The sequence below is a fragment of the Streptomyces spinoverrucosus genome, from assembly GCF_006539505.1.
Taxonomy (GTDB): domain Bacteria; phylum Actinomycetota; class Actinomycetes; order Streptomycetales; family Streptomycetaceae; genus Streptomyces; species Streptomyces spinoverrucosus.
On the sequence record NZ_BJND01000012.1, the window covers coordinates 57672 to 114107 of the forward strand.

Genomic DNA, 56436 nt, shown 5'->3' on the forward strand with positions numbered 1-56436 from the left:
CGCGCGGCACCGACCTACCGGGACAGTGGTGAGGTCGTGTGTGCGGTGCGCGGGCTGACCAAGACCTATCCGGCGGTAAGGGGTCGGCGCGGGGCGCCGGGAACCCCCGAGGTCCGGGCCACCGACGACGTACGGCTGGATGTGCGCCGGGGTGAGATCTTCGGGCTGCTCGGGCCGAACGGGGCCGGCAAGTCCACCCTCGTGAGGCAGCTGACCGGGCTGATGCGGCCCGACAGGGGCAGCGTCGAGATCCTCGGGCACGACATCGTGCGGCACCCGGAGCGGGCCTCGCGGATCCTCGCCTACCTCGGGCAGGAGTCCACCGCCCTCGACGAACTGAGCGTGTCCCTCGCCGCCGAGACCACCGGGCGGCTGCGCGGGCTGGAAGCGCGGCAGGCGCGGGACGAGCGGGACGCCGTACTGGAGGAGCTGGGGCTCACCGCGATCGCCGGGCGGCCGCTGAAGAAGCTGTCCGGTGGGCAGCGGCGGCTGGCCTGTGTCGCCGCGGCGCTCGTCGGGGAGCGGCCGCTGCTCGTGCTGGACGAGCCGACCGCGGCGATGGACCCCGTGGCGCGGCGGGCCGTGTGGGCCGCCGTGGACCGGCGGCGGGCCGAGCGCGGTACGACCGTCGTGCTGGTCACCCACAACGTCATCGAGGCCGAGACCGTGCTCGACCGGGTCGCCGTGCTGGACCAGGGGCGCGTGATCGCCTGCGACACGCCCTCCCGCCTGAAGGAGCAGGTCGCCGGTGAGGTGCGGGTCGACCTGGTGTGGCGGGAGCGGGCGCCGCTGGACGTGCCCGAGGTGGCCGCGCTGCGGGACCGGGTCGTGGAGTCCGGGCGGCGCTGGACGCTGCGGCTGGCGCCGGAGGAGGCGCGCGCGGTCGTCTCGACGGTCACCGGCGGGGCCGCCTTCGCCGCGCTGGACGACTTCACGCTGACCACGCCGAGCCTGGAGGACGTGTACATGGCGCTGGGTGGGGCGGCGCGGCAGGGGCTGGTCAAGGCATGAGCGTGAGTCGTCGCAGCACGGGCTTGAGTGGTCGGGCCGTCACATCCGTACCGAACGGGGGGAGCGCCGGAGTGAAACCGGGGAAGGGGAGCAGCGCGACGTGAGTGTCGTACCCGCAGAGGTGCTGCCGGGCAGCGCCCTGGCCGCCGACGGAGCGGCCCGGGGCGCGGCCGAGCTCGCGCCGCCCGCGCGGCTGTGGCCGTCGCTGGCGGCCGTGTACCGGGCGCAGCTGTCCCGGGCGCGGGTGGCGCGGATTCCGCTGCTGTTCGTGGCGACCTTCCAGTCCGTCGGCATCATGATCATGATGCGGGGCGTGGTGGACGGTGGCGGCGAGGCGCACGCCGTGGTCGCCGGGTCGTCGGTCGTGGTCGTCGCGTTCGTCGCGCTGAACCTGCTCGCACAGTACTTCGGGCAGCTGCGGGCCACCGGCGGGCTCGACCACTACGCCACGCTGCCTGTGCCGCCGGCCGCGGTGGTGCTGGGGGCCGCGGGGGCGTACGCGTCCTTCACGGTGCCGGGGACGCTGGTGACCGCCGTCTTCGGGTGCGTGCTGTTCGGGTTGCCGCTGGCCAATCTGTGGGTGCTGCTGGCGGTGATTCCGCTGGCCGGGGCCGCGCTGTCCGGGCTCGGGGCGGCCTGCGGGCTGCTCGCGCCGCGGCCGGAGCTGGCCACGCTGCTGGGGCAGCTTGGGATGTCGGCGGCGCTGCTGCTGGGCGTGCTGCCGCCGGACCGGATGCCGGAGGTTGTGCGGTTCGCTCGGGATCTGCTGCCGTCGACGTACGGGGTGGAGGCGTACGCGCGGACCTTCGCGGCGAACCCCGACTGGGCGCGGGTCGCCGGGGACCTCGCCGTGTGCGCCGGGGTCGGAGTGATCTCGCTCGCCGTCGCCACCTGGGCGTACCGCCGGGCCGCCGTCCGGTGACGCGTCCTGCGGACGGGCCTGGCACGATGTCAGGGTGACAGCACCGTTGACGCCACCTCCGCCGCCGCATGAACAGTCCTCGCACAGCGCGTGGCCCCCGGCCGGGGCCGGGCACGGGGTGGACGCGCATCATCACGCCGTCGCTCCCGGCAGCGCGGGTGAGGACGGGCCCGGGATGAGGACCGAGCTGCGGGAGGCCGCCGTGATCACGGTGGCTCTGGCTCTGGGCGGAGCCCTGCTCGGGGTGCTGTGGAACTGGCTGGCTCCGCGTGTGCCGCTGGTCGGTGACGTGGTGGACGGGGCGTGGGTCGTCTACCTCAAGGACACCGAGGGGGAGCAGTCGATCGGGGTCGACGGAACGTTCACCCTGCTCGCGCTGGCGTTCGGTGTGGTCAGCGCGCTGGTGGTGTTCCTGGTGCGGCGGCGTGGGGGTGTGCCGGGCGTGGTCGCGCTCGGGGTCGGCGGGCTGCTCGGGTCGTTGCTCGCCTGGCGGCTGGGGGTGTGGCTCGGCCCCGCGCAGGATGTGCTGGCGCAGGCGAAGGATGTGGGCAAGGGCGTGACGTTCTCGGCGCCGCTGAAGCTGGCGGCGAAGGGGGCGTTGCTGGCCTGGCCGTTCTCGGGGGTGCTCGTCCATCTGGGGCTGACGGCGTTGTTCGGCCCCCGGGATCCCGAGCCGGTGGGGTACGGGCCGCACGGAGAGGTTCGGTAGCTTTCTGCGGCGTTGGTGCTTGGGCCGGGGCGTCACGCAGCCCGGCGCAACGGGGTGCCGCCCTGGGGGTCCCCCAGGCCCTTAAGGCACTGGGGGAGGCACGACTGCCCACAGCTACGCCGCGCTGCGAGACGCCCGGCGTTGCTGGGCGGGAGCCGCCTGCGGTGGCGGGAGCCGCCAGCTGCGCGGAGTGAGGCGGCCAGTCGTAACCACCGCCCGGCAGCTGCGCAGAGCCGCTGCACGTAGTCGGCAAGCCCCGTTCCTACGACGGACGTCGGCCGTGGTTCGCTCGGCGTTTTCGGATGCGCCATTTGCGTTTCCGGGTTTTCTTCGACATGTCCTTTCTCATTAACCGAGGAAGGACAAGCCGTCGAGAGGTCAGGCGCGGCCGATCGGGGCCAGGGTCGCCTCGGTGAGCTTGGTCAGGTCGTCCGGGGCGAGCTCCACCTCCAGGCCCCGCCTGCCCGCCGAGACGCAGATCGTGGCGTGGGCGGCGGCCGAGGCGTCCAGGACCGTGGGGAGTTGCTTGCGCTGGCCGAGCGGCGAGATACCGCCTCGGACGTAACCCGTGGTGCGTTCGGCGAGGGACGGGTCCGCCATCGTCGCCTTCTTGCCGCCCACCGCCGACGCCAGGGCCTTCAGATCCAGCGTGCCCGCCACCGGGACCACCGCCACCGTCAGGGTGCCGTCGACGTCCGCCACCAGCGTCTTGAAGACACGGTCCGGTGAGACGCCCATCGCCTCCGCCGCCTCCTCGCCGTACGAGGGGTGGGACGGGTCGTGGTCGTAGGAGTGGATCGTGAACTCCACGCCCGCCGCCGTCAGCGCCACCGTCGCGGGCGTGCCGCCGGACTGCTGGTTCTTCTTCGGCTTCTTTGCCATCCGGGCTGTTCCCCAGGTCGTGTCAGGTCAGTTCAGGCTCGTCGGCGCCCGCGTCAGATCCGACGCCGGCAGCGAGGGCAGCGTACGGATGATGGCCGTCTCGGAGCGAAGGAGTTTCAGCTCGTCGCGCAGGCGGGACGCCGTGTCGGGCGCCTGGAGCAGGCGCTGCTTCGTCGGGGTGTCCAGCATCATCGCGGCCGCCACCAGAAACGACACCACCGACGGCTCGTCCGGCAGCTCCCCGCCCGTCGACAGCGACCGCTCCCGCGCCCCCGCCAGCCGCTTCTGGTACTGCCGGAACGCCCGCAGCACCCCCTCGGCCAGCGCCCCCGCCTCGTCACCCGGCTCCTCCGGCAGCTCCTCCAACTCGGCCACCAGGAACGGCCCCGACGCGTCCACCGACAGCAGCCGCACCCGGGTCGTCCCGGTCGCCAGCACCTCGAACGTGCCGTCGGCCCGCTCCCGGATCGTCGCCGCGTCGGCCACACAGCCCACGCCGTGGAACGCCTTGACCGGATCCGCGCCGAACCCGGCCGCCGGCCCTCGCTCGGGCACCGCCGTCGGGTCGGGCATGCCGGGCGCGCTCGGTGCTACCTCGTGGCCGTCGCGGATCGCCACGACGGCGAAGCGGCGCGGTTCGTCCTCGGGGGTCTTCAGGAGCGTGCGCATCATGGCGCGGTAACGCTCCTCGAAGACGTTCAAGGGGAGCACGAGCCCCGGGAACAGCACCGTGTTCAGGGGGAAGAGCGGCAGCCGGACGGTGGTCACGACCCAAGAGCCTAATGGTCGCGCGGCCCTGCCCGTCCGCCCCGCCCTCCCCGGAGCCCCGACCGAGGCCCGCGCCGGCGTGACCGGATCCGCCGGACAGGCCCTGCAGGACCTGTCCTAATTGCGCCGCAGCAGCCGGGTCGCCGCCGCCGCCACCGTCGTGGCCAGGATCCAGCCGAGCAGGACCAGCGCGGCGGCGAGCCACTGCCAGCCGCCGTCCAGATGCCAGACACCCACCTGCCCCAGGTCGATCACCGGCAGCAGCAGATCCAGGGCGAACAGGGCCGGGTTCCACGGCGGGTCACCGGCGCTGCCACCCGTCCGGGGCCGCCCGGCGTACGCGAAGGCCAGCGAGCCGGCCGCCCACAGCACCGCCATCCACACCGCGGCCCGCCCCGGCCGGTACCCGTAGGCCACCGCCAGGTCCTGCGCGTACCCCCAGAACTTGCCGGCCGGCGGCAGGGTCTCCCGGCGGCGGCGCTGCTTGGCGAGCAGCACCTCGCGCGCGTCCTCGTCCTCCCCGCTCGCCCGCAGCACGGCGGCCAGCCGCTCGTACGGCTCCGGGTGGTACTCAGCGGTCGCCGCGGCCACCCACTCCAGCCGCTCCGCCAGCGGGAACGGCCCCTGCGGCACCAGGTTCTCGTACGCGAAACCCGGCATGTACAGATTGCCGGGGCCCGGCCAGCTGCTCGCCCGGTCGACCAGGTTGACGACCCGCGCGCCGGACAGCACCACCTTGCCGCGCTGCGGCCGCTCCCCGAGGAAGCGCAGCTCGGGCACCTGGACCCGGCGCAGCGACAGCTCCTGTTCGTCGGTGAAGGTGAACCGGGCGCGTTCCAGGTCGACCGCGTCCCCGAACCGGCCGTCGTCCAGCCGCACCCCTCCCTGGCACTCGAAGTGCTGTATCCGCGTCCCGCGCGCGGGTGTGCGCCCGGCGAGCTGCAGGCTGCCGACACCCGCCGGGGTGAGGTACAGGGTGCGCTCGACGGTCAGCTGCGGGGCGTTCAGCGCGAGCCGGGTGTACGGGTTGCGCAGCCGGGCCCCGCGCAGGCTGAGCGAGACGCCCACCTTCGCGCTGCGCAGGCTCAGCTCGCCGTGCGACTCCAGCATCTCGGCCTGGAGGTCCTGGCCGACCGTCATACCGTCCGCGGCGATCGAACGGCCGGTGCGGTCCCGGTACACCACGGCCTGGTTGAGCAGCAGGTCCGTACCGATGTGCGCGTCGGTCAGCCTGATGCCGCTGTGGAACCGGCAGCGCGGCAGATGCAGATCCCCCTCGGTGTGCACCCGGGCCGCCTCCAGCCGCGGCACCGAGCAGTTCACCAGCCGCAGGGTCTTGAACTGGGCCTCCGGCAGCAGGATCTCCCGCTCGAAGCGGCAGCCCCGCAGCTCGACGTACGGCGTCACCGTGCCGCCCGCGAGGTCCAGGCTGCCGCTGATGTGCACGCCGGTCAGCTTCAGCGAGGACACCCGGCCCGCGAGCGCGGGCGGCCCGTCCAGGAGCAGCCAGCACACGATGCGCGCCCGCACGGTCCGCTCGGGCCCCCAGGGATGCCCGCCGTGCGGATCGTCGACGACCGTGTCCCCGCAGCTCAGGTCGTACACGCTGCCGTTGCGGAAGGCCTGCCACATGCCGGCCTCGGCGGCGCTCAGATCCTCCGGCAGGTCCCCGTCCCGGATGCCGGCCCCCTCGGTCACGGTGTTCCCTCTCCTCCCCGGCTGCTCAGCGGTTTCGTACTGCCGTTCATGCCCGCTGAGTGACGGCCCGAACGCCCAACGTGCAGCCGATCTCCCCTGGGGGGTGCGGGGCGTCGGCGGGGTCTCGTATCAGCCACTGAAACGCGCGGACGGCGCCCCGTCCGGGTCTGCGAGAATTGGATGCGTGATCTCCCGAATCGATCTGCGCGGCGACGCCCTCCCGGAGGGTCCCGCCCTGCGCGACCTGCTGCCCCGAGCCGACTTCGATGTTCAGGCCGCCCTGGAGAAGGTGCGCCCGATCTGCGAGGCCGTGCATCATCGGGGCGACGCGGCGCTGATCGACTTCGCCGAGAAGTTCGACGGCGTCAAGCTCGACCAGGTGCGGGTGCCGGCCGCGGCACTCGAAAAGGCCCTCGAAGAACTCGACCCGGCCGTGCGCGCCGCCCTGGAGGAGTCCATCCGGCGCGCCCGGCTCGTCCACCGCGAGCAGCGCCGTACGACGCACACCACCGAGGTCGTGCCCGGCGGCTCGGTCACCGAGAAGTGGGTGCCGGTCGAGCGGGTCGGCCTGTACGCGCCGGGTGGCCGCTCGGTCTACCCGTCGTCCGTGGTCATGAACGTCGTGCCCGCGCAGGAGGCCGGCGTCGAGTCGATCGCGCTCGCCTCGCCCGCGCAGGCCGAGTTCGACGGGCTGCCGCACCCGACGATCCTCGCCGCGTGCGCCCTGCTCGGCGTCGACGAGGTGTACGCCGCCGGTGGTGCGACCGCCGTGGCGATGTTCGCGTACGGCACCGAGTCCTGCCCGCCCGCCCCCATGGTCACCGGCCCCGGCAACATCTGGGTCGCCGCCGCCAAGCGCTACTTCACCGGCAAGATCGGCATCGACGCCGAGGCGGGCCCGACCGAGATCGCGATCCTCGCCGACGCCACCGCCGACCCGGTGCACGTCGCCTCCGACCTGATCAGCCAGGCCGAGCACGACCCGCTGGCGGCGGCTGTGCTGGTCACCGACTCCGCCGAGCTGGCGGACGCGGTGGAGAAGGAGCTTCAGCCGCAGGTCGCCGCCACCAAGCACATCGACGACCGGATCGTCCCGGCCCTCAAGGGCAAGCAGTCCGCGATCGTCCTGGTCGACGGCATCGACGAGGGCCTGCGAGTGGTCGACGCGTACGGCGCCGAGCACCTGGAGATCCAGACGGCCGACGCCGCCGCGGTGGCCGACCGGGTCCGCAACGCCGGCGCGATCTTCATCGGCCCCTGGGCGCCGGTCTCGCTGGGCGACTACGCGGCCGGGTCCAACCACGTCCTGCCCACCGGCGGCTGCGCCTGCCACTCCTCGGGCCTGTCCGTGCAGTCCTTCCTGCGTGGCATCCACATCGTCGACTACACGAGGGACGCGCTGGCCGAGGTCGCGCATCACGTGGTGACGCTGGCGGAGGCGGAGGACCTGCCCGCGCACGGCGCGGCGATCAAGGCGAGGTTCGGTTGGAAGGTACCGGAGAGCAAGTGACAGGCATCGACGATCTCCCCGTACGGGACGAGCTGCGCGGCAAGTCCCCCTATGGCGCGCCCCAGTTGGACGTCCCCGTACGGCTGAACACCAACGAGAACCCGTATCCGCTGCCCGAGCCGCTGGTCGAACGGATCGCCGAGCGGGTGCGCGAGGCGGCCCGCAACCTCAACCGCTACCCGGACCGCGACGCGGTCGAGCTGCGCACGAGGCTCGCCGAGTACCTGACCAAGACCTCCGGCCACGAGGTGGGCCGCGCAAACGTCTGGGCGGCCAACGGCTCCAACGAGGTCATCCAGCAGCTGCTGCAGACGTTCGGCGGACCGGGCCGTACGGCCATCGGCTTCGAGCCGTCGTACTCGATGCACGGCCTCATCGCGCGCGGGACGGGCACCGGCTGGATCTCCGGCCCCCGCAACGACGACTTCACGATCGACGTCGCCGCTGCCGAGAAGGCGATCGCCGAGAACCGGCCCGACGTCGTCTTCATCACCACCCCCAACAACCCAACCGGCAACGCGGTCTCCCGCGAGACGGTGGTGGCGCTGTACGAGGCGGCGCAGGCCGCGAAGCCGTCGATGGTGGTCGTGGACGAGGCGTACGTCGAGTTCAGCCACGGCGACTCACTGCTGCCGCTGCTGGCGGGCCGTCCGCATCTGGTGATCTCCCGGACCATGTCCAAGGCCTTCGGCGCGGCCGGCCTGCGCCTCGGGTATCTCGCCGCGGACCCGGCCGTCGTGGACGCCGTGCAGCTCGTACGGCTGCCGTACCACCTGTCGGCCGTCACCCAGGCGACCGCCCTGGCCGCCCTGGAGCACACCGACACACTGCTCGGGTATGTCGAGCAGCTGAAGGCCGAACGGGACCGGCTGGTCGCCGAGCTGCGCGCGATCGGCTACGAGGTGACTGAGTCCGACGCGAACTTCGTGCAGTTCGGGCGCTTCCCGGACGCCCACGAGGCCTGGCGCAAGATCCTCGACCGGGGCGTGCTGGTCCGGGACAACGGCGTACCGGGGTGGCTGCGGGTCACCGCCGGGACGCCGGAGGAGAACGACGCGTTCCTGGACGCGGTCCGTGAACTGAAGAAGGAGCAGAACGCATGAACCGCGTAGGACGCGTGGAGCGAGTCACCAAGGAGACCTCGGTCCTCGTCGAGATCGATCTCGACGGGTCCGGCAAGGTCGATGTGTCGACAGGCGTCGGCTTCTACGACCACATGCTCGACCAGCTCGGCCGGCACGGCCTGTTCGACCTCACCGTGAAGACCGAGGGCGACCTGCACATCGACTCGCACCACACCATCGAGGACACCGCCCTCGCGCTGGGCGCCGCCTTCAAGCAGGCGCTCGGCGACAAGGTGGGGATTTATCGATTCGGCAACTGCACGGTCCCCCTGGACGAGTCCCTCGCCCAGGTGACGGTCGACCTGTCCGGCCGCCCCTACCTCGTGCACACCGAGCCCGAGAACATGGCGCCGATGATCGGCGAGTACGACACGACGATGACCCGGCACATCCTGGAGTCGTTCGTCGCCCAGGCGCAGATCGCGCTGCACGTGCACGTGCCGTACGGGCGCAACGCGCACCACATCGTGGAGTGCCAGTTCAAGGCCCTCGCCCGCGCCCTGCGGTACGCCTCCGAGCGCGACCCGCGCGCGGCGGGCATCCTCCCCTCGACGAAGGGCGCGCTGTGAACGGCACCTCGACGCTGCTGATCGTCGTCGGTCTCTTCCTCGTCGGCGGCATCATCTCCTTCGTCAAGCAGAAGATGCCGAAGGGCCTGATCGTGCTGCTCTCCATCGGCGCCGCGATGTGTCTGGTCGCGGGCGTCCTGCGGCTGGAGGTGTGGAATTGAGCACCCCTAAGAGCGTCGTGGTCTTCGACTACGGCTTCGGCAATGTGAGGTCGGCCGAACGCGCCCTCGCGCGCGTGGGTGCCGACGTCGAGATAACACGCGACTTCGACAAGGCCATGAACGCGGACGGCCTGCTGGTGCCGGGCGTCGGCGCCTTCGCCGCCTGCATGAACGGCCTGCGCGAGGCCCGCGGCGACTGGATCGTCGACCGCCGCCTCTCCGGTGGCCGCCCCGTGATGGGCATCTGCGTCGGCATGCAGATCCTCTTCGCCCGCGGCATCGAGCACGGCGTCGAGACCGAGGGCCTCGACGAGTGGCCCGGCGAGGTCGGGCCGCTCCAGGCCGACATCGTGCCCCACATGGGCTGGAACACCGTCGAGGCGCCGGCCGACTCCGAGCTGTTCGCCGGCCTGGACGCGGACGCGCGCTTCTACTTCGTGCACTCCTACGCCGTCCACGACTGGACGCTGGAGACGCACAACCCCGCCTTCCGGGCCCCCAAGGTCACCTGGTCCACGCACGGCAAGCCCTTCGTGGCCGCGGTGGAGAACGGCGCCCTGTGGGCCACGCAGTTCCACCCCGAGAAGTCCGGCGACGCCGGCGCGCAGCTGCTCACCAACTGGATCGGAACCCTGTAGAGACATGGCCAAGCTCGAACTCCTCCCCGCCGTCGACGTCCGTGACGGCCAGGCCGTCCGCCTCGTGCACGGCGAGTCCGGCACGGAGACCTCGTACGGCTCCCCCCTGGAGGCCGCCCTCGCCTGGCAGCGGGCGGGCGCCGAGTGGCTGCACCTGGTCGACCTGGACGCCGCCTTCGGCACCGGCGACAACCGCGCGCTGATCGCCGAGGTCACCAAGGCGATGGACATCAAGGTGGAGCTGTCCGGCGGTATTCGTGACGACGCGTCGCTGGCCGCCGCTCTCGCGACCGGCTGCACGCGCGTGAACCTCGGTACGGCCGCCCTGGAGACCCCCGAGTGGGTCGCCAAGGTCATCGCCGAGCACGGCGACAAGATCGCGGTCGGTCTCGACGTACGCGGTACGACCCTGCGCGGCCGCGGCTGGACCCGTGACGGCGGCGACCTCTACGAGACGCTGGAGCGCCTCAACAAGGAGGGCTGCGCGCGCTACGTCGTCACCGACATCGCCAAGGACGGCACGCTGCAGGGCCCCAACCTGGAGCTGCTGAAGAACGTCTGCGCGGCGACCGACCGCCCGGTGGTGGCCTCCGGCGGCGTGTCCTCGCTGGCCGACCTGCGGGCCATCGCCGAGCTCGTGCCCCTCGGTGTCGAGGGCGCGATCGTCGGGAAGGCCCTGTACGCGAAGGCGTTCACCCTGGAAGAGGCCTTGGAGGCCACATCTTGAAAAAGGACACAGTGTCATGACGTCCGATGCCGTGCGGCGGGTGCAGAGCGGAAGTCCCTGGGAAGAGTCCTTCGGTTTCGCACGCGCCGTCGCGGCGGGCGACTGTGTCCTGGTGGGGGGCACGACGTCCTTCAAGGGCAGCGTGCTGTACGGGGAGGGCGACCCGTACGAGCAGGCCAAGGTGGCCTTCACCAGCGCGATCGAGGCGATCGGTGAGTTCGGGCTCGGTGTCGGGTCCGTGATCCGGACCAGGATGTTCCTGACCCACGCGCGGGACGTGGACGCCGTGGGCCGGGCCCACAAGGAGCTGTTCGACGCGGTGCGCCCGGTGTCGACCCTGCTCGTCGTGGAGGGTTTCGTCGACCCGCGCATCCTGGTCGAAGTGGAAGTGGAAGCCTTCAGAGGCTAGAGGCATCTCGTAAGGAGCCGTGGATTCATGACCCTGGCGGTCCGAGTCATCCCCTGCCTGGACGTCGACAACGGCCGGGTCGTCAAGGGTGTCAATTTCCAGAACCTGCGCGACGCGGGCGACCCCGTCGAGATGGCGAAGGTGTACGACGCCGAGGGCGCTGACGAGCTGACGTTCCTGGACATCACCGCGTCCTCGGGCAACCGCGAGACGACGTACGACGTGGTGCGCCGCACCGCCGAGCAGGTGTTCATCCCGCTGACGGTCGGCGGCGGCGTGCGCACCGCCGAGGACGTGGACAAGCTGCTGCGGGCGGGCGCCGACAAGGTGGGCGTCAACACGGCGGCGATCGCCCGCCCCGACCTGATCCGTGAGATCGCCGAACGCTTCGGCCGCCAGGTCCTGGTCCTGTCGGTCGACGCGCGCCGCACCTCGTCGGGCTCCTTCGAGGTGACCACGCACGGCGGCCGTCGCGGCACCGGCATCGACGCCGTCGAGTGGGCGCACCGGGCGGCCGAGCTGGGCGCCGGCGAGATCCTGCTCAACTCGATGGACGCCGACGGCACCAAGGACGGCTACGACCTGGAGATGATCTCCGCCGTCCGCAAGCACGTCACCGTGCCGGTGATCGCCTCCGGCGGCGCGGGCAAGCTGGCCGACTTCCCACCGGCCATCGCGGCGGGCGCGGACGCGGTCCTCGCGGCCTCGGTGTTCCACTTCGGGGATCTGCGGATCGGCGAGGTCAAGGAGACACTGCGGGCGGCGGGTCACCCCGTACGATGATCCGGGCCTGGTGATCCGGGCCGCCGCCTGTGTCTCAGATGCCGAGCTGCTTGTTCTCCTCCAGCCGGGCGATCGCGTCCGCGTCTCCGTCCACGTCCACCTTGGCGGCGCTCTGCCGGCCGTAGAGGAACAGCAGCAGCTCGGACGGCTCACCCGTCACCGTGACCACCGGCGTGCCGCGGTGCGCGACCGCCGTCTGGCCGTCGGGGCGGCGCAGCACCAGCCCCGTGGGGGTGCCGCGGCCCATCAGGCGGGCGGTGCGCTCCAGCCGGGACCACAGGGCGTCCTGGAAGACCGGGTCGAGTTCGCGGGTCGTCCAGTCGGGCTGGGCGCGGCGGACGTCCTCGGTGTGGACGTAGAACTCGATCGTGTTCGACATCTCGTCGATCTGCTTGAGCTGGAAGGGTGAGAAGCGCGGCGGGCCGGTGCGGATGAGCTGGATCAGCTCCTCGTACGGCTTCACCGTGTACTCCTCCATCACCTTCTCCAGGCGTGGCGCGAGCTGCTTGATCAGTATGCCGCCGGCGGCGTCCGGGCGGCGTTCGCGCACCACCACGTGCGCGGCCAGGTCACGGGTCAGCCAGCCCTCGCACAGGGTGGGGGCCTCCGGACCGGCGGTCTCCAAGAGGTCGGCGAGAAGGAGCCGTTCACGCTTGGCAAAGGTCGACATGGAGTCAGCCTACGACCGGGCGTCCGGTCCGCCCAGTGGACGCCCTCCGTCACTGTCAGTGGTGCGCGGCACAATGGCATCCATGACCAGTACGTCGCCGCCCAGCAGCCTCGACCCCGAGATCGCCGCACGCCTGAAGCGCAGCGCCGACGGGCTCCTGCCCGCCATCGCCCAGCAGTACGACACCGGTGAGGTGCTGATGCTGGGCTGGATGGACGACGAGGCCCTGCACCGCACGCTGACCACGGGCCGCTGTACGTACTGGTCGCGCAGCCGTCAGGAGTACTGGGTCAAGGGCGACACCTCGGGACACGTCCAGCACGTGAAGTCCGTGGCCCTGGACTGCGACGCCGACACCGTGCTCGTCAAGGTCGACCAGGTCGGCGCCGCCTGCCACACGGGCGCGCGCACCTGCTTCGATTCCGACGTCCTGCCGCTGGGTCAGTAAGGTCGGCCGCCATGGACCTCGAGACGTTCCGCAAGCTGGCCACCGACCGCCGCGTCATCCCCGTCACCCGCAAGCTCCTGGCCGACGGCGACACCCCGGTCGGGCTGTACCGCAAGCTCGCCGCCGAGCGCCCCGGCACCTTCCTGCTGGAGTCCGCGGAGAACGGCCGCTCCTGGTCCCGCTACTCGTTCGTCGGCGTCCGCAGCGCCGCCACGCTCACCGAGCGGGACGGCCATGTGCACTGGCTGGGCGAGCCGCCCGTGGGCGTGCCCCTCGACGGCGACCCGCTGGCCGCCCTGCGCGCCACCGTCGAGGCCCTGCACACGCCCCACCAGGAGGGCCTGCCGCCCTTCACCGGGGGCATGGTCGGCTACCTCGGGTACGACATCGTCCGCCGCCTGGAGAAGATCGGCCCCGGCGAGCGGGACGACCTCAGGCTGCCCGAGCTGACCATGCTGCTGACCAGCGACCTCGCGGTGATGGACCACTGGGAGGGCTCCGTCCTGCTGATCGCCAACGCGATCAACCACAACGACCTCGACACCGGGGTCGACGAGGCCTACGCCGACGCCGTGGCCCGCCTCGACGCCATGGAGGACGACCTCACGCGCGCGGTGGCGCAGCCGCCGGCGGTGCTGCCGCCCTCCGAGCTGCCGGAGTACAGCGCGCTGTGGGGCGGCCCCGACTTCCAGGAGGCCGTCGAGGACATCAAGGAGCGCATCCGGGCCGGCGAGGCCTTCCAGGTCGTACCGTCGCAGCGGTTCGAGACGCCGTGCACGGCGAGCGCGCTGGACGTCTACCGGGTGCTCCGCGCCACGAACCCGTCGCCGTACATGTACCTGCTCCGCTTCGAGGGCTTCGACGTCGTCGGCTCGTCGCCCGAGGCGCTGGTCAAGGTCGAGGACGGACAGGCCATGGTCCACCCCATCGCCGGTACCCGCCCCCGGGGCGCCACCCCGCAGGAGGACCAGGCCCTGGCCGAGGAGCTGCTCGCCGACCCCAAGGAGCGCGCCGAGCACCTGATGCTGGTCGACCTCGGCCGCAACGACCTCGGCCGGGTCTGCGAGCCCGGCTCGGTGGCGGTCGTCGACTTCATGTCCATCGAGCGGTACTCGCACGTGATGCACATCGTCTCCACGGTGACGGGAAGGGTGGCGCGGGGCCGTACGGCCTTCGACGTCCTGACGGCCTGCTTCCCGGCGGGCACCCTCTCCGGTGCGCCCAAGCCGCGCGCGATGCAGATCATCGACGAACTGGAGCCGTCCCGGCGCGGCCTGTACGGCGGCTGCGTCGGCTATCTCGACTTCGCCGGCGACTCCGACACCGCCATCGCCATCCGCACGGCCCTGCTGCGCGACGGCACGGCGTACGTCCAGGCGGGCGCGGGCATCGTCGCCGACTCCGACCCGATCGCCGAGGACACGGAGTGCCGCAACAAGGCGGCGGCAGTCCTGCGCGCGGTGCACACGGCGAACCGGCTCGGACAATAGGGCGATTCTCACGTGAGCCCCGGGTGACAGTTCACGCGAAGGGCACGCGATAGTGGAGTACGTGACTGCTGTTCCTCACCCCCGAACCGAAGCCGCCGCCTCCGCCCGGGCCGGTCGTCGGAGTCTCGCCCTGGCGCTGCTGTGCGGTGCGCTCGGCGCGGCCGTGGCGTTGCTGGCCACCCGTCAGCAGTGGTCGGAGGGCACCGCGACGGTGGCCGGCGGCGCCTTCCCGCTGACCGCCAAGGGCAGCGACGTCACAGGCGTCCCCGCCGCGCTCGCCATAGTGGGCCTGGCCGCGCTCGTCGCCGTCTTCGCCGTCCGCCGGGCCGGCCGCCTCGTGGTGGCCGGGCTGCTCGCGCTGTGCGGCGCCGGCACCATCGCCGCCGCCCTGTCCGGCGCCTCCGACAGCTCCGCGCTCGACCAGAAGGCCGCGCAGGCCTCCGGCGACACCTCCGCCACCGTGGACGCCCTCACCCACACCGCGTGGCCGTACGCCGCGGCCGTGGGCGGCGCCCTGATCCTGCTCGCCGGACTGCTCGCCCTGCGCTACGGCCGCCTGTGGCCCGCGATGTCCGGCCGCTACGAACGAGGCGGCGCCCCCCGCGCGCGCCGTACCGCCGCCTCCGCCGACCCGGACCGGCCCGAGGACCTCTGGAAGGCCCTGGACCGCGGCGAGGACCCGACGGGCACCGGCCCGGCGTAAGCGCTCCGCTGAAGTGCCGCGACGGGTGGTCGGTCATCTGCGGCGCCGTCGTGGCTGGTCGCGCAGTTCCCCGCGCCCCTTCAGGGCGTTGCCGAGCCGCAGCCGACATTGCCGCCCTCGCCCCGGTGTGGCGAAACAGACGCACCCGGGGTCAGCCCCCCGCGCATGGCACGCGCGCGCGTACGGGACAATGAACGACGAGCGTCCGGCTCACACACGCACACGGCAACGAGGAGCAAGCAATGGCGGACAGCAGCCACGGGCACGGTCACACCCCCGCCGCCTGGACCGGTGTCATCATCGCCTTCATCGGTTTCTGCGTCGCGGGCGCCTTCATGGTGATGGACAACCCGCTCGGCTTCTGGGGCGGCATGGTGATCGTGGTCCTCAGTGGTGTCGTCGGCATGATCATGCGTGCGATGGGCCTGGGCGCCCCCAAGGCGCAGCCGCTCAAGATGACGACCGGCGCGACGCAGCCCGCGCGGACCGTGACCACGCGCGAGCCGGTCCCCGCCGAGAGCTGATCCTTCCCGTACGGCCTTCCGCCGCGACCTCGTCGAGGGGCGGCCCGGCGCGACGCCGGGCCGCCCCTTACGCGCGTCCACACCCGGGCCGGGCACAATGCGGGGCATGACCGCCGACAGCCGCAGCACCCGCGCCAGACGGCTGGCCGCCCCGGTCGGCGTCCTCGCGGCCGTCGCCGCCGCCTTCGCCTACGTGGGCGCCGTGGACCCCAACGAACCCGGCCACTACCCCGTCTGCCCGCTGCTGCGCTTCACCGGCCTGTACTGCCCCGGCTGCGGCGGCCTGCGCAGCGCGCACGCCGTCGTGCACGGCGACCTTGCGACGGCGCTGCACGCCAACGCCCCGGCCGTCGCCGGCTATCTGCTCTTCGCCGTGCTGTGGACCGTCTGGGTGGTCCACACGGCACGCGGCCGCCGGCTCCGCTTCGATCCGCGGCCGGCGTACATATGGACAGCGGGCGCGCTGCTGCTGCTCTTCACCGTTGTCCGGAACCTGCCCTTCGGTGGCTGGCTCCATCCTTGATCAACTGGCGGATGTCCAGGTAGTGGGACCGGCGTCAACCGGATGCGAGGCCTTCGCCTCGCTCCGGATACCATCGCAGTGACCACCGGTTTTGTTCTTCGGTGCCGCTGTGACAGTCAACCGCTGGAAGGGGGCCACTCGCGTGAGTGTGCTCGACGAGATCATCGACGGAGTCCGTGCCGACCTCGCGGAGCGGCAGGCGCGCGTGAGCCTCGACGAGCTCAAGGAGCGCGCGGCGAAGGCCCCCGCCGCCAAGGACGGACTGGCCGCCCTGCGCGGCGACGGCGTGCAGGTCATCTGCGAGGTCAAGCGGTCCAGCCCCTCCAAGGGCGCGCTGGCCGCGATCGCCGACCCGGCCGGACTCGCCGCGGACTACGAGGCGGGCGGCGCGGCCGTCATCTCCGTCCTCACCGAACAGCGCCGCTTCGGCGGCTCCCTCGCCGATCTGGAGGCGGTCCGCGCACGCGTGGACATCCCCGTACTGCGCAAGGACTTCATCGTCACCTCGTACCAGCTGTGGGAGGCCCGGGCGTACGGCGCCGACCTCGCGCTGCTGATCGTCGCGGCCCTGGACCAGCCCGCCCTGGAGTCCCTGATCGAGCGGGCGGTGTCCATCGGGCTCACCCCGCTCGTCGAGGTGCACGACGAGGACGAGGTCGACCGCGCGGTCGACGCGGGCGCCAAGCTCATCGGCGTCAACGCGCGCAACCTCAAGACGCTGGAGGTCGACCGCGGCACCTTCGAGCGGGTCGCGCCGGAGATCCCGGAGGGCATCATCAAGGTCGCCGAGTCCGGCATCCGCGGCCCCCACGACCTCATCGCCTACGCCAACGCGGGCGCCGACGCCGTCCTGGTAGGCGAGTCCCTGGTCACCGGCAAGGACCCCAAGACGGCGGTGTCCGACCTGGTGGCAGCAGGCGCACATCCCGCACTCCGGCACGGCCGGGGCTGATCCCCGATAAGCTGAGCGGCGATGACTGCGACGATCACCATGACGACCCCGGACCGGTACGCCCGCCTCGCGCGTGGCTGCCGCCCCCGAGGTTGCCGCGCGCCTGCGCGAAGGGTGCACGGTCGCAGGGTCAGGTACGTCATCGGAGACGAACCTGGGCAGGTAAACGGCCGCCGATGGCAGCGCCCTGCTTTTAGGGGCGCGGGGAACTGCGCGACCAGCCACAACGGTCCCGCAGCCAACTGACAATCTCCGCCCCCACGGCGATTAGTGTCATCCCACACACTCACCGTGAGGCTCAATCATGCCCAGCAACTTCTTCATCCCCGACCCGGAGGGTCAAGTCCCGAGTGCCGAAGGCTACTTCGGCGCGTTCGGCGGCAAGTTCATCCCGGAGGCCCTCGTCGCAGCCGTCGACGAGGTCGCCGTCGAGTACGACAAGGCCAAGCACGACCCCGAGTTCGCCCGAGAACTCGACGACCTGCTCGTCAACTACACCGGCCGCCCCAGCGCCCTCACCGAGGTGCCCAGGTTCGCCGAACACGCCGGCGGCGCGAAGGTGTTCCTCAAGCGCGAGGACCTCAACCACACCGGCTCCCACAAGATCAACAACGTCCTGGGCCAGGCCCTGCTCACCAAGCGCATGGGCAAGACCCGCGTCATCGCCGAGACCGGCGCCGGCCAGCACGGCGTCGCCACGGCCACCGCGTGCGCCCTCTTCGGCCTCGACTGCACGATCTACATGGGCGAGATCGACACCCAGCGCCAGGCCCTCAACGTGGCTCGCATGCGCATGCTCGGCGCCGAGGTCATCGCCGTGAAGTCCGGCAGCCGCACGCTGAAGGACGCCATCAACGAGGCGTTCCGCGACTGGGTCGCCAACGTCGACCACACCCACTACCTGTTCGGCACCGTCGCGGGCCCGCACCCCTTCCCGGCCATGGTCCGCGACTTCCACCGCGTGATCGGCGTCGAGGCGCGCCGCCAACTCCTGGAGCGCGCGGGCCGCCTGCCCGACGCCGCCATCGCCTGCGTCGGCGGCGGCTCCAACGCCATCGGCCTGTTCCACGCCTTCATCCCGGACACCGACGTCCGCCTCATCGGCTGCGAGCCCGCCGGGCACGGCGTGGAGACCGGCGAGCACGCGGCCACCCTGACCGCGGGCGAGCCCGGCATCCTGCACGGTTCGCGGTCCTACGTCCTCCAGGACGAGGAAGGCCAGATCACCGAGCCGTACTCGATCTCGGCGGGACTCGACTACCCCGGCATCGGCCCCGAGCACTCCTACCTCAAGGACACCGGCCGCGGTGAGTACCGCGCGATCACCGACGACGCCGCGATGCAGGCGCTGCGGCTGCTGTCGCGGACCGAGGGGATCATCCCGGCCATCGAGAGCGCCCACGCGCTGGCCGGTGCCCTGGAGGTCGGCCGGGAGCTGGGCAAGGACGGGCTGATCGTGGTCAACCTGTCCGGCCGCGGTGACAAGGACATGGACACCGCCGCCCGCTACTTCGGCCTGTACGACACCGACGCCGAGGTCGCCGCCGACGCGGACACCGACACCGCCGAGATCGAGGGGGACGCCAAGTGAGCGGGAACATCCAGCTGCTGAGCGACACCCTCGCCGCGACGAAGTCCGAGGGGCGTTCCGCCCTGATCGCCTACCTCCCGGCCGGGTTCCCGACCGTGGACGGCGGCATCGAGGCGATCAAGGCCGTCCTCGACGGCGGCGCCGACATCGTCGAGGTGGGGCTGCCGCACAGCGACCCCGTCCTCGACGGCCCGGTCATCCAGACCGCCGACGACATCGCCCTGCGCGGCGGTGTGAAGATCGCGGACGTCATGCGCACGGTCCGGGAGGCATACGAGGCCACCGGCAAGCCGATCCTCGTCATGACCTACTGGAACCCCATCGACCGCTACGGCGTCGAGCGCTTCACCGCCGAGCTGGCCGAGGCGGGCGGCGCCGGATGCATCCTGCCCGACCTGCCCGTGCAGGAGTCGGCGCTGTGGCGGGAGCACGCCGAGAAGCACGGCCTGGCGACGGTCTTCGTGGTCGCGCCGAGCAGCAAGGACGAGCGGCTCGCGCAGATCACCGCGGCGGGCAGCGGCTTCGTCTACGCCGCCTCGCTGATGGGCGTCACGGGCACCCGCGAGACGGTCGGCGCGCAGGCCCAGGACCTGGTGCGGCGGACCCGGGCCACCGGCACCGACCTGCCGGTCTGCGTCGGGCTCGGCGTCTCCAACGCGACGCAGGCCGCCGAGGTGGCCGGCTTCGCCGACGGGGTGATCGTCGGCTCCGCCTTCGTCAAGCGGATGCTGGACGCACCGGACCGCGCGGCCGGTGTCGAGGCGGTCCGCGCGCTCGCGGGTGAGCTGGCGAAGGGCGTGCGCGGACAGGCGTAAGCCGACGTAGCAAACCCGCACGTCAGACGTAGCAAACCTGCAAGTCATACGGGTCCCTCGTACGGGTGGACCTTGGACCGGGGAGGCGCGGTGCGCCTCCCCGGTTCGTTCTGCGGGGTGTGAGCGAGAACAACCGTGATGGAAAGCGCACCGCCCGGGAACGGCTGGCGGTCGAGCGTGAGAAGCACAAGGCCGCGGAGAAGCGCCGACGGACGCTGATCGTGGGCACGGCGGTCGTGGCCGTCCTGGGCCTGGCCGCGGTGATCGGCGTGATCGCCGCGAACGCCGGCAAGGACGGCGACGACAGCGCGGGCCCGGTCGTGGCGCCCTCGGGGGCGAACGGCGAGGACAACCTCGCCATCCCGGTCGGCAGGAACACCGCCAAGTCGACGCTCACGGTCTGGGAGGACTTCCGCTGCCCGGCCTGCAAGTCCTTCGAGCAGACCTACCGCTCGACGATCCACGAGCTGACGGACGCGGGCCAGCTGAGAGTGGAGTACCGGCTGGCGACGATCATCGACGGCAACATGGGCGGCAGCGGCTCCCGCAACGCGGCCAACGCCGCCGCCTGCGCGCAGGACGTGGGCAGGTTCACCGCGTACCACGACGTGCTGTACGACAACCAGCCGCCGGAGACCGACGACGCCTTCGCGGACAACGCCAAGCTCATCGAGCTGGCCGGGAAGGTCGACGGCCTGAACACGCCCGCGTTCCGCAAGTGCGTCGAGGACGGCACGCACAACAGCTGGGTCGACAAGTCCGCCGAGGCCTTCAACAAGGGCGGCTTCACCGGCACGCCGACCGTGCTGCTCAACGGTACGAACATCTACCAGGACCAGACGATGACGCCCGCGAAGCTGAAGCAGCAGGTACAGGAGGCCGCGCGGGGGTGAGGAGCGGGCCCGTCCCGTTATGGAGCCGTAGCCGGGCTGCCTGCCACCGGGTCGGCCCGGCAGGGTAGCGTCGACCTTGCCATGGAACTTGCCTACATCCCCAGCCCGTCGCGCGGAGTGCTGTACCTCGGCCCCATCCCGCTGCGCGGTTACGCGTTCTGCATCATCCTCGGTGTCTTCGTGGCCGTGTGGTACGGCAACAAGCGCTGGATCGCCCGCGGCGGCCGGTCCGGCACGGTGGCCGACATCGCGGTCTGGGCGGTGCCGTTCGGCCTGGTCGGCGGCCGGCTCTACCATGTGATCACGGACTACCAGCTGTACTTCAGCGAGGGCCGTAACTGGGTGGACGCCTTCAAGATCTGGGAGGGCGGCCTCGGCATCTGGGGCGCGATCGCGCTCGGTGCGGTCGGTGCGTGGATCGGCTGCCGCCGCCGAGGTATCCCGCTGCCCGCGTACGCCGACGCCATCGCGCCCGGAATCGCCCTCGCGCAGGCGATCGGGCGCTGGGGCAACTGGTTCAACCAGGAGCTGTACGGGCGGGAGACCGACCTGCCGTGGGCGCTGCACATCACGTCCACGGCGGACGGGCGGGTACCGGGGTACTACCACCCGACGTTCCTGTACGAGTCCCTGTGGTGCATCGGCGTCGCGGTGCTGGTGATCTGGGCCGACCGGCGGTTCAACCTCGGCCACGGCCGGGCGTTCGCGCTGTACGTCGCCTCGTACTGTGCGGGCCGGTTCTGGATCGAGTACATGCGGGTCGACGACGCCCACCACATCCTGGGCCTGCGGCTGAACAACTGGACCGCGCTGCTCGTCCTGCTGCTGGCAGTGGTCTACATCGTGCTGTCCGCCAGGACGCGGCCGGGCCGGGAGGCCGTGGTGGAGCCGGGTGTCTCCGACGGTGAGGCCGGGGCCGAGGCCGACGGCGCTGACGAGGCCGATGAAGAGGTTGAGGGCGCGAAGTCCGACGTGGCCGAGGACGAGGCAGGGACGGCGACGAACCTGAAGAAGACCTGACGGTCGGTTGTACGTGGGCGAGGGCGCTCGGAATTCCTCCGGGCGCCCTCCTCGCGTGTCCAGGAAGGTCAGTCGCGCCGGGCCAAGGCCAGAGTTCGGGTTGCTTCGGTGACCACCGCCGCGTCGATGAACGTGCCGTCCGGGAGGGCCTGCGCCGAGCTGTTGGTGGCCGCCGCCTTCAGGATGGTCTCGGCCTTCTCGATCTCCTCCCGGGTGGGGAGGTAGGCCCGTTCGATGATCGGGAGTTGGCGGGGGTGGATGGCGGCCCGGCCCAGGAAGCCCAGGGCCCGGCCGTGGGCGCAGGTCGCCGCCAGGCCGTCCAGGTCGCGGACGTCCGGGTGGACCGACTGGGGCGGCGGGGCGAGGGCCGCCGCCCGGGCCGCGATGACGATGCGGGAGCGGGGCCAGTCGAGGCCGCTGTCGGAGCGTACGCCGAGGTCGGCTCTTAGATCCGCCTCGCCCAGGGAGATGCCGTGCAGGGCGGGGTGGGCGGAGGCGATGGCGTAGGCGTTCTCGATGGCGAGGGCGGATTCCAGCAGCGCGAACAGTGGTGGCCGACTGCCGTCGGTGCTTGTTCTTTCCGCCGTGTTCGTGATGTCGCGGGGGCACGTCACCTTCGGCAGGCGCAGCCCCGATACGCCGGGGAGGCCCGCCAGCGTCTTCAGGTCCCTGTCGGCCCACGGGGTGGCCAGGGCGTTCACGCGGACGTGGACGGGGGTGGGGTGGTGCGGCTCGGACAGGAGTTCCGCCGTGGCGGCTCGGGCGTAGTCCTTGCGGTCGGGTGCGACCGCGTCCTCCAGGTCGATCACGACGACGTCGGCGCCCGCGGTGAGGGCCTTGCGCACCACATCGGGCCGGTCGCCGGGGGCGTACAGCCAGGTCAGAGGGGTCACAGGGCGCCCTCCGCGCGGAGGGCGGCGAGTTCGGCGGGGGTCAGGCCCAGTTCGGTGAGCACCTCGTCGGTGTCCGCGCCGTGCGGGCGGCCCGCCCAGCGGATGGAGCCGGGGGTGGCGGAGAGGCGGAAGAGGATGTTCTGCATGCGCAGGGGGCCCAGGTCGGGGTCGTCGACCGTGGTGATGGTGTCCAGGGCCGCGTACTGGGGGTCGGCCATCACACCCCGTACGTCCTGGATCGGGGCCACCGCCGCCTCCGCCTTCTCGAAGGCCGCCAGGACCTCGTCGCGGGTGCGTTCGGCGATCCAGCCGCCGACCGCCTCGTCGAGGACGTCCGCGTGGCGGGCGCGGTCGACGCCGGTGGCGAACCAGGGTTCGTCGATCAGGTCGGGGCGGCCGACCAGGCGCATCACGCGTTCGGCGACGGACTGCGCCGAGGTCGAGACCGCGACCCAGCTGCCGTCGGCGGTGCGGTAGGTGTTGCGCGGGGCGTTGTTCTGGGAGCGGTTGCCGGTGCGGGGCTGGACGTGGCCGAGTTGGTCGTACCAGAGGGGGTGCGGGCCGAGGACCGTGAGGATCGGTTCGATGATCGCCATGTCGACGACCTGGCCCTCGCCGGTGCTCCCGCGGGCGGCGAGGGCGGTCATCACGGCGTACGCCGTGGCCAGGCCGGCGATGGAGTCGGCGAGGCCGAAGGGCGGGAGCGTCGGGGGCGCGTCGGGTTCGCCGGTGATCGCGGCGAAGCCGCTCATCGCCTCGGCGAGGGTGCCGAAGCCGGGGCGGCGGGCGTAGGGGCCGAACTGGCCGAAGGCGGTGACGCGGGTGAGGACCAGGCGGGGGTTGACGGCGGAGAGTTCCGGCCAGCCGAGGTCCCACTTCTCCAGGGTGCCGGGGCGGAAGTTCTCGATGACCACGTCCGCGCCGGCGGCCAGGCGGCGGAGGGTGGCCTGGCCGCCGGGCTTGGAGAGGTCGAGGGTGATCGTGCGCTTGTTGCGGCCGAGGTGCTTCCACCACAGACCGACGCCGTCCTTGGCGGGGCCGTGGCCTCGGGAGGGGTCCGGTCTCTTGGGGTGCTCGATCTTGATGACCTCCGCGCCGAAGTCGCCGAGGAGGGTGGCGGCGAGGGGACCGGCGAAGAGGGTGGCCATGTCGAGGACGCGGAGGCCGGTGAGGGGTGGGGTGTGCGTGGTCGTCACGGGCGGGTCGCCTCCTGGTGCGTGAGGTGGGCCAGCGTGTCGAAGCCGATGCCGTCGAAGTCCGCGATGGAGGTGGCGAGGCGGTTCTTGAGGGGCGTCGTCCAGCGGTCGGGCAGAGCGGTGGGGGTTCCCGCGAGGAGGGCGGCGATGCTGCCGGCCGTCGCACCGTTCGAGTCGGTGTCCCAGCCGCCGGAGACCGCGCGGCAGATGGCGCCCGTGAAGTCGCCGTCGGCGTGGGTGAGGGCGGCGGCGATCAGGGCGGTGTTGGGGATGGCGTGGACCCAGTGGTAGGCGGCGTGGGTGGCGTGGAGTTCGTCCACGACCGTGTCGAAGTCCTCGTGGGACTCGGCCAGTTGGACGGCGTGGCGGACGGCCTCGGCAAGGCGGGAGTGCGGGGGCACGACGGTGAGGCCGGTGCGCAGGCTGGTGTGAATGTCGGTGGTGCCGGTGGCCGCGGCGGCGATGGTGGCGGCGATGAACATCGCGGCGTAGACGCCGTTCGCGGTGTGGGTGAGGGTGGCGTCCCGGTGGGCCTGTTCGGCCGCCGCGCCGGGGTCGCCGGGGTTGGTCCAGCCGTGCAGGTCGGCGCGGATGAGGGCGCCGATCCATTCGCGGAAGGGGTTGCGGTGGCGGGCGGTGTGCGGGGGCTCGATGCCGGTGAGGAGGTTGCGGTAGGCGACGCGTTCGGCCGTGAAGGCGCGGCCTGCGGGGAGTTCGTCGAGCCAGAGGGTGGCCACGTCCGTGGTGGTGAACTGTCTGGTGTGGCGTTGGAGCAGGAGGAGGTTGAGGAGGGGGTAGTTGAGGTCGTCGTCCTCGGGCATGCCGTCGATGTTCTCGGCGAGGGAGCTGCCGGCCGAGCGGCGGTTCCAGGGGTAGGTGTCGAGGAGGGTCTGGGGGACTCCTCGTGCCGTGAAGTAGGCGCTCAGGGGCCAGTTGCCGGTGGCGCGGGCGAGTTGGCGGATGCCGGTGAGGGGGAGTTTCTCGACCGGCTTGCCCAGCAGGCAGCCGACGGCTCGTCCCAGCCACGCGGCGTGCAGACGTGACTCCAGGTCGGCCGGAAGGTTGGGGGCGCGGTCGGGCGACGGCCAGTTCGGGCACTGAGCCTTGATCCTCCCCAGGCCCGTCGGCTCCCTGTCCGCCAGTCGGCTCGGCAGGTCCGCCAGTTCGTCGAGCAGGTCTTCCGCCAGCTGACGCAGATACCGGGTGGCCGGTTGCGGAGAGGCACCCGCGCGGACCGGGGCCTCGGGGCCGCCCGCCGCCTGCCAGCGTTTCTCGACGGCTGTCGGCCGACGGCCGTCCTGGTGTGCCTGGCGGAGTTCGTGGCCGATCAGGTCCTCGGGCTGGACCCAGGTCAGGCGGAGCATGCGGTGCCTCCCAACGCGGTGAACAACTGCTCGTGGGTACGGCGCCGGCGTACGTCCCGTTTGAAGATCTCGGCTGTGACTTCGCTGAGAGTTCGCGCCGGTTCCCACAGGTCGAGACGGCTGGCCTCCGCCACCGTCTTCGACCACTCCTCAGGCACCGGTGAGCCCAGCGCCCCCGCCAGCGCACCCGCCATCGTGGCGATCGAGTCGCAGTCGCGGCCGTAGTTCACCGAACCCAGAACCGCCTGCCGGTAGTCGCCGTCCGCGACCAGCAACATGCCCAGCGCGACGGGGAGTTCCTCGATCGAGTGCAGCCGGGACGGGCGGCGGGCGCCGAGGGAAGGAGCCCGGTAGTCGGGGCCCACCGTGTCGTACGGCGCCACCGCCTCGCGCAGTGGAGCCAGGGCCGACTCGAAGTCCCGGTGTCCGGAGGCCACTTCGCACACCGCCTCGATCGCCGCCCGCGTGCCGTCCTTCGCCAGCTCCAGGCTGGCCGTCACCACCGACTCCGGTGTCGCCCCGGGAGTGCACGCCGCCGCCACCGCCGCCGCGAAGACGCCCGCCGCCTCCCGGCCGTACGACGACTGGTGCGCGCCCGCGATGTCCAGCGCCTCGGCGTAGGCGCCCGCCGGGTTGGCCGCGTTGACCAGGCCGACCGGGGCCATGTACATCGCGGCACCGCAGTTGACGATGTTGCCGACGCCGGCCTCCCGGGGATCGACATGGCCGTAGTGGAGCCGGGCCACCAGCCACTTCTCCGCCAGGAAGATCCGGTGCAGGGGGAGGGCCTCGGCCTCCAGCTCCGGGATCCAGCGCGGGGTCGTCATCAGGTCCGGGACCAGGTGGTCGGCGACGGCGTAGGCGTCGAGGTGGTCGCGGACCTGGGCGTAGACCCGTACCAGCGCGTGGGTCAGCAATGTGTCGTCGGTGACGTGGCCGTCGCCCTTGTGGTACGGCGCGATGGGGCGGGCGGTGCGCCAGGCGGCGCCGTTCCAGGGGCCGACGATGCCGTGGACGCGGCCGCCGTGGCGTTCGGCGATCTGGTCGGGGGAGTAGCCCTCGACGGGGCCGCCGAGGGCGTCGCCGACGGCCGCGCCGACGAGGGCGCCGGTGATCCGGTCGTTGAGGGAGATCCGCTCGCTGAGAGAGTCTGCTCGGCTTTCTTCTCCTTTGGGGGTCATGAGCCGAATCATCCCCCTGGCGGGGCCGGTTGTGCGGCTTCCAGGAGTTCGGCGAGTTCCACGAGGTCGGTGCCGGTGAGGCGGGGAAGTACGCAGCCGGAGAGGTACCGGCAGCTGTCGCGCCAGGACGCCGGGATCGACGCGCCGCCGCCGAGCGTGCCGGTGAGGGCGCCCGCGAGCGCCGGCGCCGAGTCCGCGACGCGGGACAGGCACGCCGCCGCGGGTACCGCCTCCGCGATCCGGCCGTGCGAGGCGACGGTGAGGGCGAGGGCGACCGGGACCGTCTCGGCGGCGGCGATGCCGTAGCTGTAGACGTGGTCCACGATCTGGTGTTCCAGGAGGGGGATCAGCGCGAAGGCGCTGACGGCGTCCGCCGCGAGGCGCAGGGCGTGGCGGGTGTTGCGGCCGATCTCCGTCTCCTCGGGCAGCTCGGCGAGCGCGGCCGTCACGCAGGCGTGCGGGTTCGCGCCGGCCAGGGCGAGGGAGACGGCGGCGGCCATCGCGCGGGCGCCGTGCACGCCGTCGCCGTCCTGGGTGTAGCGGGCGTCGAACTCGGCGAGCGACGCGGCGAGCGCGGGGTCGCCGGGGTGGGCGACGGCCAGTGCGCAGGCCCGTACGCAGGCCGCGTCGTCGAAGTAGTGCGGGTTGTCGTGGCCGGTGGCGGGCGGGCGCAGGCCGGCGGCGAGGTTGCCGAGGCCGGCCCGGACGGAGATACGGGCGCGCAGCGGCAGTACGGCGGACTCGATCTCGGGGGCGCGTTCGGCGGCGGCCGCGACTTCGCTGGCGACGGCGGTCCAGGTGAGGTCGATGGCGGCGCGTACCCGGCGTTCCCGGCTGAGGTCGCCGAGGGCGGTGTCGTCGCCGGCCCGCAGTACCGCCTCCGCCGCGAACACCGCCCACTCGGCGTCGTCGGAGGGGCCGAGGCGGAGGGGTTCGGGGGGCTGGTTGAGGGCGATGGGGACGGGGAGGGTGGTTGTGGCGTTGTGTTCGGCGAAGGTGTCGAGTTCGCGGGTGAGGCGGCGGGTCCACTCGGGCATGCGGGCGGCCCGGTGGCGGGCGGCAGGCCACCCGGCGGCGTCGCCCACGGCGAGGCCCAGCAGAAGGCCCTCGACCCGGCGGGTCACGGCCGTACCTCGTCCTGGTCGGGGGCGAGGACGAAGACGGTGGGATCGGGGGGCGGCCAGGCGTTGTGCCGCAGTGGGTCTGTCTCTCGTACGAGATCGGTCGCCGGTTCGAGATCGGTCCCCGGTACGAGAGCTACGCCTTCCTCCACCTCCGGCGTCAGCAGGTCCGCCACGTCCAGTACGTGGTGACCGGCCATCGACGGCAGGCAGCTTCCCCGGGCCGGGCCGATCGGCGCCGCCCACTCCTCCGGGATCGCGGACTCACCCTGCGTCGCGCCCGCCAGGGCGCCGGCGACGGCGGCGGTCGTGTCGGCGTCGCGGCCCATGTTGACGGCCGTGAGCACCGCCTCCTTGAAGTCGCCGTCGGCCGCCGCGTACGCGCCGAAGGCCAGGGCGACCGCCTCGGGCGCGAGGTCGGTCCACGGGTAGCCGCCGATGACCACGGCGGAGCGGACGGCGCGTTCGCCGCGGTGGGCGACGGCGACGGCGCGGCGCAAAGAGCGGGCGGTCCAGGAGTCGTCCGGTACGACGGCGAGGGCGGAGGCGACCACGGTGATGGGTGGGGCGCCCGCCATCGCCGCCGCGACCCCGGCCGCGACCGCCTGGCCGCCGTAGATGCCCTCGCCGTCGTGGCTGACCGAACCGTCGATCGCGACCAGGCGGGCCGCCTCGGCGGGGCGGCCAGCGGCGAACACCCCGAAGGGCGCGGCGCGCATCGCGAGGCCGTCGCTCCAGGCGTGGCGGTGCTGGGCGGAGATGGGAGCGGCGAGGCCGCGGCGGAGGTTCTCCAGGGTGCCGCGCTCGCTGAAGCCCGCGCCCCGGAACTGGCCCTCGGCGCGGTCCGCGATCCAGGCGTGCCAGGCGGCCTCCGCGTGCGCGGGTGTGAGCGCGGAGCCGTGCCGGGCGAGCAGCAGGCCCGAGAAGATCGCGTACTCGGTGTCGTCCGTGCCCGACGGGCGGTCGGTGACGTAACCGGTGATACGGCCCCAGCGGGCGCGGATCTCGGAGGGCTTCAGGTTCTCGGCGGGGGCGCCGAGGGCGTCGCCGACGGCGAGGCCGAGCAGGGCGCCGCGGGCCCGGGCGCGGAGTTCGGCGGCGTCCCCGGGGGCCGGGACCGAGGGAACGCGGGCGATCGATGGCATCGCGGCCTCTCCTCTCAGGGCACGGAACCCTTTGCGGAACTGTCCCCCGGTGCGGTGTGCCGCGCAGCCTCACAGGCCTCAGCGTCACCCGGACGACATTTGAGCGGGATCGCATTCTGATGAGCGCGGAACGGTAAAACCGCAGGTTAGCCCAGCCTTTCCTTGCTGGCGGGGGTGGAATGCGGGGCGTAGTCTGGTCGTTGTCGAAAAGTAGAACTCGTCCAAACTCTCGTCCGAACAAGCTTCTGGGGGACCGGTATGGCCATCATCGAGACCGAGGCGGCGCTGCACGAGGCGCACCGCGACAACCACACGCACCGGGATGTCAACGGCGGCTGGCTGCGCCCCGCCGTCTTCGGCGCGATGGACGGCCTGGTCTCCAACCTCGCCCTGATGACCGGTGTCGCGGGTGGTGCGGTCAGTCAGCAGACCATCGTCCTGACCGGGCTCGCGGGCCTCGCCGCCGGTGCCTTCTCCATGGCCGCCGGTGAGTACACGTCGGTGGCCTCGCAGCGTGAGCTGGTCGAGGCCGAGCTGGACGTCGAGCGGCGTGAGCTGCGCAAGCACCCCAAGGACGAGGAGGCCGAGCTCGCCCGGCTCTACGAGGCGCGCGGTGTCGAGCCGGGGCTGGCCCGTGAGGTGGCCCGGCAGCTGTCCGAGGATCCCGAGCAGGCGCTGGAGATACACGCCCGCGAGGAGCTCGGCGTCGACCCCGGGGATCTGCCGTCGCCGCTGGTCGCCGCGGTGTCGAGCTTCGGCTCGTTCGCGCTGGGCGCCCTGCTCCCCGTACTGCCGTATCTGCTCGGGGCTAGCGCGCTGTGGCCGGCGGTGCTGCTCGCGCTGCTCGGGCTGTTCGGATGCGGTGCCGTGGTGGCCAAGGTGACCGCGCGGACCTGGTGGTTCAGCGGGCTCAGGCAGCTCGCGCTCGGTGGTGCGGCGGCCGGTGTGACGTACGCCCTGGGCAGTTTGTTCGGAACGGCCGTAGGATAGGGAGGCTCGGACTTATGCGTTGGGCCGCATAAGTAGCCGTTACTCGCTGGTTTCGAGCGCTTAACCACTGGGCATGAGCCGTAAGCGCTGCGGGCAATGAGGCCTGCGGCGCACCTCCGGGTGAGCGACGCTGCCCGCCCGATCTTCCGGACCGACGGACATCGATCTGTCCGATGCGGTCCCACATACCTTCGCCGCCCGTGCGCGGTACCCATGCCGCGACCCCGCGGCGTCCGCATGTTGAAACGGTCTATCCGGTTCCCGAGAACCGCTTCATCATGTAACCTGCACGAAATTTTGATCTCACGCAGAGGGCCAGCGTCGTCCCTCGGCACCTGAACATGCCACATGACGACGGGAGAGCCGATGCGTACGACGCGCCAGCCGTCCCAGCACTCCGAGAATGGCCAGAACTGGTCGTTCATGGATGCTCGCCCTGCTGCGCAGGGTATGTACGACCCCCGCAACGAGCACGACGCCTGTGGCGTCGGCTTTGTGGCGACCCTCACCGGTGAGGCGAGCCATGCGCTGGTCGAGCAGGCGCTCACCGTGCTGCGCAACCTGGAGCACCGCGGGGCCACCGGCTCCGAGCCGGACTCCGGTGACGGCGCGGGCATCCTCGCCCAGGTGCCGGACGCCTTCTTCCGTGAGGTGGCCGGATTCCATCTGCCACAGGCCGGTGGCTACGCCGCCGGTATCGCCTTCCTGCCCGAGGACGGCACCGACGAGGCCGTCTCGCGGATTGAGACGATCGCCGCCGACGAGGGCCTGACCGTCCTCGGCTGGCGCGAGGTCCCCGTCGCGCCCGAGCTGCTCGGCGCCACCGCCCGTTCGACGATGCCCGCCTTCCGGCAGCTCTTCGTCACCGACGGCGTGTCGGAGGGCATCGCGCTCGACCGCAAGGCCTTCGTGCTGCGCAAGCGCGCCGAGCGCGAGGCCGGCGTCTACTTCCCGTCGCTGTCCGCGCGGACGATCGTCTACAAGGGCATGCTGACCACGGGCCAGCTGGAGCCCTTCTTCCCGGACCTGTCCGACCGCCGGTTCGCATCCGCGATCGCGCTCGTGCACTCCCGGTTCTCCACGAACACCTTCCCGTCGTGGCCGCTCGCGCACCCGTACCGCTTCGTCGCGCACAACGGTGAGATCAACACCGTGATGGGCAACCGCAACTGGATGCGCGCCCGCGAGTCCCAGCTGTACTCCGAGCTGTTCGGCACCCCGGAGAAGCTGGAGCAGGTCTTCCCGATCTGCACGCCCGCCGCCTCCGACTCGGCGTCCTTCGACGAGGTCCTCGAACTGCTGCACCTGGGCGGCCGTTCGCTGCCCCACTCGGTGCTGATGATGATCCCCGAGGCGTGGGAGAACCACGACTCCATGGACCCGGCCCGGCGCGCCTTCTACCAGTTCCACTCCACGATGATGGAGCCCTGGGACGGCCCCGCCTGCGTCACCTTCACCGACGGCACCCAGGTCGGCGCCGTTCTCGACCGCAACGGTCTGCGCCCCGGCCGCTACTGGGTCACCGACGACGGCCTCGTCGTCCTCGGCTCCGAGGTCGGCGTCCTCGACATCGACCCCTCCAAGGTCGTCCGCAAGGGCCGCCTGCAGCCCGGCCGCATGTTCCTCGTCGACACCGCCGAGCACCGCATCATCGAGGACGACGAGATCAAGCGGACGCTCGCGTCGGAACACCCCTACGCCGAGTGGCTGGAGGCCGGCGAGATCGAGCTGGGCGACCTGCCCGAGCGCGAGCACATCGTGCACACCCACGCCTCGGTCACCCGCCGCCAGCAGACCTTCGGCTACACCGAGGAGGAGCTGCGGGTCATCCTGGCGCCGATGGCCAAGTCCGGCGCCGAGCCCATCGGTTCCATGGGCACCGACTCGCCGATCGCGGCCCTCTCCGAGCGCCCGCGCCTGCTCTTCGACTACTTCACCCAGCTGTTCGCGCAGGTCACCAACCCGCCGCTGGACGCGATCCGCGAGGAACTGGTCACCTCGCTGCGCAGCTCGCTCGGCCCGCAGGGCAACCTGCTGGAGCCGACGGCCGCGTCCTGCCGCAGCGTCGTGCTGCCCTTCCCGGTGATCGACAACGACGAGCTGGCCAAGCTCATCCACATCAACGCCGACGGCGACATGCCCGGCATGAAGGCCGCCACGCTGTCCGGCCTGTACCGGGTGAGCGGGGGCGGTGACGCCCTCGCCGCGCGCATCGAGGAGATCTGCGCCGAGGCCGACGCCGCCATCGACAACGGCGCCCGCCTGATCGTGCTCTCCGACCGCCACTCGGACGCCGAGCACGCGCCGATCCCGTCGCTGCTGCTCACCGCGGCCGTCCACCACCACCTCATCCGCACCAAGCAGCGCACCCACGTGGGCCTGCTGGTCGAGGCCGGTGACGTCCGCGAGGTCCACCACGTCGCCCTGCTCATCGGCTACGGCGCCGCCGCCGTCAACCCGTACCTGGCGATGGAGTCCGTCGAGGACCTGCTGCGGGCCGGCACCTTCATCAACGGCATCGAGCCCGAGAAGGCCATCCGCAACCTGATCTACGCGCTCGGCAAGGGCGTGCTGAAGGTCATGTCCAAGATGGGCATCTCCACCGTCGCCTCCTACCGCGGCGCCCAGGTCTTCGAGGCCGTCGGTCTCGACGAGGCCTTCGTGGAGAAGTACTTCAACGGCACCACCAGCAAGATCGGCGGCGTCGGCATCGACGTCGTCGCCAAGGAGGTCGCCGCCCGGCACGCCAAGGCGTACCCCGCCTCCGGGATCGCCCCGGCGCACCGCGCGCTGGAGATCGGCGGCGAGTACCAGTGGCGCCGCGAGGGCGAGCCGCACCTGTTCGACCCGGAGACGGTCTTCCGCCTCCAGCACTCCACGCGCACCGGCCGCTACGACATCTTCAAGAAGTACACCGACCGCGTGAACGAGCAGTCCGAGCGCCTGATGACGCTGCGCGGCCTGTTCGGCTTCAAGTCGGACCGGCAGCCGATCTCCATCGACGAGGTCGAGCCGGTCAGCGAGATCGTCAAGCGGTTCTCCACCGGCGCCATGTCGTACGGCTCCATCTCCAAGGAGGCGCACGAAACCCTCGCCATCGCCATGAACCAGCTGGGCGGCAAGTCCAACACCGGTGAGGGCGGCGAGGACCCGGAGCGCCTGTACGACCCGGCGCGCCGGTCGTCGATCAAGCAGGTCGCCTCCGGCCGGTTCGGTGTGACGTCCGAGTACCTGGTCAACTCGGACGACATCCAGATCAAGATGGCCCAGGGCGCCAAGCCCGGCGAGGGCGGCCAGCTGCCCGGCCACAAGGTGTACCCGTGGGTGGCGAAGACCCGGCACTCGACGCCGGGCGTGGGGCTCATCTCCCCGCCGCCGCACCACGACATCTACTCCATCGAGGACCTGGCCCAGCTGATCCACGACCTGAAGAACGCGAACCCGCAGGCGCGGATTCACGTGAAGCTGGTCTCCGAGGTCGGCGTCGGCACGGTCGCCGCCGGTGTGTCCAAGGCGCACGCGGACGTGGTGCTGATCTCCGGCCACGACGGTGGTACGGGTGCGTCCCCGCTGACGTCCCTGAAGCACGCCGGTGGGCCGTGGGAGCTCGGCCTGGCCGAGACCCAGCAGACGCTTCTCCTGAACGGTCTGCGGGACCGGATCGTCGTCCAGACCGACGGGCAGCTGAAGACCGGCCGTGACGTCGTCATCGCCGCGCTGCTCGGTGCCGAGGAGTTCGGTTTCGCGACCGCGCCGCTCGTCGTCTCCGGCTGCGTCATGATGCGCGTCTGCCACCTGGACACCTGCCCGGTCGGCATCGCCACCCAGAACCCGACGCTGCGCGACCGGTTCACCGGCAAGGCCGAGTACGTCGTGAACTACTTCCAGTTCATCGCCGAGGAAGTGCGCGAGCTGCTCGCCGAACTGGGCTTCCGCTCCATCGAGGAGGCCGTCGGCCACGCCGAGACCCTCGACGTCACGCGGGCCGTCGACCACTGGAAGGCGCAGGGCCTGGACCTGGAGCCGCTGTTCCACGTGCCCGACCTGCCCGAGGGCGCGGTGCGTCACCAGGTCGTCGCGCAGGACCACGGCCTGGAGAAGGCGCTCGACAACGAGCTGATCAAGCTCGCCGCCGACGCGCTGAACGCCTCCTCGGTGGCCGACGCCCAGCCGGTTCGCGCCCAGGTCGCCATACGCAACATCAACCGCACGGTCGGCACCATGCTCGGCCACGAGGTGACGAAGAAGTTCGGCGGCGCGGGCCTGCCCGACGACACCATCGACATCACCTTCACCGGCTCCGCCGGCCAGTCCTTCGGCGCCTTCGTCCCGCGTGGCATCACGCTGCGCCTGGAGGGCGACGCCAACGACTACGTCGGCAAGGGCCTGTCGGGTGGCCGTGTGATCGTCCGCCCGGACCGCAACGCCGACCACCTGGCCGAGTACAGCGTCATCGCGGGCAACACCCTCGCGTACGGCGCGACGGGCGGTGAGATGTTCCTGCGCGGCAAGGTCGGCGAGCGCTTCTGCGTCCGCAACTCCGGCGCGCTGGTCGTCTCCGAGGGCGTGGGCGACCACGGCTGCGAGTACATGACCGGCGGTCACGCGGTGGTGCTCGGCGAGACGGGCCGCAACTTCGCGGCCGGTATGTCCGGCGGTGTCGCGTACGTCGTCGACCTCGACCGCGACAACGTCAACGTCGGCAACCTCGGCTCGATCGAGGCGCTCGACGACACCGACAAGCAGTGGCTGCACGACGTGGTGCGCCGCCACCAGGAGGAGACCGGCTCGACGGTCGCCGAGAAGCTCCTGGCCGAGTGGGACACGGCGGTCGACCGCTTCAGCAAGATCATCCCCAGCACGTACAAGGCAGTGCTCGCCGCCAAGGACGCCGCCGAGCGAGCCGGTCTCTCCGAGTCCGAGATCACCGAGAAGATGATGGAGGCGGCGATCAATGGCTGACCCGAAGGGCTTTCTGAACCACGGCCGTGAGGTCGCCGCGTCCCGCCCGGTCGAGGAGCGCGTCAGGGACTGGAACGAGGTCTACGTCCCCGGCTCCCTGCTGCCGATCATCAGCAAGCAGGCCGGCCGGTGCATGGACTGCGGCATCCCGTTCTGCCACAACGGCTGCCCGCTGGGGAACCTGATCCCCGAGTGGAACGACTACGCCTACCGCGAGGACTGGGGCGCCGCGTCCGAGCGCCTGCACGCCACGAACAACTTCCCGGAGTTCACGGGCCGCCTGTGCCCCGCTCCGTGCGAGTCGGCGTGTGTGCTCGGCATCAACCAGCCGGCGGTCACCATCAAGAACGTCGAGGTCTCGATCATCGACAAGGCGTGGGAGACCGGGGACGTCGCCCCGCAGATCCCGGAGCGCCTGTCCGGCAAGACGGTGGCGGTCATCGGGTCCGGTCCCGCCGGTCTCGCCGCCGCCCAGCAGCTGACCCGGGCGGGTCACACGGTCGCCGTCTACGAGCGCGCGGACCGCGTCGGAGGCCTCCTCCGGTACGGCATCCCGGAGTTCAAGATGGAGAAGCGGCACATCAACCGCCGTATCGAGCAGATGCGCGCGGAGGGCACCCGCTTCCGCACCGGCATCGAGATCGGCCGCGACCTGAAGGCGACCGACCTGAAGAAGCGGTACGACGCGATCGTCATCGCCGCCGGTGCGACGACCGCCCGTGACCTCCCGGTCCCCGGCCGCGAGCTCAAGGGCATCTACCAGGCCATGGAGTACCTGCCGCTGGCCAACAAGGTCCAGGAGGGCGACTACGTCACTCCGCCGATCTCGGCCGAGGGCAAGCACGTCGTCGTCATCGGCGGCGGCGACACGGGCGCCGACTGCGTGGGCACCGCCCACCGCCAGGGCGCGGCCTCGGTGACGCAGCTGGAGATCATGCCCCGCCCGAACGACGAGCGGGACGCGGTGCGCCAGCCGTGGCCGACCTTCCCGATGCTGTACAAGGTCACGTCCGCGCACGAGGAGGGTGGCGAGAGGGTCTACTCCGTCTCCACCACCCACTTCGAGGGCGACGAGGACGGCAACGTCCAGTGGCTGCACCTGAGCGAGGTCGAGTTCATCGACGGCAAGCTGACCCCGAAGCCGGGCACGGAGCGCAAGATCCCCGCCCAGCTGGTCACCCTCGCCATGGGCTTCACCGGCACCGACCGCGAGAACGGCCTGGTCGACCAGTTCGGCCTGGACCTCGACGAGCGCGGCAACATCGCCCGCGACGCCGACTTCCAGACCAATGTGCCGGGTGTGTTCGTGGCGGGTGACGCGGGCCGTGGCCAGTCGCTGATCGTGTGGGCGATCGCGGAGGGCCGCTCGGCGGCACGCGGCGTCGACCGCTTCCTCACGGGCGCGAGCGACCTGCCGGCGCCGATCCGGCCGACGGACCGCGCGCTGATGGTCTGACCCGCTAGTGGTCTGATCCAACTCAACAAGCGTCCCGTACAAAGGCGTACGGAACACCAGGTGGCGCCTGCCCGACCAGTCCCCGACCGGACCGACTGGGCAGGCGCCGCCGCTTGTTCTCAGGCCAGTGCCATGACCTTGCCGACCGTCAGGACCACCAGCAGCGCGAGCAGTGCCGCGCACGCCCCCGCCTGCACCAGCGTGCGCCGGTCGCGCGGCGCGTACGCGAACGCGGCCGTCACCACCCCGCCCGCCAGCAGCCCGCCCAGGTGCGCTTGCCAGGAGGTGAAGCCGATCGAGACCACCAGCCACACCAGCAAGGTCACCATGAAGCGGTTGACGGCGTTCATGTTGGCGCCGAGGCGGCGGGCCATGACGTAGTACGCGGCACCGAGGCCGAAGATCGCGCCGGAGGCGCCGACCGTGAGGGCGTCGGGGTCGAGGAGCAGGACCAGCACCGAGCCGCCGAGCGCCGACAGCAGGTACAGGGCGACGTAGCGGACGCGGCCGAGCTGAAGCTCCACCGTCCTGCCGAGGCTCCACAGCGCCGCCATGTTCATCACGATGTGCAGGATGCCGAACGTCCCCCCGGTCGGCGACAGATGCAGGAACGCGCCGGTCAGCAGGCGGTACCACTCCCCGGCCACCAGCCCCTCCGGCGCGAAGTCCGCCGGGTACACGTCCTGCCACCTGTAGTGCAGGCCGTCCGGGCCGACCAGCCCGGCGCCCAGCATCCCGAAGCGGTCCACGATCTCCGGACGTACCAACTGGCCGACGTAGGCCAGGACATTGAGCGCGATCAGGGCGTACGTCACGACCGGCACCGCCGCGACTTGGCCCCCGACGACCGTACGAGCCTGCCTGATCGACCTCGCGCCCTCCTTCACGCACTCGACGCACTGGTGGCCCACGGCTGCCTCGCGCATGCAGTCCGGGCAGATGACCCGGTCGCAGCGGGTGCAGCGGACGTAGGACTCCACCTTGGGGTGGCGGTAGCAGGTGGTGACGGTGGACTCGGGTTCCACGGCCGGCTCCTCGAAGGGGGTGGGGCGGACGGTGAGCCGGTGGGGTCGGCGGCGAACAAAATAGCGAACGCCGGTGAACGGAGATCACGGTGGGCGGGGGTGCCGTAATCTCGGCCGCGTGGCAGCCATCAGTCTCAGCAAGGTCCAGCAGACCGCGCCCGCGCTCGTGGATCTGTACAAGAGCGCCGGGGTTTCACTCGCAAAGCACGGGCTGGAGGGGCAACGGGCCGCCGTGTATCTCGTCGTCGACTACTCGGGGTCGATGAAGCCGTACTACAAGGACGGCAGTGTGCAGGCGCTCGCCGACCGGGTGCTGGGGCTGTCGTCGCATCTCGACGACGACGGCAGGGTGCCGGTCGTCTTCTTCTCCACGGATGTCGATGCTGTCACCGACATCGCGCTCGCCGACCACCAGGGGCGCATCGAGCGGATCGTGGCGGGCCTGGGGCACATGGGCAAGACCAGCTACCACCTGGCCATGGACGCCGTCATCGACCACTACCTCGACAGCGGCTCCCGGGATCCCGCCCTCGTCGTCTTCCAGACCGACGGCGGGCCCATCAACAAGCTCGCCGCCGAACGGTATCTGTGCAAGGCGGCGAAGCTGCCGCTGTTCTGGCAGTTCATCGGCTTCGGCGACCCGGGCAGCCGGCAGTTCGACTTTCTGCGCAGGCTCGACGAGTTGCCCGTGCCGGACCGGCGGGTGGTCGACAACGCCGGGTTCTTCCACGCCGGTGCGGATCCGCGGCAGGTGTCCGACGCCGCGTTGTACGACCGTCTCGTGGGCGAGTTCCCCCAGTGGCTGGCGGCCGCGCGGGAGCGGGGGATCGTGCGGCCCGGCTGAGATCGTGCGGACACCTTTGGCTTGAGCCCTTCGCCGTGTCACCCTGAGGACCATCCGGTCCGACGGGGAGGGCGACGGCATATGAACGGCGCACGATCGGTGAACTCGGCCACGAGCAGGGGGAGTTCCCCGGGGCGAGGCGAGAAGGTGGCCGACTGGGCCGACGGGCGGCTCGGGCTCTACGCGCTCGCCAAGGCCAACATGCGCAAGGTCTTCCCGGACCACTGGTCCTTCATGCTGGGCGAGGTCTGCCTCTACAGCTTCGTCGTCCTCATCCTCACCGGGGTCTACCTCACGCTGTTCTTCGAGCCGAGCAGCGCCGAAGTGGTCTACGACGGGTCGTACACGCCGCTCAATGGCATCGTGATGACCCGGGCCTTCGAGTCCACCCTGGAGATCAGCTTCGATGTGCGCGGCGGGCTGCTGATCCGGCAGATCCACCACTGGGCGGCGCTGGTCTTCGTCGCCGGGATGCTCGTGCACATGATGCGGGTGTTCTTCACCGGCGCCTACCGCAAGCCGCGCGAGATCAACTGGGTGTTCGGCTGGACCCTGCTGTTCCTCGGCATCATCACCGGCCTCACCGGCTACTCGCTCCCCGACGACCTGCTCTCCGGCACCGGCCTGCGCTTCGCCCAGGGCGCCATCCTGTCCATCCCGATCGTCGGCACGTATCTGGCGTTCTTCCTGTTCGGCGGGGAGTTCCCGGGCCACGACATCATCTCGCGGCTGTTCCCGATCCATGTCCTGCTGCTGCCCGGGATCATGCTGGGCTTGGTGGTGGCCCATCTGATCCTGGTCTTCTACCACAAGCACACCCAGTACCCCGGCCCCGGCCGCGACCAGAAGTCGGTCGTCGGCATGCCCTTCCTGCCGGTCTACATGGCCAAGGCCGGTGGCTTCTTCTTCCTGGTCTTCGGCGTGCTCGCGATGATGGGCGGGATCGCGCAGATCAACCCCGTGTGGGCCTTCGGCCCGTACCGCGCCGACCTCGTCACCACCGGCGCCCAGCCGGACTGGTACCTCGGCTTCTCCGAGGGCCTGATCCGGGTGATGCCGGGATGGGAGATCGACCTCTGGGGCCACACCCTCGTCCTCGGCGTCTTCATCCCCTTCGCGCTCTTCCCGCTGATCCTGGCCGCCATCGGCGTCTATCCCTTCATCGAGGCCTGGATCACCGGCGACAAACGCGAGCACCACATCCTGGACCGGCCGCGCAACGCCCCCGTCCGCACCGGCCTTGGCGTCGCCTGGCTCACCCTCTACGCGGTCTGCCTGATCGGCGGCGGCAACGACATCGTCGCCACCCATCTGCATCTGTCGATCAACGCCATCACCTGGTTCGTGCGGATCGCGTTCTTCGTCGCGCCGGTGCTGGCGTTCGTCGTCACCAAGCGGATCTGCCTGGGCCTGCAACGCCGAGACCGCGAGAAGGTGCTGCACGGCCGGGAGACCGGCACCATCAAACGGCTGCCGCACGGCGAGTACATAGAGGTCCACGAACCCCTCACCCAGGCCCAGCGGTTCACCCTGACCCAGCACGAGCAGCGGCCGCCGTTCGAGATCGGACCGCGCGTGGACACCAACGGTGTCCGGCGGCCGGTCACCATCTCCGAGCGGGTACGCGCGAGGCTGGCCCGGGCCATGTTCGGGTCCGACAGCCACATCCCGAAGCCGACGCCGGAGGAGTACCGGGAGATCACGCGCGGGCACTGAGGACGACGTCCCGGCACTCGTCCGGGCTGCCCCAGGCGCCGCGCAGGGCGCGGGCCTTGGTCAGCCAGAGGGACAGGTCGCACTCCGCCGTGTAGCCGATCGCGCCGTGCAACTGGAGCGCCGTCCGGGCCGCGGCGTACGCGGCCTCGCACGCCGTGACCTTGGCGGCGGCCACGTCGGCGGGGCTCATGGTGAGCGCTGCTCCGAAGACGAGCGGGCGGGCGAACTCCAGGGCGATCTTCGTGTCCGCCAGCCGGTGCTTGACGGCCTGGAACGAGCCTATGGGAACGCCGAACTGGGTGCGCTGACGGACGTACGCGACGGTCCGGTCGAGCAGGGCCTCTCCGACGCCGAGGGCCTGGGCGGCGGTGGCCAGGCGCGCCCAGGTGAGGGCCTGCTCGGTGGGCGGGGTGGGGGAGAGGAGCTCGCCGCCGGGGAGGAGCGGGGTGAGGCGGCGGGCCGGGTCCAGGGACGGGCGGGCGGGGGTGGCCGGGCCGGGGGCGAGGCGCAGGCCGTCGGGGGTGAGGGAGAGGTGGGTGGTGGCCGCGTCGCCGTCGAGGGCGTACTGGGAGTCCATGGGCGCCAGCGTGGCCATGGTCCCGCCCGCCGCGAGGGACGGCAGGAAGCGTTTGGCGAGGGCCGGTTCCGTGAACAGCGCGGCCGCCGCGACCGTCTCCACCAGCGGGCCCGGGACCGCGTACCGCCCCAACTCGACGAAAGCGACGGCCAGTTCCACGGGCCGGGCGCCCAGCCCGTCGTACTCCTCCGGCACGGCCAGCGCGAACACGCCCGCCTCGGCGATACGGGACCACAGCGCGCGTCCGCCGGAGTGGTCGCCGCGGCTCCAGTCCCGTATGACCGACGGCGTGTCGGCGGCGGTGAGCAGGCCGTTCAGGGAGGCGGCGAAGGCGTGTTGTTCGGGGTCGAGGAGGAAGCGCATCAGCGGCGTCCCTTCGGCAGGCCCAGCAGGCGCTCGGCGATGATGTCGCGCTGGATCTCGTTGGTTCCGGCGTAGATCGGACCGGCCAGGGCGAAGACGTATGGCTCGGACCACGCGGTGTCCGCCAACTCGCCCTCCGGGCCGAGGAGGTCGAGGGCGGTCTCGTGCAGCGCGATGTCGTACTCCGACCAGAACACCTTGTTCAGGCTCGCCTCCGCGCCGAGCGGCTCGCCGTCGAGGAAGCGGGAGGCGGCGGCGTACGTGAAGAGCTGGTAGGCGCGGGCGCCGATGACGGCGTCGGCCACGCGGGAGCGCATGGCGTGCGGGCTGCCCTGGGTCCGCCACAGCTGGTGCAGGCGGTCGGCGGCGGCCAGGAAGCGGCCGGGGGAGCGCAGCGTGAGGCCGCGTTCGTTGGCCGCTGTCGACATGGCGACATGCCAGCCCTGGCCGGGCTCGCCGATGACGTCCTCGTCGGGGACGAAGACGTCGTCCAGGAACAGCTCGGCGAAGGCCGGTTTGCCGTCCAGGCGGGCGATGGGGCGGACGGTCACACCGGGGGCGCGCAGGTCGAACATCAGGTATGTGAGGCCCTGATGGGGCTTCGCGGTGTGCTGTTCGCTGCGGAACAGGCCGAAGGCGCGGTCGGCGAAGGGCGCGCGGGAGGACCAGGTCTTCTGGCCGGACAGCAGCCAGCCGCCGTCGGTGCGGACGGCTCTCGACGTCAGGGACGCGAGGTCCGAGCCCGCCGCCGGCTCCGACCAGGCCTGCGCCCAGATGGTGTGACCCGAGGCCATGGGAGGCAGGATGCGGGCTCGCTGCTCCTCGGTGCCGTGGGCGAAGAGGGTGGGGGCGAGGAGGTGGATGCCGTTCTGGCTGACGCGGGCCGGGGCGGCGGCCGCGTAGTACTCCTCCTCGAAGATCAGCCACCGCACGAGCCCGCAGTCCCGGCCGCCGTACGCCGCCGGCCAGTCGACCACCGACCAGCGGTCCGCGGCCAGTTCCGCCTCCCACGCACGGTGGGCGGCGAAGCCCTCCTCGGTCTCCAGGGAGGGCAGGGGGGTGGACGGCACGTGCGCGTGCAGCCAGCTCCGAGCCTCGGCCCGGAACGCGCCCTCTTCCTGCGTGAACGCGAGATCCATCGACGACAGTCCTTCCCTAACAAGTGTTTGGTAGGTTAGCGTGGCCCCATGACAGGCGTCGAGAGTCCGGCGTATGTGCCCGGGCACGGGCTGCTGAAGGGCCGCACCGCCGTCATCACGGCCGCGGCCGGTGCGGGGATCGGCGGGGCGACCGCGCGCCGGTTCCTTCAGGAGGGCGCGCGCGTGCTGATCAGTGACGCGCATGTGCGGCGGCTCAAGGAGTACGAAGCGGAGTTGGCCGGGGAGTTCGGCGGTGAGGCCGTGGCCGCGCTGCCGTGCGACGTGACCGACGAGACGCAGGTGCAGGCGCTGTTCGAGACGGCTGTGCGGGAGCACGGGCGGCTCGATGTCGTCGTCAACAACGCAGGGCTGGGCGGCACTTCGTACCTCGTCGACATGACCGACGAGCAGTGGTCGCGGGTGCTGGACGTGACGTTGAACGGTACGTTCCGGTGCACGCGGGCCGCCCTGCGCCTGATGAAGGAGACAGGCGGCGTGATCGTCAACAACGCCTCCGTCGTCGGCTGGCGGGCCCAGGCCGGGCAGGCGCACTACGCCGCCGCGAAAGCCGGGGTGATGGCGCTGACCAGGTGCGCGGCGGTGGAGGCCGCGGAGTACGGGGTGCGGGTCAACGCGGTCGCGCCGAGCCTCGCCATGCATCCGCACCTGGTGAAGGTGACCACCCCCGAGCTGCTCGCGGAACTCACCGCGCGCGAGGCCTTCGGGCGGTACGCGGAACCCTGGGAGGTGGCCAACGTGATCGTGTTCCTGGCGTCCGGGTACTCGTCGTATCTGACCGGAGAGGTCGTCTCCGTCAGCAGCCAACATCCGTAGGCCCACAATGGGTGCCGTGCCGACCAAGAAGAACCCCCAGGTGACCGCCTCCGCACCGGCGCGCCGCCGCGAACTCCTGCGCACCGCCGCCGAGGTCTTCGCCGAGCAGGGGTACAACGCCACGACCGTTAGGACCATCGCCGACCACGCGGGCATGCTCGCGGGCAGCCTCTACTACCACTTCGACTCCAAGGAGTCGATGCTGGAGGAGATCCTGCGCACCTTCCTCGACGAGCTCTGGGACGGCTACGACGCCGTCCTGGACGCCGGGCTCGGGCCGCGGGAGACGCTGGAGGCACTGGTCACCGAGTCGTTCCGGGAGATCGACCGGCACCGCGCCGCTGTCGCGATCTACCAGAAGGAGTCCAGGCAGCTGGCGGCGCAGGAACGGTTCACGTTCCTCGCCGAGTCGCAGCGCAGGTTCGAAAAAGCGTGGCTGTCCACGCTGGAACGCGGGGTCGCCGGCCGGGTCTTCCGGGACGACCTCGACGTCCGGCTCACCTACCGGTTCGTGCGGGACACCGTGTGGGTCGCCGCGTCCTGGTACCGGCCGGGCGGACAGCACAGTCCGGAGGAGATCGCCCGGCAGTACCTGTCGATGGTGCTGGACGGGATCGCCGTACGCGCCTAACTCGCTGGGGAGTCGTCATGGCCGAGGCCTATATCGTCGAAGCGGTCCGTACGCCCGTCGGGCGACGCGGGGGAGGACTCAGCGCGGTCCACCCGGCCGACCTGGGAGCACATGTGCTGGGGGAGCTGGTCTCGCGGGCCGGGGTGGACCCGGCGGCCGTCGAGGACGTCGTCTTTGGGTGCCTGGACGCGGTGGGGCCGCAGGCCGGGGACATCGCGCGGACCTGCTGGCTGGCGGCCGGGCTGCCCGAGGAGGTGCCGGGCGTGACCGTCGACCGGCAGTGCGGGTCCTCGCAGCAGGCCGTGCACTTCGCGGCGCAGGCGGTACTGTCCGGGACGCAGGACCTCGTGGTCGCCGGGGGCGTGCAGAACATGTCGCAGATCCCCATCGCCTACGCCACCCGGCAGGCCGCCGAGCCACTGGGCTTCACGCAGGGGCCGTTCGCGGGCAGCGAGGGCTGGCGGGCGCGGTACGGGGACCGGCCGGTGAACCAGTTCGCCGGCGCCGAGATGATCGCCGCGAAGTGGGGGATCGGCCGGCCGGAGCAGGAGGAGTTCGCGCTGCGCTCGCACCATCGGGCGGTGCGGGCGATCGACGAGGGGCGCTTCGCGCGCGAAACCCTGCCGTACGGGGACGTGACCGTCGACGAGGGGCCGCGGCGGGACACCTCGCTGGAGAAGATGGCCGCGCTGAAGCCTGTCATCGACGGCGGCACGGTCACGGCGGCCTGCTCGTCCCAGGTCTCCGACGGTGCCGCGGCACTGCTGCTGGCCTCGGAGCGGGCGGTACGCGAGCACGGGCTGACGCCGCGGGCCCGGGTCCATCACCTCTCGGTGCGCGGCGAGGACCCGATCCGCATGCTGACCGCCCCGATCCCCGCCACCGCCCACGCCCTTAAGAAGACCGGCCTCACCCTCGACGACATCGACCTCGTCGAGATCAACGAGGCCTTCGCCCCGGTCGTCCTGGCCTGGCTGAAGGAGACCGGCGCCGACCCCGACAAGGTCAACGTCAACGGCGGCGCGATCGCCCTGGGCCACCCGCTCGGCGCGACCGGCGCGAAGCTGATGACGACGCTGCTGCACGAACTGGAGCGCACGGGCGGGCGGTTCGGGCTGCAGACGATGTGCGAGGGCGGCGGGCAGGCCAACGTGACGATCATCGAGCGGGTCTGAGGGGCTGCGGGGAGGCGGTCACTGAGTACGTCTGAGCAGCTCAAGCGACTTCAGCACGGCCTCCGCCTCCCCCACGATCCGCTCCACCAGCTCCGCGCACGACGGCAGGTCGTCGATGACCCCGGCGACCTGGCCGGACGCCATCACCCCGAGGTCCGTACGGCCTTGAACCATCGCCGATCTGAGCAGCATCGGCGTGTTCGCGGCCAGCAGGACCTGGCTCCAGGTCAGGTCCTTGCCGTGCTTCAGGGCGAGGCCGTCCTGGAGCATCCGGCGCCAGGTGAGACCGGAGATCCGCCGGAACCCGGCGGCTCGGTGGACGGCCCGGAGGAGTCTCCTGGTCCGGCCTGACCTCTCCATCGCGTCAACCAGTTCGGTGCGCAGCATGCGGTGGGGCAGGCCGTCGATCGCCGTCGTGACCGTCACGTCCCTGACCGTCGCCGCCAGATACCTCGCCTTCACCGCGTCCGGCACCGTCGAGTCCGACGTCAGCAGGAACCGCGTCCCCATGGCCACGCCCGCCGCCCCGTACGCCAGCGCCGCGACCAGGCCCCGCCCGTCGAAAAAGCCGCCCGCCGCCACGACCGGGATGTCCACGGCGTCCACCACCTGCGGCAACAGCACCGTCGTCGCCACCTCCCCGGTGTGCCCGCCGCCCTCACCGCCCTGCACGATCACGGCATCCGCGCCCCACGCCGCGACCTTCTCGGCATGCCGCCGCGCGCCGACGGACGGGACGACGACCACGCCCGACTCCTTGAGCGCGGCGATCAGTTCACGGGAGGGCGCGAGGGCGAAGGACGCGACCCGCACCCCCTCCTCGATCATGATCTGCACCCGGTCCGCCGCGTCCTGCGCGTCCGCGCGCAGGTTGACCCCGAACGGTGCCGTCGTCCGCGCCCCGACCTCCCGTATCGCCTCCCGTAACTGGTCGACCGTCATCGTGGCCGACGCCAGGATGCCCAGCGCCCCCGCGTTCGCCGTCGCCGAGACCAGGCGGGGGCCCGCCACCCAGCCCATCCCGGCCTGCACGATCGGGTGCCGTACGCCGACCAGCCTGGTGAGCGCCGTCTCCATCACGACCGCACCTCCCGTTCACGGGTGTTCGCCGGGTCGATCACCTCGCGGATCAGGCGCAGCTCCTCGGAAGTGGGGGCGCGGGTCTCCGGTATCTCGGCCGGGATCACCAGCTCGAAGCCGGTCGCTTCCCTGACCTGCGGGACGGTCACCCCTGGGTGCAGGGAGGCGATCCGCATGGAGTGGTCCGGCGTCGCGAAGTCGAAGACGCCGAGGTCCGAGACGACGCGGGGCAGGTGATGGAAGCGGGCCGTCTCCGGATGGCGGGCGGCACGGTCGTGGCCGACCCCGCACACCATGTCGACGCGCTCGACGAACACCCGCCGGGAGTGCCGGGGGATCCAGTAACTCGTCGGGTTGTTCAACGTGTTGACCGGCGCCCCGCGCACGCCGAGCAACTGCCGGGACGGCTTGGCCCAGTCTCCGATGCAGGAGATGTTCTGGTTGCCGTGGCGGTCGATCTGGCTGGCGCCCATCATCACGTGCCGTTTGCCGCCGGTGACGAGGGTGAGGTGCCGGCGGTATGGCAACCAGCCCTCGGGGTTGCCGTCGGCGTCCACCAGCGTCGCCTCGCCGTCGGTGAGCAGCAGGTCGGGGGCGAAGGTGTGCCGGGCGAGGCGGGCGCCGAGGGAGGGGATCAGGCCCATGGGGCTCGCGAGTATCTCGCCTGCGTCGCGCCAGGCCTCGGAGCAGGCGATCACGCAGTACTCGGCGCGGGTGGGCGTGGGCGTCGTCGTATCGGTCATGGGCGCTCCTCCTTCTCTCGGCGCTCCGCGCCGTCCCCCTCGTGCCAAGCGCGGACGGCGGACCGGTACGCGTGCTCGTCCCCGGTGAGGAACCGTTCGGCGAACTCCGGCCAGGGCGTGGTCGCGTAGTGCCGCTGAAATGCCTCGTCCCGTGCGTAGTCGGGCGCGCAGGACGTGAAGTGGGCGCCGTTCGGGGCCTCGACGACGCCGGTCACCGTGTGCCGCGGGATGAGCAGCGTCTGCGGTGCCGCCTCCTTCGTCAGCTCGGCCGTGTCCACGATCCGCTCGCACGAGATGTACGCCGTCTCGGCCGCCGCGCAGAACAGGTCGTCGAAGTACGGGTCGGGGCCCAGATACTGCCCGTTGCCCCGCCGGTCCGCGCGGTTGACGTGGACCAGGGCCGCGTCCATGCGCAGGGCGGGCATGGCCACGAACGTCTCCCCGTCGTCGTACGGCGACGTCACCGTGCGCAGACCGGGGTTGACCCGCATGACGTCCGAGCCGATCCCGGCTCGTACCGGCAGGAAGGGCAGCCGGTTCGCGGCCGCGTGCAGTCCCCACAGGAACATCGCCTCGTCGATCTCCATCAGCTCGAACGCCCCTCGCTCCCGGGCCGTGCGGTAGTGCGGTTCGAGCGGGATGGAGTCGAGGGTGGTGAAGGCGGCGACCAGCTTGCGGATCCGGCCGGCGGCGGCGAGCATGCCGACGTCCGGGCCGCCGTACGAGACCACGGTGAGATCCGTGATCCCGGTCCGGAGCAGTGCTCTGATCAGGGCCATCGGTTTCCGGCGCGAGCCCCACCCGCCGATGCCGAGGGTCATGCCGCTCTCCAGCCGGGCCACGGCCTCGTCGGCGCTCATCGTCTTGTCGGTCACTCCGGCACGTCCTTTCCGAAGGTGCTCCGGACCCGGTCCGCCACCCCGCTCACCGCGGCCTCGAACGTGAACCCCTGCTCGAAGCGGTAGCTGCGGCGCACGTCGACGGGATCGATGCCGTTGATCGCCGCCTTCGCCAGACGCAGCAGCCGGCCGTCCTTGGCGGCGATCTCCCGGGCCAACTCCAGGGCCGCCCCGCGCAGTTCCGCGCGCGGCACCACCCGCCACACCGAGCCGTGCGCGTGCAGCTCGGCCGCGCTCGCCGTGCGGGAGGTGTAGTACAGCGTGCGCATGAGGTGCTGCGGGACCAGGCGGGCCAGGTGCGTGGCCGCGCCGAGGGCCCCCCGGTCCAGCTCCGGCAGGCCGAAGGTGGCGTCCTCGCTCGCCACGATCGCGTCCGCGTTGCCGACGAGCCCGATGCCGCCGCCCAGACAGAAGCCCTGCACCGCCGCCAGGACCGGCACCTCGCACTCGTACACCGCCGCGAATGCCTCCGCGCACCCCGAGTTGGCGCCCAGCAGGGCTCTCTGGCCCCGCGCCTGTATCTCCTTGATGTCCACCCCCGCGTTGAAGCCGCGCCCCTCGGCCGTCAGCACGACACAGCGCACTTCCGGGTCCCGCCCGGCCGCGCGCACGGCGTCCGCCAGGGCGTACCAGCCGTGCACCGGCAGCGCGTTCACCGGCGGGAAGTCGACCGTGACGACGGAAATCCCCTTTTCCGGGGACGAGGTGGAGACACCCATGGCCGCATCAGCTACCTTTCCACCAAACATTTGTTAGGTGTTCGTGGCTTCGAAGCTAGCAGTCGCCGATTCAGCGTGGGAGCCCCTGTGGACAAAGCCGCCCTTGTGGATAACTCGCCGTTCCCACGGCTCGACGGCCGGACCGTCGTCGTCACCGGCGGCACCCGAGGGGTCGGCGCCGGGATCGCACGGGCGTTCGCCGAGGCCGGTGCCGAGGTGGTGACCTGTGCGCGGCGGCCACCCGAAGTCCCCGTCGAGGGCAGCCGGTTCGTACCCCTCGACCTGCGAGAGCCCGATGCCGTACGGGACTTCTTCGCCGCGCTGCCCCGGCTGGACGTCCTCGTCAACAACGCCGGAGGCACGCCGTACCGGCTGCTGACCGAGGCCGACGCCGAGCGGCATGCCCGTGTCGTCGAGCTCAACCTCGTCGCTCCGCTGACCGCGTCGCTCGCCGCGTACGAGCCGTTGCGGCGGGCGCGGGGGTGCGTGGTGATGATCGGCAGCGTCAGCGGAGGCCGCCCGTCACCCGGGTCGGCCGCGTACGGCGCCGCCAAGGCCGGGCTGGAGAGCCTCGCCCGCTCGATGGCGGTGGAGTGGGCGCCCCACGTACGCGTTAACACCCTCGTCGTCGGCATGGTCCACACCGAGCTGTCCCATCTGCACTACGGCGGCGAGGACGGCGTCGCGGCCGTCTCCCGCACGATCCCGCTCGGGCGGCTCGCCACTCCGGCCGACGTCGGGGCGGCCGCCGTGTTCCTCGCGTCCGACGCCGCCTCGTACATCAGCGGAGCCAGTCTGCACGTGCACGGCGGTGGCGAGCGTCCCGTGTTCCTGGACGCCGCGACGGCCCACAAGGAGGGATGAGATGAGCCGTAGCTGTGAGGGCCGGGTCGTCGCCGTCACCGGGGGCGGCCGGGGGCTCGGGCGGGCGCACGCGCTCGCCTTCGCCTCCGAGGGGGCGCGGGTCGTCGTCAACGACCTCGGGGTCGGCCTCGACGGGCTGCCCGGCGCCGACAGCCCGGCCGCCCGCGTGGCCGACGAGATCCGCGCGGCGGGCGGCGAGGCCGTCGCCCACGCCGGCGATATCGCCACCAGCGAGGGCGCCGCTTCCCTGATCCGGACCGCCCTGGAGACGTACGGCCGCCTCGACACGCTCGTCAACAACGCCGGGTTCCTGCGCGACCGGATGCTCGTCAACCTCGACGAGGACGACTGGGACGCCGTCCTGCGCGTCCACCTCAAGGGCCACTTCCTGCCTCTGAAGCACGCCGCCGCGCACTGGCGCACCGAGGCCAAGGCAGGCCGCACGCCGGTCGCCCGCATCGTCAACACCAGCAGTGGCGCCGGACTGCTCGGCTCGGTCGGGCAGGGCAACTACAGCGCCGCCAAGGCCGGGATCGTAGGGCTCACCTTGGTCGCGGCGGCCGAACTCCGGCGGTACGGCGTCCAGGTCAACGCCATCGCCCCGGCGGCGCGTACCCGTATGACGGAGCGGACGTTCGCCGAGGCCATGGCGGCACCGGACGGCGGATTCGACGCCATGGCCCCGGAGAACGTGGCCCCACTGGTCGTCTGGCTCGGGTCCGCCGCGAGTGCGGGGGTGACCGGCCGGGTGTTCGAGGCGGAGGGCGGCCGTATCACCGTGATGGAGGGGTGGCGGGCGGGGCCCACCGTGGACAAGGGGGCGCGGTGGGGCGTGGCGGAACTGGACGAGGCGGTACGAGGCTTGCTGGCCGGGTCGGACGTGCCTGGGCCGGTGTACGGCAGTCAGACCTGAGCGTCACGTGCCCGGGCCGGTGTACGGAAGCCAGGCGTGAGCGTCACGTGCGGCAAGCCTACGTATCGCACTCCAGCACCGTCCGGCACAGCGCACACCGCGCCCGCATCCGCCCCCGTACCGGCACCCTGATCCGCTGGTGACACGTGGGGCAGGGGAACGACACCCGCAGCGGGCCGCGGGCGTCGGGGGTGAAGGCGTACGGCGTACCCGGTGCGCTGACCAGGACGTGCTGGCTCTGGGCGTGGCGGCGGTCGCGGGCGTAGCGGCGGCGGCCCGCCCAGCCCGCCGCGGTGAGCGGTGGCTGCTGCTCGTCGCGGCGGGCCAGCGTCATGCCCTTCACATACGCCGTGTACGCCTGCGGGCTGGTGAACCAGATCGACGGGTCCTCGCCGAACACCAGGGCGCGCTTGGCGAGCACGTACCCGAACTCCTCGGGGGTCAGATAGCCGAGCTTCTGACTGGAGGCCGCGTCCTCCCGGTAGGCGTCGAGCAGCAGCCAGCCGGCGCCCAGATACGTCGTCGCCGTGTCCGTGAGGATCTCGTTGTCGCGCGTGCCAGGGAACGACAGGTCCAGGCGGTGCAGATAGACGTGCATGATCTCGTGCGCGAGCGCCGCGCCGATGTCCCGGCGGTGGGTGCGGAAGCGGTCGTTCAGCTCCACGAAGTACTCGGGGCCTGCGGTGAGTTCGACGTTCGCCGCGTGGTGCATCTCGCGGAAGCTGACGATCACGCGGGCGTCCGGCAGCCGGTAGTGCCGCACCAGCTCGCGGGCCACGCGCTGGGCGCCCAGATAGAGGTCGTCGGTGTCGCAGAACGCCACGTCGGCCGGGGGCACGCTGGTCGAGAACGTCTGGATGGTGTCGTACGACAGCCGCTTGTACAGCGCGGTGATGGCGGCCCGCACCGTCTCCAGGTGTGGGTAGCCGTGCTCGACCGGTCCGTCGTTCGCCACGCCCTTACCCCCAAAGCGCCTTGAACCCGATTCCACTGTACGAGGGGGAGCGCGGAATTTCGCTCGGCGGGTTGCGCCGTGGGGGCGTGAGATCAGTCCTTGTCATGGACGCTGTCCGATCTTCATACTGACCAGCCGCCCAACCCCCCACGGAGGGAAGTACGTTGACCCATAACGCGACGAGGAGAAACGGTCTGACCCTGGCCAGAAGAGCCGCGGCGGCCGGTGCCGTCGCTCTCGCGGTCGCCAGCCTCCAGCCGGTCAGCGCGCAGGCCGCGGACACACGCGTGATCGGCGGAAAGCCCGCCGCGCAGAACGAGTTCCCGTTCATGGTCCACCTCTCGATGGGCTGCGGCGGCGCGCTCTACAAGAAGGACGTCGTCCTGACCGCCGCCCACTGCATGGAGGGCTCCGGCAACAACAACCGCATAACCGTCACCGCGGGTGTCGCCGACCTCAACTCCGCCGCCGCGATCAAGGTCAAGTCGACCAAGGTCAAGGTGGCGCCGGGCTACGACGGCACGGGCAAGGACTGGGCGCTGATCAAGCTGGCCCGGCCCATCAACAAGCCCACGCTGAAGATCGCCACCACCAACCGCTACAACCGCGGCACCTTCACCATCGCCGGCTGGGGCGACACCCGGGAGGGCGCGGGCACCGGCACCACCAAGCTGCAGAAGGCCACGGTGCCCTTCGTCACCGACCGCGCGTGCAAGTGGCACTACGGCAACCGGCTGGTGGCCAAGGAGGAGCTGTGCGCCGGCTACCAGAGCGGCGGCATCGACACCTGCCAGGGCGACTCCGGCGGCCCCATGTTCCGCAAGGACGACGCCGGTAAGTGGATCCAGGTCGGCATCGTCAGCTGGGGCGACGGCTGCGCCCGCACCGGCGTCCCCGGCGTGTACACCGAGGTCAGCCACTTCGCGAAGGACATAGCCCGGGCGGCCAACGCGCTGTAGGGCGGGGCGGCGGCCGTATGCCTGGATACCCGTGGCGGGTCGGAATTCCTGCCGGGCTAATCGTGGGCGGCCGGAATTCCTGCCGGGTTACCCGTCGGCGGCCGGAATTCCTGCCGGGCTTCCCGAGGACGGTCGGAAACCCTGCCGGGCTTCCCGAGGGCGGCCGGGAACCCTGCCGGGCTTCCCGAGGGCGGCCGGAAACCCTGCCGGGCTACCCGCAGGGACCGGAATTCCGGTCGTCGGCGGTTCCGCCCCCTGGCAGACTCCCGGACGTGACCACCGAACAGCCCTCCACGCCCGCCGCAACCCTCCAGGTCGGCGGCCAGGACGACGACCTGGAGCAGCGCCTCGACGACGAGCTGACCGCGTTCAACGCGGCGGCGACCGGCGCCGGGGAACCCGACGAGTTCAGCGTCCGGGTCACCGCCGCCGACGGCGAACTGCTCGGCGGACTGACCGGGTGGGTCTGGGGCGGCCAGTGCGGCGTGGAGATGCTGTGGGTCCGGGCAGACCAGCGGCACGCCGGATGGGGCAGCAAGCTCATGCGGGCCGCCGAGGAGGAGGCCGTACGGCGTGGCTGCACGGACATGATCGTCTCCTCGTACACCTTCCAGGCCCCGGACTTCTACCGGAAACTCGGCTTCCGCGAGGCCGGGCGCCTGCCGGGCGTTCCCGGCGGGCACGAGGACGTGTATCTGCACAAGGTCATCGGATCCTGAGGGCATCCGGCAACCGCCACCGGCCGCGTAGGGTGGGCGCTCATGACCACCAGCAACACCACCACCGGCGATGTCGACCCGGCCGTGCGCGCGGAACTCTCCCGGCTGCGCGACAGCATCGACAACATCGACGCGGCCGTCGTCCACATGCTCGCCGAGCGCTTCAAATGCACCCAGCAGGTCGGCCGACTCAAAGCCCTGCACCGGCTGCCGCCCGCCGACCCGGCGCGCGAGGCACGGCAGATCGACCGGCTGCGCGCCCTCGCCGAGAGTGCCAAGCTCGACCCGGGATTCGCTGAAAAGTTTCTCAATTTCATCATCGGCGAAGTGATCAGGCACCACGAGCGCATCGCCGAGGACACCGTGAACGGCACCTCGCCGACAGCCGACTGACCTCGGCGAACCCGGCCCGGCACGGGACAGCGCGGCACGGGAGGGGGCCGCCCGCGCCGCGTACTGATCGTCAAGTGGCGACCACTGACCGTCAGCGCCTCGCATACTCTGGTGTCCACGCCGGAGGGAGTTCGGGCATGGGGTCGGACGCCAAGATCCTCATCGTCGACGACCACGAGGACACGCTGTACGCGCTGGAGAGCGCCCTGGCCCCGCTCGGCTACGACCTGGGCCGCGCCACCAGCGGCGACGAAGCCCTGAAACAGGTACTGCGCGGCCAGGTCGGCCTGCTGCTGCTCGATGTGCGCATGCCCGGCGTCAGCGGCCTGGACGTGGTGCGCTACCTGCGCCGCCTGGAACAGACCCAGCACATCCCCGTCGTCCTGCTCACCGGCTACGGCCCGGACCACGAACTGACCTCCACCGCCTTCGAACTGGGCGTCGCCGACCTCCTCATGAAACCCGTCGACCCATGGGCGCTGCGCACCAAGATCCGCTACCTGTACGACGCCCACCAGCGCCACCAGGCCCTGGAGCGCGAGGTCCGCGAACTGCGTGCCCTGATCGAGTCCGAGGCGCAGCCGGACAAGCCGGGCGCACGCCTGCCCGTGCAGCGCGACCGGCGCGTGTCGACGCCCGCGCAGGACCGCACGTAACCCCGCGAAACCGCCCGCCCCTGTCCCACTGTCGGTGGCATCAGGCAGCATGTGATCCATGTCCGTACTCACGCGCGACGAAGCGCAGACCCGTGCCCAGCTCATCGACGTCCGTCACTACAGGATCGATCTCGACCTGACCACCGGTGACGAGACCTTCGACTCCCGTACGGTGATCGGGTTCACCGCGCGCACGGACGCGGACACGTTCGTCGAGCTGAAGCCCGCCGAGCTACGCTCCGTCACCCTGGACGGACAGCCCCTCGACCCCGAGACCCTCGACGGCAACCGCCTGCCCCTGAAGAACCTCACCGCGGGCGACCACGAGCTGCGCGTCGACGCCGCCATGCGCTACTCCCGCACCGGCGAGGGCATGCACCGCTTCACCGACCCCACCGACGGCGAGACCTACGTCTACACCCAGCTGTTCCTGGACGACGTCCAGCGGGTCTTCGCCGCCTTCGACCAGCCCGACCTGAAGGCCGTCTTCGAGCTGTCGGTGAAGGCGCCCGAGGGCTGGACCGTACTCGCCAACGGCATCACCGAGCACACGGACGGCGTGTGGAAGGCCGCGCCGACCCCGCTGATCTCCACCTACCTCGTCGCCGTCGCCGCCGGCCCCTGGCACTCGGTGCGCACCGAACACCGCGGCCTGCCCTTCGGCATCCACTGCCGCCGCTCGCTCGCCCCCTACCTGGACGCGGACGCCGCCGAGATCCTCGACGTCACGCGGGCCTGCTTCGACCGCTACCACGAGAAGTTCGAGGAGCCCTACCCCTTCGACTCCTACGACCAGGCGTTCGTCCCCGAGTTCAACGCGGGCGCCATGGAAAACCCGGGACTGGTCACCTTCCGCGACGAGTTCGTCTACCGCTCCGCCGTCACCGACACCGAGCGGCAGACCCGCGCGATGGTCATCGCCCACGAGATGGCCCACATGTGGTTCGGCGACCTCGTCACCCTCAAGTGGTGGGACGACATCTGGCTGAACGAGTCCTTCGCCGAGTACATGGGCTACCAGACGCTCAGCGAAGCCACCCGCTTCACGGGCACCTGGACCGAGTTCGGCGTCGCCCGCAAGGGCTGGGGCTACGACGCCGACCAGCGCCCCTCCACCCACCCCGTCGCCCCCGACGCCGTCCCCGACACCGCCTCCGCCCTGCTCAACTTCGACGGCATCTCCTACGCCAAGGGCGCCTCCGCCCTGCGCCAGCTCGTCACCTGGCTCGGCGAGAAGGACTTCCTCGCCGGCATCAACACCCACTTCACCCGGCACCGGTTCGCCAACGCCACCCTCGCCGACTTCATCGACTCCCTCGCCGCCACCACCGAACGCGACGTGCACGCCTGGGCCGACGCCTGGCTGCGCACCACCGGCGTCGACACCCTCACGCCCCGCGTCACCACCGGCGACAACGGCACCTGCACCCTCACCGTCGACCACACCGGCAGCCGCCCGCACCGCATCGCCGTCGGCCTCTACGACCAGGACCTCGGCGACGAAGGCCGCCTCACCCTGCGCGCACGCCTCGACCTCGACGTCCCGCACCCCGACGGCCACCCCATCGGCAAGCGCCCCGCCCTGCTCCTCCTCAACGACGGCGACCTCACCTACGCCAAGGTCCGCTTCGACCCCCGGTCCTTCCGGACCGTGCGCGAGGAACTGTCCGGCCTGCCCGACCCTCTCACCCGAGCGGTCGTGTGGAACGCCCTCAGGGACGCCGTCCGCGACGCCGAACTCCCGCCCACCGCCTACCTGGACACCGCCCGCGCCCACCTCCCGCACGAGAGCGACCTCGCCCTCGTCCAGGGCGTCCTCGGCTTCGCCACCCGCCAGATCACCGACCGCTACCTCACCCCCGAGGAGCGCCCGGCCGCCCTGAGCACCCTCTCCGCCCTCTGCCGCGACCTGCTGCGCCGCACCGAGGACGGCGACAACCCAGGCCTGCGCCTGCTCGCCGTACGCCACTTCATCGACGTCGCCGCCCACCCCGACACCATCGCCGCCTGGCTCGCCGACGGCATCGTCCCCGGCGGACCCGAGCTCGACCCCGAGCTGCGCTGGCGCATCCTCGGCCGCCTCGCCGTCCTCGGCGCCACGGACGACACCGCCATCGCCGCCGAACTCGACCGCGACCCCAGCGCCACCGGCCAGGAGGGCGCGGCCCGCTGCCGTGCCGCCCTGCCCGACCCGCGGGCCAAGCAGACGGCCTGGGAGGCGATGTTCGCCCACGACGAGCTGTCCAACTACCTGTTCACGGCCACCGCCCAGGGCTTCTGGCAGCCCGAACAGGCCGAGCTGGTCCGGGAGTACGTGCCGCGCTACTACGAGGACGCCGTCGCCCTGGCCGCCCGCCGCGGCCCCGCCATGGCCAAGGTCGCCGGCAACTGGGCCTTCCCCACCCACGCCGTCGACACCGAGACCCTGCGCCTGGGCGAGGAGTGCCTGCGCGAGGCGGAGCCGACGCCGGCGCTGCGGCGGAAGCTGGTCGACCAACTGGACGACTTGGCACGGGCGTTGCGGGTGAGGAGGGCTGCCTAGCGCTCTTGGCGCCGGTCGGTGAAAGGCAGCCCGTCCGGCGTTTGAGGACGAGGCCCGTCCAGGGCCGAAAGCGGGGCCTGGGGGCGGCAGCCCCCAGCGACGCCCACACCAACGCCGACGAAGCCTTCAAACGCCCGGCTCATTACCCCCTTCGGGTCGTTCTCCCCGCACGTTCCCGGCGCGCCGCCCCCTCCGCGTACAAGCTGGGTACATGCCCACGCCGCCCCTCGCCTCAGGCCCCGACGGCCCGGGCGCCCTGCGGCCGTTGCTCGACACCGTGCTCGACGCGCTGGACGCCGGCCGCCGGGCACGCGGCGGCCCGCTCCCGGCGGGTGGCCCGGAGGCGGTGACCGCGCGGATGCGGGACGCGCTGGGGGACGTACTGCCGGACGAGGGCGACCCGGACGCCCTGCGCGCCCTGGTGCACGCGCTCGCCGAGGGCGCCGCCGACCCGGCCGACCCACTGTGCGCCGGTCATCTGCACTGCCCGCCGCTCGCCCTCGCCACCGCCGCCGACCTCGCCGCCACCGCCCTCAACCCCTCCCTCGACTCCTGGGACCAGGCCCCGGCCGCCTCCGCACTGGAAGCCCTGGTCACTCGGGCGCTCGCCGAGGCGGCCGGCGCGGCCGACTGCCTCGTCACCACCGGCGGCACCGAGTCCAACCAACTCGCCCTGCTGCTCGCCCGCGAGGCCCACGGCGGCAGCGTCCACCTGGTCACCGCGGCCAATTCCCACCACTCGCTCACCCGCGCCGCCTGGCTGCTCGGCCTGCCCGAACCCGTCACCGTCCCCGCCCCGGCCGGCACCCTCGACCCGGCCGCCCTCGACGAGGCCCTCACCG

Annotated in this window: 56 protein-coding genes (1 of these 56 cut by a window edge); 38 read left to right on the forward strand and 18 right to left on the reverse strand. The window is 71.7% G+C overall.

Annotated features, from left to right (window positions below):
* The first annotated feature begins 36 nt into the window (after window positions 1-36).
* From SSP24_RS08530 to SSP24_RS08540, 3 genes are all read left to right on the forward strand, one after another.
* Complete coding sequence (locus SSP24_RS08530; RefSeq protein WP_141308946.1) at window positions 37-1011, forward strand: ABC transporter ATP-binding protein; 975 nt, start codon at window positions 37-39, stop codon at window positions 1009-1011.
* Between the two features lie 100 nt (window positions 1012-1111).
* On the forward strand, window positions 1112-1933 hold the full coding sequence (locus tag SSP24_RS08535) for an ABC transporter permease (RefSeq protein ID WP_141308511.1): 822 nt from the start codon (window positions 1112-1114) through the stop codon (window positions 1931-1933).
* A 34-nt stretch (window positions 1934-1967) separates the two neighbouring features.
* The gene (locus SSP24_RS08540; RefSeq protein ID WP_141308513.1) at window positions 1968-2642 is read left to right on the forward strand and encodes an AAA family ATPase; all 675 of its coding nucleotides are present in this window, start codon (window positions 1968-1970) and stop codon (window positions 2640-2642) included.
* Between the two features lie 378 nt (window positions 2643-3020).
* Here SSP24_RS08540 and ybaK read toward each other — a convergent pair whose 3' ends face one another.
* The 3 genes from ybaK to SSP24_RS08555 all read right to left on the reverse strand — a co-directional run bounded on the left by ybaK (window position 3021) and on the right by SSP24_RS08555 (window position 5990).
* Window positions 3021-3524 (reverse strand): Cys-tRNA(Pro) deacylase, encoded by a 504-nt coding sequence (gene ybaK / locus SSP24_RS08545; RefSeq protein ID WP_141308515.1) that lies wholly within the window; start codon window positions 3522-3524, stop codon window positions 3021-3023.
* Window positions 3525-3551: 27 nt separating this feature from the next.
* On the reverse strand, window positions 3552-4292 hold the full coding sequence (locus SSP24_RS08550; protein ID WP_141308517.1) for an LON peptidase substrate-binding domain-containing protein: 741 nt from the start codon (window positions 4290-4292) through the stop codon (window positions 3552-3554).
* Window positions 4293-4409: 117 nt separating this feature from the next.
* A complete protein-coding gene (locus SSP24_RS08555) occupies window positions 4410-5990 on the reverse strand; it encodes an oxidoreductase (RefSeq protein ID WP_141308519.1) in 1581 nt (526 codons plus the stop codon).
* A 184-nt stretch (window positions 5991-6174) separates the two neighbouring features.
* On the opposite strand from SSP24_RS08555, the gene hisD reads away from it, so the two are divergent.
* From hisD to hisF, 8 genes are read left to right on the forward strand one after another with little or no spacing between them, the layout of a single operon-like run.
* Complete coding sequence (gene hisD, locus SSP24_RS08560) at window positions 6175-7500, forward strand: histidinol dehydrogenase (RefSeq protein WP_141308521.1); 1326 nt, start codon at window positions 6175-6177, stop codon at window positions 7498-7500.
* Window positions 7497-8603 carry a histidinol-phosphate transaminase gene (locus SSP24_RS08565; RefSeq protein WP_141308523.1) on the forward strand — a complete coding sequence of 369 codons (1107 nt, stop codon included), beginning with the start codon at window positions 7497-7499 and terminating at the stop codon, window positions 8601-8603. Before hisD ends, SSP24_RS08565 begins: the two co-directional genes overlap by 4 nt.
* Window positions 8600-9193 (forward strand): imidazoleglycerol-phosphate dehydratase HisB, encoded by a 594-nt coding sequence (gene hisB / locus SSP24_RS08570; protein ID WP_015661105.1) that lies wholly within the window; start codon window positions 8600-8602, stop codon window positions 9191-9193. The genes SSP24_RS08565 and hisB overlap by 4 nt, the downstream gene beginning before the upstream one ends.
* Window positions 9190-9354 (forward strand): CG2302 family histidine operon protein, encoded by a 165-nt coding sequence (locus SSP24_RS42785; protein ID WP_167529542.1) that lies wholly within the window; start codon window positions 9190-9192, stop codon window positions 9352-9354. Before hisB ends, SSP24_RS42785 begins: the two co-directional genes overlap by 4 nt.
* Window positions 9345-9992, forward strand: coding sequence for an imidazole glycerol phosphate synthase subunit HisH (gene hisH / locus SSP24_RS08575; RefSeq protein ID WP_141308525.1), 648 nt, complete (start codon window positions 9345-9347; stop codon window positions 9990-9992). Before SSP24_RS42785 ends, hisH begins: the two co-directional genes overlap by 10 nt.
* Window positions 9993-9996: 4 nt before the next feature.
* Window positions 9997-10719: a bifunctional 1-(5-phosphoribosyl)-5-((5-phosphoribosylamino)methylideneamino)imidazole-4-carboxamide isomerase/phosphoribosylanthranilate isomerase PriA gene (gene priA, locus SSP24_RS08580; protein WP_141308527.1), complete on the forward strand. Its 723-nt coding sequence runs from the start codon at window positions 9997-9999 to the stop codon at window positions 10717-10719.
* A 16-nt stretch (window positions 10720-10735) separates the two neighbouring features.
* A complete protein-coding gene (locus SSP24_RS08585) occupies window positions 10736-11128 on the forward strand; it encodes a RidA family protein (RefSeq protein ID WP_141308529.1) in 393 nt (130 codons plus the stop codon).
* Window positions 11129-11155: 27 nt separating this feature from the next.
* Window positions 11156-11911 carry an imidazole glycerol phosphate synthase subunit HisF gene (gene hisF / locus SSP24_RS08590; protein ID WP_141308531.1) on the forward strand — a complete coding sequence of 252 codons (756 nt, stop codon included), beginning with the start codon at window positions 11156-11158 and terminating at the stop codon, window positions 11909-11911.
* A 34-nt stretch (window positions 11912-11945) separates the two neighbouring features.
* Here the strand turns inward: hisF and SSP24_RS08595 are convergent, their stop codons facing one another.
* Entirely contained in the window at window positions 11946-12581 is a 636-nt protein-coding gene (locus SSP24_RS08595; RefSeq protein ID WP_141308533.1) for a TIGR03085 family metal-binding protein, read from the reverse strand.
* A gap of 73 nt (window positions 12582-12654) precedes the next feature.
* On the opposite strand from SSP24_RS08595, the gene hisI reads away from it, so the two are divergent.
* The 11 genes from hisI to lgt all read left to right on the forward strand — a co-directional run bounded on the left by hisI (window position 12655) and on the right by lgt (window position 21540).
* Window positions 12655-13029, forward strand: coding sequence for a phosphoribosyl-AMP cyclohydrolase (hisI, locus tag SSP24_RS08600; protein ID WP_141308535.1), 375 nt, complete (start codon window positions 12655-12657; stop codon window positions 13027-13029).
* Between the two features lie 11 nt (window positions 13030-13040).
* Entirely contained in the window at window positions 13041-14519 is a 1479-nt protein-coding gene (locus tag SSP24_RS08605) for an anthranilate synthase component I (protein WP_141308536.1), read from the forward strand.
* A 52-nt stretch (window positions 14520-14571) separates the two neighbouring features.
* Window positions 14572-15222, forward strand: a complete 651-nt coding sequence (locus tag SSP24_RS08610; protein ID WP_141308538.1) for a TIGR02234 family membrane protein — start codon at window positions 14572-14574, stop codon at window positions 15220-15222.
* 242 nt (window positions 15223-15464) lie between these two features.
* The gene (locus tag SSP24_RS08615) at window positions 15465-15746 is read left to right on the forward strand and encodes an HGxxPAAW family protein (RefSeq protein ID WP_141308540.1); all 282 of its coding nucleotides are present in this window, start codon (window positions 15465-15467) and stop codon (window positions 15744-15746) included.
* A gap of 97 nt (window positions 15747-15843) precedes the next feature.
* A complete protein-coding gene (locus tag SSP24_RS08620; protein ID WP_141308542.1) occupies window positions 15844-16269 on the forward strand; it encodes a DUF2752 domain-containing protein in 426 nt (141 codons plus the stop codon).
* 142 nt (window positions 16270-16411) lie between these two features.
* Window positions 16412-17221, forward strand: a complete 810-nt coding sequence (gene trpC, locus SSP24_RS08625; RefSeq protein ID WP_141308544.1) for an indole-3-glycerol phosphate synthase TrpC — start codon at window positions 16412-16414, stop codon at window positions 17219-17221.
* A gap of 39 nt (window positions 17222-17260) precedes the next feature.
* A complete protein-coding gene (gene trpM / locus SSP24_RS45290) occupies window positions 17261-17467 on the forward strand; it encodes a tryptophan biosynthesis modulator TrpM (protein ID WP_141308948.1) in 207 nt (68 codons plus the stop codon).
* Between the two features lie 58 nt (window positions 17468-17525).
* Complete coding sequence (gene trpB, locus SSP24_RS08635; protein ID WP_141308546.1) at window positions 17526-18812, forward strand: tryptophan synthase subunit beta; 1287 nt, start codon at window positions 17526-17528, stop codon at window positions 18810-18812.
* Window positions 18809-19627, forward strand: coding sequence for a tryptophan synthase subunit alpha (gene trpA / locus SSP24_RS08640; protein WP_141308548.1), 819 nt, complete (start codon window positions 18809-18811; stop codon window positions 19625-19627). Before trpB ends, trpA begins: the two co-directional genes overlap by 4 nt.
* 119 nt (window positions 19628-19746) lie before the next feature.
* Complete coding sequence (locus tag SSP24_RS08645; RefSeq protein ID WP_167529543.1) at window positions 19747-20520, forward strand: DsbA family protein; 774 nt, start codon at window positions 19747-19749, stop codon at window positions 20518-20520.
* A gap of 81 nt (window positions 20521-20601) precedes the next feature.
* Window positions 20602-21540, forward strand: coding sequence for a prolipoprotein diacylglyceryl transferase (gene lgt, locus SSP24_RS08650; RefSeq protein ID WP_141308552.1), 939 nt, complete (start codon window positions 20602-20604; stop codon window positions 21538-21540).
* Between the two features lie 68 nt (window positions 21541-21608).
* Here the strand turns inward: lgt and SSP24_RS08655 are convergent, their stop codons facing one another.
* The 6 genes from SSP24_RS08655 to SSP24_RS08680 are packed head-to-tail and all read right to left on the reverse strand — an operon-like array spanning window position 21609 to window position 28440.
* On the reverse strand, window positions 21609-22433 hold the full coding sequence (locus SSP24_RS08655) for an HpcH/HpaI aldolase/citrate lyase family protein (protein ID WP_141308554.1): 825 nt from the start codon (window positions 22431-22433) through the stop codon (window positions 21609-21611).
* Window positions 22430-23581 carry a CaiB/BaiF CoA transferase family protein gene (locus SSP24_RS08660; RefSeq protein ID WP_141308950.1) on the reverse strand — a complete coding sequence of 384 codons (1152 nt, stop codon included), beginning with the start codon at window positions 23579-23581 and terminating at the stop codon, window positions 22430-22432. The genes SSP24_RS08655 and SSP24_RS08660 overlap by 4 nt, the downstream gene beginning before the upstream one ends.
* Before the next feature lie 44 nt (window positions 23582-23625).
* Window positions 23626-24993 carry an ADP-ribosylglycohydrolase family protein gene (locus tag SSP24_RS08665; RefSeq protein WP_141308556.1) on the reverse strand — a complete coding sequence of 456 codons (1368 nt, stop codon included), beginning with the start codon at window positions 24991-24993 and terminating at the stop codon, window positions 23626-23628.
* Window positions 24981-26174 carry an ADP-ribosylglycohydrolase family protein gene (locus SSP24_RS08670; RefSeq protein ID WP_141308558.1) on the reverse strand — a complete coding sequence of 398 codons (1194 nt, stop codon included), beginning with the start codon at window positions 26172-26174 and terminating at the stop codon, window positions 24981-24983. Before SSP24_RS08670 ends, SSP24_RS08665 begins: the two co-directional genes overlap by 13 nt.
* Window positions 26175-26182: 8 nt before the next feature.
* Entirely contained in the window at window positions 26183-27298 is a 1116-nt protein-coding gene (locus SSP24_RS08675; protein WP_141308560.1) for an ADP-ribosylglycohydrolase family protein, read from the reverse strand.
* Window positions 27295-28440, reverse strand: a complete 1146-nt coding sequence (locus SSP24_RS08680) for an ADP-ribosylglycohydrolase family protein (RefSeq protein ID WP_229864855.1) — start codon at window positions 28438-28440, stop codon at window positions 27295-27297. Before SSP24_RS08680 ends, SSP24_RS08675 begins: the two co-directional genes overlap by 4 nt.
* Before the next feature lie 258 nt (window positions 28441-28698).
* On the opposite strand from SSP24_RS08680, the gene SSP24_RS08685 reads away from it, so the two are divergent.
* The 3 genes from SSP24_RS08685 to SSP24_RS08695 all read left to right on the forward strand — a co-directional run bounded on the left by SSP24_RS08685 (window position 28699) and on the right by SSP24_RS08695 (window position 35848).
* A complete protein-coding gene (locus SSP24_RS08685) occupies window positions 28699-29430 on the forward strand; it encodes a VIT1/CCC1 transporter family protein (RefSeq protein ID WP_141308562.1) in 732 nt (243 codons plus the stop codon).
* 366 nt (window positions 29431-29796) lie between these two features.
* A complete protein-coding gene (gene gltB, locus SSP24_RS08690) occupies window positions 29797-34392 on the forward strand; it encodes a glutamate synthase large subunit (RefSeq protein ID WP_174864628.1) in 4596 nt (1531 codons plus the stop codon).
* Window positions 34385-35848: a glutamate synthase subunit beta gene (locus SSP24_RS08695; protein ID WP_141308564.1), complete on the forward strand. Its 1464-nt coding sequence runs from the start codon at window positions 34385-34387 to the stop codon at window positions 35846-35848. Before gltB ends, SSP24_RS08695 begins: the two co-directional genes overlap by 8 nt.
* A 119-nt stretch (window positions 35849-35967) precedes the next feature.
* Here the strand turns inward: SSP24_RS08695 and SSP24_RS08700 are convergent, their stop codons facing one another.
* Window positions 35968-36873 carry a rhomboid family intramembrane serine protease gene (locus SSP24_RS08700; protein ID WP_141308566.1) on the reverse strand — a complete coding sequence of 302 codons (906 nt, stop codon included), beginning with the start codon at window positions 36871-36873 and terminating at the stop codon, window positions 35968-35970.
* Window positions 36874-36991: 118 nt separating this feature from the next.
* On the opposite strand from SSP24_RS08700, the gene SSP24_RS08705 reads away from it, so the two are divergent.
* Window positions 36992-37717, forward strand: coding sequence for a vWA domain-containing protein (locus tag SSP24_RS08705; protein WP_141308568.1), 726 nt, complete (start codon window positions 36992-36994; stop codon window positions 37715-37717).
* Window positions 37718-37798: 81 nt separating this feature from the next.
* A complete protein-coding gene (gene qcrB, locus SSP24_RS08710) occupies window positions 37799-39433 on the forward strand; it encodes a cytochrome bc1 complex cytochrome b subunit (RefSeq protein WP_141308570.1) in 1635 nt (544 codons plus the stop codon).
* On the opposite strand, the gene SSP24_RS08715 is transcribed toward qcrB, so the two are convergent.
* The gene (locus tag SSP24_RS08715) at window positions 39417-40373 is read right to left on the reverse strand and encodes an acyl-CoA dehydrogenase family protein (protein ID WP_141308571.1); all 957 of its coding nucleotides are present in this window, start codon (window positions 40371-40373) and stop codon (window positions 39417-39419) included. The two genes, qcrB and SSP24_RS08715, sit on opposite strands and share 17 nt — an antisense overlap.
* Window positions 40373-41512 carry an acyl-CoA dehydrogenase family protein gene (locus SSP24_RS08720; RefSeq protein ID WP_141308573.1) on the reverse strand — a complete coding sequence of 380 codons (1140 nt, stop codon included), beginning with the start codon at window positions 41510-41512 and terminating at the stop codon, window positions 40373-40375. Before SSP24_RS08720 ends, SSP24_RS08715 begins: the two co-directional genes overlap by 1 nt.
* A gap of 48 nt (window positions 41513-41560) precedes the next feature.
* Here SSP24_RS08720 and SSP24_RS08725 point away from each other — a divergent pair, with 48 nt between their 5' ends.
* Genes SSP24_RS08725 through SSP24_RS08735 form a run of 3 tightly spaced genes read left to right on the forward strand, consistent with a single transcriptional unit; the run spans window position 41561 to window position 44152 of the window.
* The gene (locus tag SSP24_RS08725) at window positions 41561-42346 is read left to right on the forward strand and encodes an SDR family oxidoreductase (protein ID WP_141308575.1); all 786 of its coding nucleotides are present in this window, start codon (window positions 41561-41563) and stop codon (window positions 42344-42346) included.
* Window positions 42347-42362: 16 nt separating this feature from the next.
* On the forward strand, window positions 42363-42977 hold the full coding sequence (locus SSP24_RS08730) for a TetR/AcrR family transcriptional regulator (RefSeq protein WP_141308577.1): 615 nt from the start codon (window positions 42363-42365) through the stop codon (window positions 42975-42977).
* A gap of 17 nt (window positions 42978-42994) precedes the next feature.
* A complete protein-coding gene (locus SSP24_RS08735) occupies window positions 42995-44152 on the forward strand; it encodes an acetyl-CoA C-acetyltransferase (protein ID WP_141308579.1) in 1158 nt (385 codons plus the stop codon).
* A gap of 18 nt (window positions 44153-44170) precedes the next feature.
* Here the strand turns inward: SSP24_RS08735 and SSP24_RS08740 are convergent, their stop codons facing one another.
* The 4 genes from SSP24_RS08740 to SSP24_RS08755 are packed head-to-tail and all read right to left on the reverse strand — an operon-like array spanning window position 44171 to window position 47593.
* Window positions 44171-45229: an NAD(P)H-dependent flavin oxidoreductase gene (locus SSP24_RS08740; protein WP_141308581.1), complete on the reverse strand. Its 1059-nt coding sequence runs from the start codon at window positions 45227-45229 to the stop codon at window positions 44171-44173.
* Complete coding sequence (locus SSP24_RS08745) at window positions 45229-45975, reverse strand: CoA-transferase subunit beta (RefSeq protein WP_141308583.1); 747 nt, start codon at window positions 45973-45975, stop codon at window positions 45229-45231. The genes SSP24_RS08740 and SSP24_RS08745 overlap by 1 nt, the downstream gene beginning before the upstream one ends.
* Window positions 45972-46850: a CoA transferase subunit A gene (locus tag SSP24_RS08750; protein WP_141308585.1), complete on the reverse strand. Its 879-nt coding sequence runs from the start codon at window positions 46848-46850 to the stop codon at window positions 45972-45974. The genes SSP24_RS08745 and SSP24_RS08750 overlap by 4 nt, the downstream gene beginning before the upstream one ends.
* The gene (locus SSP24_RS08755) at window positions 46847-47593 is read right to left on the reverse strand and encodes an enoyl-CoA hydratase family protein (protein ID WP_141308587.1); all 747 of its coding nucleotides are present in this window, start codon (window positions 47591-47593) and stop codon (window positions 46847-46849) included. The genes SSP24_RS08750 and SSP24_RS08755 overlap by 4 nt, the downstream gene beginning before the upstream one ends.
* A gap of 105 nt (window positions 47594-47698) precedes the next feature.
* Here SSP24_RS08755 and SSP24_RS08760 point away from each other — a divergent pair, with 105 nt between their 5' ends.
* Entirely contained in the window at window positions 47699-48457 is a 759-nt protein-coding gene (locus SSP24_RS08760; RefSeq protein ID WP_141308589.1) for an SDR family oxidoreductase, read from the forward strand.
* A gap of 1 nt (window position 48458) precedes the next feature.
* On the forward strand, window positions 48459-49370 hold the full coding sequence (locus SSP24_RS08765) for an SDR family oxidoreductase (RefSeq protein ID WP_141308591.1): 912 nt from the start codon (window positions 48459-48461) through the stop codon (window positions 49368-49370).
* A 58-nt stretch (window positions 49371-49428) separates the two neighbouring features.
* On the opposite strand, the gene SSP24_RS08770 is transcribed toward SSP24_RS08765, so the two are convergent.
* Window positions 49429-50325: a hypothetical protein gene (locus tag SSP24_RS08770; RefSeq protein WP_141308593.1), complete on the reverse strand. Its 897-nt coding sequence runs from the start codon at window positions 50323-50325 to the stop codon at window positions 49429-49431.
* Between the two features lie 194 nt (window positions 50326-50519).
* Between SSP24_RS08770 and SSP24_RS08775 the strand changes: the two genes are divergently transcribed.
* The 6 genes from SSP24_RS08775 to SSP24_RS08800 all read left to right on the forward strand — a co-directional run.
* Window positions 50520-51284 carry a S1 family peptidase gene (locus tag SSP24_RS08775; protein ID WP_229864869.1) on the forward strand — a complete coding sequence of 255 codons (765 nt, stop codon included), beginning with the start codon at window positions 50520-50522 and terminating at the stop codon, window positions 51282-51284.
* A gap of 272 nt (window positions 51285-51556) precedes the next feature.
* Window positions 51557-52003, forward strand: coding sequence for a GNAT family N-acetyltransferase (locus SSP24_RS43945; protein ID WP_174864629.1), 447 nt, complete (start codon window positions 51557-51559; stop codon window positions 52001-52003).
* 42 nt (window positions 52004-52045) lie between these two features.
* Complete coding sequence (locus SSP24_RS08785; protein WP_141308599.1) at window positions 52046-52396, forward strand: chorismate mutase; 351 nt, start codon at window positions 52046-52048, stop codon at window positions 52394-52396.
* A 137-nt stretch (window positions 52397-52533) separates the two neighbouring features.
* The gene (locus SSP24_RS08790) at window positions 52534-53052 is read left to right on the forward strand and encodes a response regulator (RefSeq protein ID WP_141308601.1); all 519 of its coding nucleotides are present in this window, start codon (window positions 52534-52536) and stop codon (window positions 53050-53052) included.
* A 58-nt stretch (window positions 53053-53110) separates the two neighbouring features.
* Window positions 53111-55594: an aminopeptidase N gene (gene pepN, locus SSP24_RS08795; protein ID WP_141308603.1), complete on the forward strand. Its 2484-nt coding sequence runs from the start codon at window positions 53111-53113 to the stop codon at window positions 55592-55594.
* A 211-nt stretch (window positions 55595-55805) separates the two neighbouring features.
* Window positions 55806-56436 carry the 5' end (the start) of a pyridoxal phosphate-dependent decarboxylase family protein gene (locus tag SSP24_RS08800; protein ID WP_141308605.1) on the forward strand. It continues 728 nt past the right edge of the window, so only the first 631 of its 1359 coding nucleotides appear in the window; the start codon lies at window positions 55806-55808; the stop codon falls past the right edge of the window.

Coding starts and splice junctions, on each gene's coding strand:
- ybaK (WP_141308515.1), bottom strand. CDS start 3,524: ATGGCAAAGAAGCCGAAGAAGAACCAGCAGTCCGGCGGCACGCCCGCG.
- hisB (WP_015661105.1), top strand. CDS start 8,600: ATGAACCGCGTAGGACGCGTGGAGCGAGTCACCAAGGAGACCTCGGTC.
- priA (WP_141308527.1), top strand. CDS start 9,997: ATGGCCAAGCTCGAACTCCTCCCCGCCGTCGACGTCCGTGACGGCCAG.
- SSP24_RS08585 (WP_141308529.1), top strand. CDS start 10,736: ATGACGTCCGATGCCGTGCGGCGGGTGCAGAGCGGAAGTCCCTGGGAA.
- hisF (WP_141308531.1), top strand. CDS start 11,156: ATGACCCTGGCGGTCCGAGTCATCCCCTGCCTGGACGTCGACAACGGC.
- SSP24_RS08595 (WP_141308533.1), bottom strand. CDS start 12,581: ATGTCGACCTTTGCCAAGCGTGAACGGCTCCTTCTCGCCGACCTCTTG.
- hisI (WP_141308535.1), top strand. CDS start 12,655: ATGGCATCCATGACCAGTACGTCGCCGCCCAGCAGCCTCGACCCCGAG.
- SSP24_RS08605 (WP_141308536.1), top strand. CDS start 13,041: ATGGACCTCGAGACGTTCCGCAAGCTGGCCACCGACCGCCGCGTCATC.
- SSP24_RS08615 (WP_141308540.1), top strand. CDS start 15,465: ATGGCGGACAGCAGCCACGGGCACGGTCACACCCCCGCCGCCTGGACC.
- SSP24_RS08620 (WP_141308542.1), top strand. CDS start 15,844: ATGCGGGGCATGACCGCCGACAGCCGCAGCACCCGCGCCAGACGGCTG.
- trpM (WP_141308948.1), top strand. CDS start 17,261: ATGACGACCCCGGACCGGTACGCCCGCCTCGCGCGTGGCTGCCGCCCC.
- trpB (WP_141308546.1), top strand. CDS start 17,526: ATGCCCAGCAACTTCTTCATCCCCGACCCGGAGGGTCAAGTCCCGAGT.
- lgt (WP_141308552.1), top strand. CDS start 20,602: ATGGAACTTGCCTACATCCCCAGCCCGTCGCGCGGAGTGCTGTACCTC.
- SSP24_RS08660 (WP_141308950.1), bottom strand. CDS start 23,581: ATGGCCACCCTCTTCGCCGGTCCCCTCGCCGCCACCCTCCTCGGCGAC.
- SSP24_RS08665 (WP_141308556.1), bottom strand. CDS start 24,993: ATGCTCCGCCTGACCTGGGTCCAGCCCGAGGACCTGATCGGCCACGAA.
- SSP24_RS08670 (WP_141308558.1), bottom strand. CDS start 26,174: ATGACCCCCAAAGGAGAAGAAAGCCGAGCAGACTCTCTCAGCGAGCGG.
- SSP24_RS08680 (WP_229864855.1), bottom strand. CDS start 28,440: ATGCCATCGATCGCCCGCGTTCCCTCGGTCCCGGCCCCCGGGGACGCC.
- SSP24_RS08685 (WP_141308562.1), top strand. CDS start 28,699: ATGGCCATCATCGAGACCGAGGCGGCGCTGCACGAGGCGCACCGCGAC.
- gltB (WP_174864628.1), top strand. CDS start 29,797: ATGCGTACGACGCGCCAGCCGTCCCAGCACTCCGAGAATGGCCAGAAC.
- SSP24_RS08695 (WP_141308564.1), top strand. CDS start 34,385: ATGGCTGACCCGAAGGGCTTTCTGAACCACGGCCGTGAGGTCGCCGCG.
- qcrB (WP_141308570.1), top strand. CDS start 37,799: ATGAACGGCGCACGATCGGTGAACTCGGCCACGAGCAGGGGGAGTTCC.
- SSP24_RS08715 (WP_141308571.1), bottom strand. CDS start 40,373: ATGCGCTTCCTCCTCGACCCCGAACAACACGCCTTCGCCGCCTCCCTG.
- SSP24_RS08720 (WP_141308573.1), bottom strand. CDS start 41,512: ATGGATCTCGCGTTCACGCAGGAAGAGGGCGCGTTCCGGGCCGAGGCT.
- SSP24_RS08725 (WP_141308575.1), top strand. CDS start 41,561: ATGACAGGCGTCGAGAGTCCGGCGTATGTGCCCGGGCACGGGCTGCTG.
- SSP24_RS08735 (WP_141308579.1), top strand. CDS start 42,995: ATGGCCGAGGCCTATATCGTCGAAGCGGTCCGTACGCCCGTCGGGCGA.
- SSP24_RS08740 (WP_141308581.1), bottom strand. CDS start 45,229: ATGGAGACGGCGCTCACCAGGCTGGTCGGCGTACGGCACCCGATCGTG.
- SSP24_RS08745 (WP_141308583.1), bottom strand. CDS start 45,975: ATGACCGATACGACGACGCCCACGCCCACCCGCGCCGAGTACTGCGTG.
- SSP24_RS08755 (WP_141308587.1), bottom strand. CDS start 47,593: ATGGGTGTCTCCACCTCGTCCCCGGAAAAGGGGATTTCCGTCGTCACG.
- SSP24_RS08765 (WP_141308591.1), top strand. CDS start 48,459: ATGAGCCGTAGCTGTGAGGGCCGGGTCGTCGCCGTCACCGGGGGCGGC.
- SSP24_RS08785 (WP_141308599.1), top strand. CDS start 52,046: ATGACCACCAGCAACACCACCACCGGCGATGTCGACCCGGCCGTGCGC.
- SSP24_RS08790 (WP_141308601.1), top strand. CDS start 52,534: ATGGGGTCGGACGCCAAGATCCTCATCGTCGACGACCACGAGGACACG.
- pepN (WP_141308603.1), top strand. CDS start 53,111: ATGTCCGTACTCACGCGCGACGAAGCGCAGACCCGTGCCCAGCTCATC.